The sequence below is a fragment of the Microbispora sp. H10830 genome, assembly GCF_014161375.1.
Classification (GTDB): Bacteria; Actinomycetota; Actinomycetes; order Streptosporangiales; family Streptosporangiaceae; genus Microbispora; species Microbispora catharanthi.
Window position 1 is genome coordinate 457,044 of record NZ_JABBWX010000003.1, and the last position, 55,236, is coordinate 512,279.

General features: G+C 70.6%; 58 protein-coding genes (2 of these 58 running past the window's edge). 25 read left to right on the forward strand and 33 right to left on the reverse strand.

The window, feature by feature from the left end:
- Together HHX35_RS42555 and HHX35_RS11355 are read left to right on the forward strand one after the other, a co-directional pair.
- On the forward strand, positions 1 to 63 hold the end of the coding sequence (locus HHX35_RS42555; protein WP_310739025.1) for a serine hydrolase. It extends 813 nt beyond the left edge of the window; 63 of the gene's 876 nt are visible here — the last part of the coding sequence; the start codon falls outside the window, past its left edge; its stop codon occupies positions 61 to 63.
- A 62-nt stretch (positions 64 to 125) separates the two neighbouring features.
- Positions 126 to 2,063, forward strand: a complete 1,938-nt coding sequence (locus tag HHX35_RS11355; RefSeq protein WP_182898973.1) for an acetoacetate--CoA ligase — start codon at positions 126 to 128, stop codon at positions 2,061 to 2,063.
- 8 nt (positions 2,064 to 2,071) lie between these two features.
- On the opposite strand, the gene HHX35_RS11360 is transcribed toward HHX35_RS11355, so the two are convergent.
- Positions 2,072 to 2,761 (reverse strand): cyclase family protein, encoded by a 690-nt coding sequence (locus tag HHX35_RS11360; protein WP_310739026.1) that lies wholly within the window; start codon positions 2,759 to 2,761, stop codon positions 2,072 to 2,074.
- Positions 2,758 to 3,267, reverse strand: coding sequence for a helix-turn-helix domain-containing protein (locus HHX35_RS11365; protein ID WP_139573322.1), 510 nt, complete (start codon positions 3,265 to 3,267; stop codon positions 2,758 to 2,760). The genes HHX35_RS11360 and HHX35_RS11365 overlap by 4 nt, the downstream gene beginning before the upstream one ends.
- Before the next feature lie 98 nt (positions 3,268 to 3,365).
- Here HHX35_RS11365 and HHX35_RS11370 point away from each other — a divergent pair, with 98 nt between their 5' ends.
- From HHX35_RS11370 to HHX35_RS11380, 3 genes are read left to right on the forward strand one after another with little or no spacing between them, the layout of a single operon-like run.
- Positions 3,366 to 4,010 (forward strand): dihydrofolate reductase family protein, encoded by a 645-nt coding sequence (locus tag HHX35_RS11370; protein ID WP_182898776.1) that lies wholly within the window; start codon positions 3,366 to 3,368, stop codon positions 4,008 to 4,010.
- Between the two features lie 21 nt (positions 4,011 to 4,031).
- A complete protein-coding gene (locus tag HHX35_RS11375) occupies positions 4,032 to 4,823 on the forward strand; it encodes an alpha/beta fold hydrolase (RefSeq protein ID WP_182898777.1) in 792 nt (263 codons plus the stop codon).
- A gap of 59 nt (positions 4,824 to 4,882) precedes the next feature.
- Positions 4,883 to 8,083, forward strand: coding sequence for an AAA family ATPase (locus HHX35_RS11380; protein ID WP_182898778.1), 3,201 nt, complete (start codon positions 4,883 to 4,885; stop codon positions 8,081 to 8,083).
- Between the two features lies 1 nt (position 8,084).
- Here HHX35_RS11380 and HHX35_RS11385 read toward each other — a convergent pair whose 3' ends face one another.
- From HHX35_RS11385 to HHX35_RS11395, 3 genes are all read right to left on the reverse strand, one after another.
- The gene (locus tag HHX35_RS11385) at positions 8,085 to 8,930 is read right to left on the reverse strand and encodes an ABC transporter permease (protein WP_182898779.1); all 846 of its coding nucleotides are present in this window, start codon (positions 8,928 to 8,930) and stop codon (positions 8,085 to 8,087) included.
- Positions 8,927 to 9,901: an ATP-binding cassette domain-containing protein gene (locus HHX35_RS11390; protein ID WP_182898780.1), complete on the reverse strand. Its 975-nt coding sequence runs from the start codon at positions 9,899 to 9,901 to the stop codon at positions 8,927 to 8,929. Before HHX35_RS11390 ends, HHX35_RS11385 begins: the two co-directional genes overlap by 4 nt.
- Positions 9,902 to 10,014: 113 nt before the next feature.
- Positions 10,015 to 11,373, reverse strand: coding sequence for an endo-1,4-beta-xylanase (locus tag HHX35_RS11395; protein ID WP_310739027.1), 1,359 nt, complete (start codon positions 11,371 to 11,373; stop codon positions 10,015 to 10,017).
- Positions 11,374 to 11,557: 184 nt separating this feature from the next.
- Between HHX35_RS11395 and HHX35_RS11400 the strand changes: the two genes are divergently transcribed.
- The 7 genes from HHX35_RS11400 (at position 11,558) to HHX35_RS11430 (ending at position 16,997) form a co-directional block, all read left to right on the forward strand.
- Positions 11,558 to 12,469, forward strand: coding sequence for an ABC transporter ATP-binding protein (locus HHX35_RS11400; RefSeq protein WP_182898781.1), 912 nt, complete (start codon positions 11,558 to 11,560; stop codon positions 12,467 to 12,469).
- Positions 12,466 to 13,191, forward strand: coding sequence for an ABC transporter permease (locus HHX35_RS11405; RefSeq protein ID WP_182898782.1), 726 nt, complete (start codon positions 12,466 to 12,468; stop codon positions 13,189 to 13,191). Before HHX35_RS11400 ends, HHX35_RS11405 begins: the two co-directional genes overlap by 4 nt.
- Positions 13,192 to 13,201: 10 nt before the next feature.
- Positions 13,202 to 14,359: a histidine kinase gene (locus HHX35_RS11410; protein WP_220505262.1), complete on the forward strand. Its 1,158-nt coding sequence runs from the start codon at positions 13,202 to 13,204 to the stop codon at positions 14,357 to 14,359.
- Positions 14,356 to 14,961, forward strand: coding sequence for a response regulator transcription factor (locus HHX35_RS11415; protein WP_182898783.1), 606 nt, complete (start codon positions 14,356 to 14,358; stop codon positions 14,959 to 14,961). The genes HHX35_RS11410 and HHX35_RS11415 overlap by 4 nt, the downstream gene beginning before the upstream one ends.
- Positions 14,962 to 15,026: 65 nt before the next feature.
- Positions 15,027 to 15,605, forward strand: a complete 579-nt coding sequence (locus HHX35_RS11420) for a GNAT family N-acetyltransferase (protein WP_182898784.1) — start codon at positions 15,027 to 15,029, stop codon at positions 15,603 to 15,605.
- 9 nt (positions 15,606 to 15,614) lie between these two features.
- Positions 15,615 to 16,427 (forward strand): alpha/beta fold hydrolase, encoded by an 813-nt coding sequence (locus tag HHX35_RS11425; protein WP_182898785.1) that lies wholly within the window; start codon positions 15,615 to 15,617, stop codon positions 16,425 to 16,427.
- 156 nt (positions 16,428 to 16,583) lie between these two features.
- The gene (locus HHX35_RS11430; RefSeq protein ID WP_182898786.1) at positions 16,584 to 16,997 is read left to right on the forward strand and encodes a prevent-host-death protein; all 414 of its coding nucleotides are present in this window, start codon (positions 16,584 to 16,586) and stop codon (positions 16,995 to 16,997) included.
- Between the two features lie 564 nt (positions 16,998 to 17,561).
- Here the strand turns inward: HHX35_RS11430 and HHX35_RS11435 are convergent.
- Entirely contained in the window at positions 17,562 to 18,086 is a 525-nt protein-coding gene (locus tag HHX35_RS11435; RefSeq protein ID WP_182898787.1) for a GNAT family N-acetyltransferase, read from the reverse strand.
- Positions 18,087 to 18,445: 359 nt separating this feature from the next.
- On the opposite strand from HHX35_RS11435, the gene HHX35_RS11440 reads away from it, so the two are divergent.
- The gene (locus HHX35_RS11440) at positions 18,446 to 19,753 is read left to right on the forward strand and encodes an aspartyl protease family protein (protein ID WP_182898788.1); all 1,308 of its coding nucleotides are present in this window, start codon (positions 18,446 to 18,448) and stop codon (positions 19,751 to 19,753) included.
- Positions 19,754 to 19,924: 171 nt separating this feature from the next.
- On the opposite strand, the gene HHX35_RS11445 is transcribed toward HHX35_RS11440, so the two are convergent.
- On the reverse strand, positions 19,925 to 20,785 hold the full coding sequence (locus HHX35_RS11445) for a helix-turn-helix domain-containing protein (RefSeq protein ID WP_182898789.1): 861 nt from the start codon (positions 20,783 to 20,785) through the stop codon (positions 19,925 to 19,927).
- Between the two features lie 138 nt (positions 20,786 to 20,923).
- On the opposite strand from HHX35_RS11445, the gene HHX35_RS11450 reads away from it, so the two are divergent.
- Positions 20,924 to 21,679 (forward strand): SDR family NAD(P)-dependent oxidoreductase, encoded by a 756-nt coding sequence (locus tag HHX35_RS11450; RefSeq protein WP_182898790.1) that lies wholly within the window; start codon positions 20,924 to 20,926, stop codon positions 21,677 to 21,679.
- A 121-nt stretch (positions 21,680 to 21,800) separates the two neighbouring features.
- Here HHX35_RS11450 and HHX35_RS11455 read toward each other — a convergent pair whose 3' ends face one another.
- Positions 21,801 to 22,082 carry a Fe-S cluster assembly protein HesB gene (locus HHX35_RS11455; RefSeq protein ID WP_182898791.1) on the reverse strand — a complete coding sequence of 94 codons (282 nt, stop codon included), beginning with the start codon at positions 22,080 to 22,082 and terminating at the stop codon, positions 21,801 to 21,803.
- Positions 22,083 to 22,379: 297 nt separating this feature from the next.
- On the opposite strand from HHX35_RS11455, the gene HHX35_RS11460 reads away from it, so the two are divergent.
- The 4 genes from HHX35_RS11460 to HHX35_RS11475 are packed head-to-tail and all read left to right on the forward strand — an operon-like array spanning position 22,380 to position 24,875.
- Positions 22,380 to 23,267: an SDR family oxidoreductase gene (locus HHX35_RS11460; protein WP_182898792.1), complete on the forward strand. Its 888-nt coding sequence runs from the start codon at positions 22,380 to 22,382 to the stop codon at positions 23,265 to 23,267.
- Positions 23,264 to 23,662 carry an SgcJ/EcaC family oxidoreductase gene (locus HHX35_RS11465; protein WP_182898793.1) on the forward strand — a complete coding sequence of 133 codons (399 nt, stop codon included), beginning with the start codon at positions 23,264 to 23,266 and terminating at the stop codon, positions 23,660 to 23,662. Before HHX35_RS11460 ends, HHX35_RS11465 begins: the two co-directional genes overlap by 4 nt.
- 59 nt (positions 23,663 to 23,721) lie before the next feature.
- Positions 23,722 to 24,372 (forward strand): helix-turn-helix domain-containing protein, encoded by a 651-nt coding sequence (locus HHX35_RS11470; protein WP_182898794.1) that lies wholly within the window; start codon positions 23,722 to 23,724, stop codon positions 24,370 to 24,372.
- Complete coding sequence (locus tag HHX35_RS11475; RefSeq protein WP_182898795.1) at positions 24,369 to 24,875, forward strand: DinB family protein; 507 nt, start codon at positions 24,369 to 24,371, stop codon at positions 24,873 to 24,875. Before HHX35_RS11470 ends, HHX35_RS11475 begins: the two co-directional genes overlap by 4 nt.
- Positions 24,876 to 24,884: 9 nt before the next feature.
- Here HHX35_RS11475 and HHX35_RS11480 read toward each other — a convergent pair whose 3' ends face one another.
- From HHX35_RS11480 to HHX35_RS11495, 4 genes are all read right to left on the reverse strand, one after another.
- Positions 24,885 to 25,274 (reverse strand): hypothetical protein, encoded by a 390-nt coding sequence (locus HHX35_RS11480; protein ID WP_182898796.1) that lies wholly within the window; start codon positions 25,272 to 25,274, stop codon positions 24,885 to 24,887.
- A 91-nt stretch (positions 25,275 to 25,365) separates the two neighbouring features.
- Positions 25,366 to 25,578 carry a DUF397 domain-containing protein gene (locus tag HHX35_RS43345; RefSeq protein ID WP_182898797.1) on the reverse strand — a complete coding sequence of 71 codons (213 nt, stop codon included), beginning with the start codon at positions 25,576 to 25,578 and terminating at the stop codon, positions 25,366 to 25,368.
- A gap of 55 nt (positions 25,579 to 25,633) precedes the next feature.
- A complete protein-coding gene (locus tag HHX35_RS11490; protein WP_259404959.1) occupies positions 25,634 to 25,852 on the reverse strand; it encodes a hypothetical protein in 219 nt (72 codons plus the stop codon).
- 113 nt (positions 25,853 to 25,965) lie between these two features.
- A complete protein-coding gene (locus HHX35_RS11495) occupies positions 25,966 to 26,184 on the reverse strand; it encodes a hypothetical protein (protein WP_182898798.1) in 219 nt (72 codons plus the stop codon).
- A gap of 205 nt (positions 26,185 to 26,389) precedes the next feature.
- Between HHX35_RS11495 and HHX35_RS11500 the strand changes: the two genes are divergently transcribed.
- Positions 26,390 to 27,049: a DUF5919 domain-containing protein gene (locus tag HHX35_RS11500; RefSeq protein ID WP_310739028.1), complete on the forward strand. Its 660-nt coding sequence runs from the start codon at positions 26,390 to 26,392 to the stop codon at positions 27,047 to 27,049.
- Positions 27,050 to 27,273: 224 nt separating this feature from the next.
- Here the strand turns inward: HHX35_RS11500 and HHX35_RS11505 are convergent, their stop codons facing one another.
- On the reverse strand, positions 27,274 to 28,182 hold the full coding sequence (locus HHX35_RS11505) for a YDG/SRA domain-containing protein (RefSeq protein ID WP_182898800.1): 909 nt from the start codon (positions 28,180 to 28,182) through the stop codon (positions 27,274 to 27,276).
- A gap of 259 nt (positions 28,183 to 28,441) precedes the next feature.
- Positions 28,442 to 28,609, reverse strand: coding sequence for a glycoside hydrolase family 6 protein (locus HHX35_RS11510; protein ID WP_182898994.1), 168 nt, complete (start codon positions 28,607 to 28,609; stop codon positions 28,442 to 28,444).
- Between the two features lie 224 nt (positions 28,610 to 28,833).
- Between HHX35_RS11510 and HHX35_RS11520 the strand changes: the two genes are divergently transcribed.
- On the forward strand, positions 28,834 to 29,499 hold the full coding sequence (locus HHX35_RS11520) for a hypothetical protein (RefSeq protein ID WP_310739042.1): 666 nt from the start codon (positions 28,834 to 28,836) through the stop codon (positions 29,497 to 29,499).
- Entirely contained in the window at positions 29,496 to 30,170 is a 675-nt protein-coding gene (locus HHX35_RS11525) for a DUF4166 domain-containing protein (protein WP_182898802.1), read from the forward strand. The genes HHX35_RS11520 and HHX35_RS11525 overlap by 4 nt, the downstream gene beginning before the upstream one ends.
- Positions 30,171 to 30,172: 2 nt before the next feature.
- On the opposite strand, the gene HHX35_RS11530 is transcribed toward HHX35_RS11525, so the two are convergent.
- Complete coding sequence (locus HHX35_RS11530; protein WP_182898803.1) at positions 30,173 to 32,197, reverse strand: glycoside hydrolase family 6 protein; 2,025 nt, start codon at positions 32,195 to 32,197, stop codon at positions 30,173 to 30,175.
- 203 nt (positions 32,198 to 32,400) lie between these two features.
- On the opposite strand from HHX35_RS11530, the gene HHX35_RS11535 reads away from it, so the two are divergent.
- On the forward strand, positions 32,401 to 33,030 hold the full coding sequence (locus tag HHX35_RS11535; RefSeq protein WP_182898804.1) for a TetR family transcriptional regulator: 630 nt from the start codon (positions 32,401 to 32,403) through the stop codon (positions 33,028 to 33,030).
- 14 nt (positions 33,031 to 33,044) lie between these two features.
- Here the strand turns inward: HHX35_RS11535 and HHX35_RS11540 are convergent, their stop codons facing one another.
- From HHX35_RS11540 to HHX35_RS11565, 6 genes are all read right to left on the reverse strand, one after another.
- Positions 33,045 to 33,734 carry an alpha/beta fold hydrolase gene (locus HHX35_RS11540; RefSeq protein ID WP_182898805.1) on the reverse strand — a complete coding sequence of 230 codons (690 nt, stop codon included), beginning with the start codon at positions 33,732 to 33,734 and terminating at the stop codon, positions 33,045 to 33,047.
- A 64-nt stretch (positions 33,735 to 33,798) separates the two neighbouring features.
- Positions 33,799 to 35,853 carry a glycoside hydrolase family 6 protein gene (locus HHX35_RS11545; RefSeq protein WP_182898806.1) on the reverse strand — a complete coding sequence of 685 codons (2,055 nt, stop codon included), beginning with the start codon at positions 35,851 to 35,853 and terminating at the stop codon, positions 33,799 to 33,801.
- Between the two features lie 218 nt (positions 35,854 to 36,071).
- Entirely contained in the window at positions 36,072 to 37,553 is a 1,482-nt protein-coding gene (locus HHX35_RS11550; protein ID WP_182898807.1) for a hypothetical protein, read from the reverse strand.
- 143 nt (positions 37,554 to 37,696) lie between these two features.
- Entirely contained in the window at positions 37,697 to 38,128 is a 432-nt protein-coding gene (locus tag HHX35_RS11555) for a hypothetical protein (RefSeq protein WP_182898808.1), read from the reverse strand.
- Between the two features lie 217 nt (positions 38,129 to 38,345).
- A complete protein-coding gene (locus HHX35_RS11560) occupies positions 38,346 to 39,266 on the reverse strand; it encodes a hypothetical protein (RefSeq protein ID WP_182898809.1) in 921 nt (306 codons plus the stop codon).
- Positions 39,267 to 39,363: 97 nt separating this feature from the next.
- Positions 39,364 to 40,212: an NAD(P)H-binding protein gene (locus tag HHX35_RS11565; RefSeq protein ID WP_182898810.1), complete on the reverse strand. Its 849-nt coding sequence runs from the start codon at positions 40,210 to 40,212 to the stop codon at positions 39,364 to 39,366.
- A gap of 84 nt (positions 40,213 to 40,296) precedes the next feature.
- Between HHX35_RS11565 and HHX35_RS11570 the strand changes: the two genes are divergently transcribed.
- Positions 40,297 to 41,019 (forward strand): TetR/AcrR family transcriptional regulator, encoded by a 723-nt coding sequence (locus HHX35_RS11570; RefSeq protein WP_182898811.1) that lies wholly within the window; start codon positions 40,297 to 40,299, stop codon positions 41,017 to 41,019.
- Positions 41,020 to 41,043: 24 nt separating this feature from the next.
- Here the strand turns inward: HHX35_RS11570 and HHX35_RS11575 are convergent, their stop codons facing one another.
- The 10 genes from HHX35_RS11575 to HHX35_RS11620 form a co-directional block, all read right to left on the reverse strand.
- On the reverse strand, positions 41,044 to 43,080 hold the full coding sequence (locus HHX35_RS11575) for a polyprenyl synthetase family protein (protein ID WP_182898812.1): 2,037 nt from the start codon (positions 43,078 to 43,080) through the stop codon (positions 41,044 to 41,046).
- A 19-nt stretch (positions 43,081 to 43,099) separates the two neighbouring features.
- Positions 43,100 to 43,888 (reverse strand): ABC transporter permease, encoded by a 789-nt coding sequence (locus HHX35_RS11580; protein ID WP_182898813.1) that lies wholly within the window; start codon positions 43,886 to 43,888, stop codon positions 43,100 to 43,102.
- Positions 43,885 to 44,538, reverse strand: coding sequence for an ABC transporter ATP-binding protein (locus tag HHX35_RS11585; protein ID WP_182898814.1), 654 nt, complete (start codon positions 44,536 to 44,538; stop codon positions 43,885 to 43,887). Before HHX35_RS11585 ends, HHX35_RS11580 begins: the two co-directional genes overlap by 4 nt.
- Positions 44,539 to 44,570: 32 nt before the next feature.
- Positions 44,571 to 45,218: a hypothetical protein gene (locus HHX35_RS11590; RefSeq protein WP_182898815.1), complete on the reverse strand. Its 648-nt coding sequence runs from the start codon at positions 45,216 to 45,218 to the stop codon at positions 44,571 to 44,573.
- Positions 45,219 to 45,407: 189 nt separating this feature from the next.
- Positions 45,408 to 46,142 carry a GNAT family N-acetyltransferase gene (locus HHX35_RS11595; RefSeq protein ID WP_182898816.1) on the reverse strand — a complete coding sequence of 245 codons (735 nt, stop codon included), beginning with the start codon at positions 46,140 to 46,142 and terminating at the stop codon, positions 45,408 to 45,410.
- A 39-nt stretch (positions 46,143 to 46,181) separates the two neighbouring features.
- A complete protein-coding gene (locus HHX35_RS11600; RefSeq protein ID WP_182898817.1) occupies positions 46,182 to 47,642 on the reverse strand; it encodes an FAD-binding oxidoreductase in 1,461 nt (486 codons plus the stop codon).
- Between the two features lie 72 nt (positions 47,643 to 47,714).
- Complete coding sequence (locus tag HHX35_RS11605; RefSeq protein ID WP_220505263.1) at positions 47,715 to 49,172, reverse strand: NADH-quinone oxidoreductase subunit NuoF family protein; 1,458 nt, start codon at positions 49,170 to 49,172, stop codon at positions 47,715 to 47,717.
- On the reverse strand, positions 49,169 to 50,041 hold the full coding sequence (locus HHX35_RS11610; RefSeq protein ID WP_182898818.1) for a hypothetical protein: 873 nt from the start codon (positions 50,039 to 50,041) through the stop codon (positions 49,169 to 49,171). The genes HHX35_RS11605 and HHX35_RS11610 overlap by 4 nt, the downstream gene beginning before the upstream one ends.
- 127 nt (positions 50,042 to 50,168) lie before the next feature.
- A complete protein-coding gene (locus tag HHX35_RS11615) occupies positions 50,169 to 51,155 on the reverse strand; it encodes a DUF1996 domain-containing protein (protein ID WP_182898819.1) in 987 nt (328 codons plus the stop codon).
- Positions 51,156 to 51,192: 37 nt separating this feature from the next.
- On the reverse strand, positions 51,193 to 51,795 hold the full coding sequence (locus tag HHX35_RS11620; RefSeq protein WP_182898820.1) for a DUF4142 domain-containing protein: 603 nt from the start codon (positions 51,793 to 51,795) through the stop codon (positions 51,193 to 51,195).
- Positions 51,796 to 51,918: 123 nt separating this feature from the next.
- Between HHX35_RS11620 and HHX35_RS11625 the strand changes: the two genes are divergently transcribed.
- On the forward strand, positions 51,919 to 52,503 hold the full coding sequence (locus tag HHX35_RS11625; RefSeq protein WP_310739029.1) for a sigma-70 family RNA polymerase sigma factor: 585 nt from the start codon (positions 51,919 to 51,921) through the stop codon (positions 52,501 to 52,503).
- Positions 52,503 to 52,703, forward strand: a complete 201-nt coding sequence (locus HHX35_RS11630; protein WP_182898821.1) for a zf-HC2 domain-containing protein — start codon at positions 52,503 to 52,505, stop codon at positions 52,701 to 52,703. The genes HHX35_RS11625 and HHX35_RS11630 overlap by 1 nt, the downstream gene beginning before the upstream one ends.
- On the opposite strand, the gene HHX35_RS11635 is transcribed toward HHX35_RS11630, so the two are convergent.
- The gene (locus HHX35_RS11635; RefSeq protein ID WP_182898822.1) at positions 52,660 to 54,879 is read right to left on the reverse strand and encodes a bifunctional polysaccharide deacetylase/glycosyltransferase family 2 protein; all 2,220 of its coding nucleotides are present in this window, start codon (positions 54,877 to 54,879) and stop codon (positions 52,660 to 52,662) included. The two genes, HHX35_RS11630 and HHX35_RS11635, sit on opposite strands and share 44 nt — an antisense overlap.
- Before the next feature lie 7 nt (positions 54,880 to 54,886).
- Positions 54,887 to 55,236 carry the 3' portion of a hypothetical protein gene (locus tag HHX35_RS11640; RefSeq protein ID WP_182898823.1) on the reverse strand. It continues 208 nt past the right edge of the window, so only the last 350 of its 558 coding nucleotides appear in the window; the start codon falls outside the window, past its right edge; it ends in the stop codon at positions 54,887 to 54,889.

Consider the following 55,236-nt stretch of genomic DNA (forward strand, 5'->3'; position numbering starts at 1 on the left):
GCCGACGCCGCGATCGGGGCCGCCGCCCGGACGGCGATCGACCAGCTCAGAACCCACATATGACAGACCCTTTCTATGTGGGCGGGGAGGGTGACATGCGGCTCAAGCGTGGCAAAGATGGGGGCATGGTCGAGGAAGGCGCTCTGCTCTGGGAACCCACGCCCGACGTCGTACGTGCGGCCCGGATCACCCGTTACATGGAACGACTGGGCCGTACGGGGGACTACGAGGACGTCTGGAAGTGGTCGGTCGAGTCTCCGGCCGACTTCTGGACATCCATATGGGACTACTTCGGCGTGGTCGGTACGCGTGGCGACGGGCCCGTCATCCAGGGAACGATGCCGGACGCCGAATGGTTCACGGGATCGGCCCTGAATTACGCCGAGAACGCGCTGCGCGGCCACCCCGGCCGGACTGCGGTGATTTTCCGCAATGAATCGGGCAGCCGGTGGCAGTACTCGCTCGGCGAGCTCCGCGAGGAGGTCGCCCGGGTCCGGGCGGGCCTCGCACGGCTGGGGGTCGGGCGTGGTGACCGGGTCGCCGCCTACGTTCCGAACATCCCCGAGGCCCTCATCGCCTTCCTGGCCACCGCCTCGCTCGGGGCGATCTGGTCCTCCTGCTCGCCCGACTTCGGCGCGCCCAGCGTGACCGACCGGTTCGCACAGATCGAGCCGAAGGTGCTGGTCGCGGTGGACGGCTACCGCTACGGCGGCAAGGCGTACGACCGGTCGGAGGTGGTGCGCGAGATCGCCGGGAAGCTGCCGACGCTGCAGGCCACCGTCTGGATCCCGGTGCTCGGTGCCGACATGCCTGACGGCGCCCCCGACGGTGCCCCCGCTACTGCGCTGAGCTGGGACGACCTTCGCGCCGAGTCCGCGCCGCTGGAGTTCGAGCGGGTGCCGTTCGGCCATCCCCTGTGGGTGTTGTACTCGTCCGGCACCACCGGCCTGCCCAAGCCGATCGTCCACGGCCACGGCGGGATCGTGCTGGAGCACCTCAAGTCGCTGTCCTTCCACCAGGACCTCGGCGAGGGCGATGTGTTCTTCTGGTACACCACCACCGGCTGGATGATGTGGAACTACCTCATCGGCGGCCTGCTGGTGGGGTCCACCGTCCTGCTGTACGACGGCAGCGCGGCCCACCCCGACACCGGCGCCCTGTGGCGGCTCGCCGCCGAGGAGGGCGTGACGTACTTCGGCACCGGCGCGCCGTACATCACGGCGTCGATGAAGGCGGGGGTGAAGCCGCAGGGGCTCGACCGGTTGCGCGGGATCGGCTCGACCGGCTCGCCGCTGCCGCCCGAGGGATTCGCCTGGGTCTATTCGGATGTGAAGCCCGACGTGCAGCTCGGCTCGTTCTCCGGCGGCACCGACGTGTGCACCGGGTTCGTCGGCGCGGTGCCGCTGCTGCCGATCCGGGCCGGCGTCATCCCGTGCCGCTGCCTCGGCGCGTCCGTCGAGTCCTTCGACCCCGCCGGTGCCTCGATGGTGGGCGAGGTGGGGGAACTCGTCATCACCCGGCCCATGCCGTCCATGCCGGTGATGTTCTGGAACGACCCCTCGGGGGACCGCTACCGGGAGTCGTACTTCGCCGACTACCCGGGCGTCTGGCGGCACGGCGACTGGATCAAGATCCTCCCCGACGGCGGCTGCGTCATCTACGGCCGCTCCGACTCCACCCTGAACCGCGGCGGCGTACGGATGGGCACCAGCGAGTTCTACCGTGTCGTGGAGCGCTTCGAGGAGATCGCCGACAGCCTCGTCATCGACACCGGGCAGCTCGGCCAGGAGGGCAGGCTGCTGCTGTTCGTCACCCTGGCCGACGGCGCGTCTCTGTCCGACGAGCTGACGTCTCGCCTGCGTACGGCCCTGCGCACCGAGCTGTCGCCCCGGCACGTGCCCGACGAGATCCACGTGGTCCCCGGCATCCCGAGGACGCTGTCGGGCAAGAAGCTTGAGGTCCCCGTACGGAAGATCCTGCTCGGCACCCCGGTCGAGAAGGCCGCCAACCCCGACGCCATGGCCAACCCCGAGGTCCTCACCCATTTCGCGCCCGAGCGTTGATCGCTTCGTCAGAAGACGAGGGCGTACGCCCGGACGGGAAAGGTGCCCATGCCGGACACGGCGACGGGCGCCGCGTGGAGCCGGAACCCGGTGTGCGGCAGCCGTTCCAGTCCGCGCATGTGCTCGATGATCGGGATGCCCGCGGTGAGCAGGGTGGTATGGGCCGGGCGGAGCCCGTCGGCCATGTCGTCGATGTTGACACTGTCGATGCCGACGACGGCCGGTTGCCGGTCGGCGAGCAGGGCGGCCGCGTCCGCCGTCAGGAAGGGGTGGTCCTGGTCGCCGTAGGCCGGGCTGCCCCAGTGCCTGTCCCAGCCCGTACGCAGCAGGACCGCGCGCCCCCCGACGTCGTGGCCTTCGAACGCGTCGACGCCGATGCCGCGCCGGAGGGAGCCGGAGACGTCGATCAGCAGACCGGGGACGTCGACCAGCCGGGACAGGTCGATCTGGGCCAGGTCCTCGCCATCCGCGAGCCGGTGGAACGGAGTGTCGACGTACGTGCCGGTGTTCGACACCATCGTGATGCGGCCGATCTGGAACTCGGTGCCCGGGGCGTAACGGCCCCGGGAGTCCTCGCGCGTCAGGTGATCGCCGATCTCCGGTGCGGGCAGGCCCGGATAGGTGACCATGCCGTGCCGGACCACATGACTGAGTTCGACGACACGGCCGCGCGGGTGCTGCTGATCTTCGGATGTCACGTTTCCATTGTCGATGACGTCGCCAGGACCCGTTCGTACGCATCCTGGAGCAGTTGGGAGGCGCGGGGGCGATCGGGATCGGGGCGGGGAATGCCCAGGTGCGCCTCGCGCAGTTCGTCCATCAGGTCCTCCCAGAGGGGCGGGCCGCCCTCCTCCAGCAGCCGCGCCCGGATGGTCAGCTCCGGTGTCGTCGGCCGATGGCGCAGGCCCCATGAGCCGAGCGCGACCATGACCGGAACCGTCTGGATGCCCGCCTCAGTGAGGCTGTAGGTCCCTCGCCGTCCTCGCCCCGCTTCCTCGTGGCTCAGCAGGCCTCCGGCGACGAGGGCCTTGAGGCGGCTGCTGAGGATGTTCGACGCGATCCCCTCCTCGGAGTTGGCGAGCAGGTCACGGAAGTGCCGGCGTCCGCCGAAGACCACGTCGCGCAGGACGATGAGGCTCCACCTGTCTCCGAACGCCTCCACTGCCGCGTTGATCGCACATCCCGACCGCGGCTCGTCTCGCATACCCGACCTCCAAGTGATTGCGTTTTGCCACCACCTACTCTACGCTCAATCTCAGTAGTTGCAATCCGCAAGCAGTGGCCGGAAACAGGAGATCAGCAATGTCTCGTGTCAGAGTGCACAATTTCTCCGTCTCTCTGGACGGCTTCGCCACGGGCGAGGGGCAGAGTCTGGACGAGCCGTTCGGCCACGCCGGCGGACGGCTCCACGAGTGGTTCTTCACGACCCGGACCCTCCACGCCATGCAGGGGAAGACCGGCGGCGGCACCGGGGTCGACGACGCCGTCGCCGGTACATGGGACGCGGGCATCGGTGCGGAGATCATGGGCCGCAACAAGTTCGGCCCCCAGCGCGGCCCGTGGGAGGACCACGAGTGGAATGGATGGTGGGGGCCGAACCCGCCGTTCCACACGCCGGTCTTCGTCCTGACCCACCACACCCGGCCCTCGGTGGAGATGGAGGGCGGCACCACGTTCCACTTCGTCGACGCCACGCCCGAAGAGGCCCTGCGTCAGGCCCGGGAGGCCGCAGGCGGCCTCGACGTGCGGATCGGCGGCGGGCCGAGCACCGTCCGCCAGTTCCTGGCCGCCGACCTGATCGACCACATGCACATCGCCCTCGTCCCGATCATCCTGGGCCGCGGCGAACGCCTGTGGGACGGGCTCGAAGGACTCGAGAAGCGCTTCCGCATCGAGTCCGTGACCACCCCGAGCGGCGTCACCCACATGACCTTCACACGACGGTAGACCCCTGAAAGGCTGACAGACATGACCGAGAACATCACGTCCAAGGACGGCACGGTCCTCGCCGTCGACGCGATCGGCCAGGGCGCGCCGGTGATCCTCGTCGGCGGCGCGTTCAACGACCGTTCGACCGTGGCCGGGCTCGGCGCCGAACTCGCGCCGGCGTTCACCGTCGTGACCTACGACCGGCGAGGCCGGGTGGGCAGCGACGACAAGAGCGACGACTACCAGGTCGCCAACGAGATCGACGACCTGGCGGCGGTCATCGAGCACGTGGGCGGCCGGGCCTCGGTGTTCGGGCACTCCTCGGGCGCCGTCCTCGTGCTGGAGGGGGCCATGCGCGGGCTGCCGATCGACCGGGTGGCCGTCTACGAGCCGCCGTACTGCGCCGACGAGAACCAGCCGAGGCCGGCGGCCGACATCTACGACCGGCTAAAGGCCCTGGTGACCGCCGGTGACCGCGACGGTGCGGTGGAGCTGTTCCTCCACGAGGCGGTCGGGGTCCCGACCGAGGCGATCGCCGGGATGAAGGCCGGGGAGGAGTGGGCGTTCCTGGCCGACAAGGCCGCCAGCCTGCCGTACGACCTGCTGGTCAGCGCGCCCTGGCAGGTGATGCCGTTCGACCGGCTCGCCGGGATCGGCGTGCCGGTGCTGGCGGTGTACGGCGACCAGACCGCGCCGAACCTGGCGGAGGGCACGAAGGCCGTCGCGGCGACCGTGCCCGGCGCCGAACTCCTGGTGATGCCCGGAGAGGACCACGGGGTGCTGCACCGGCCGGCGGCGCTGGCGCAGATCCTCACGAAGTTCTTCGGCTGAGCGGCTGCCGGCGCCGGACGCCGGAAATTGTCGGAGCGGGCGGATACCTTCGAGTCGGCATGCGAATCGACGGCGCGAGCACTGGACTGATCGGCACTGGGCTGATCGGCACCGAGCTGGTCGGCACCGAGCTGATCGGCAGGGAGCATCCTGCCGCGATGCTGCGCGCCGAGATCGCACGGGCGGTCGGCAGCCACGGCGGCCTGACGCTGGTCGCCGGTGAGGCCGGCATAGGCAAGACCACGCTCGTCACCAGCGCGGCCGAGGAGGCCAGGCGTCTGGGCGCGCTGGTCCTCAGCGGATCGTGCTGGGACTCCGACAGCGCCCCGGGCTACTGGCCGTGGGTGCAGATCCTGCGCGGGCTGCGGCGGTGCGCCGCGCCCGAGGAGTGGGCGGCGGCCGAGGACGCCGCGGGCGCCGGACTGCCCGCGCTGCTGGGCGAGTCGCCGAGCGCCGACGCGGCCGAGGGCTTCCGGCTGTACGACGCGGTGACGAGCGCTCTGGTGGCGGTGTCGCAGAGCCGTCCCCTGGTGGTCGTGCTCGAAGACCTCCACTGGGCGGACGTCGCGTCGCTCAGGCTGCTGGAGTTCGCGGCCCAGCACACCTGGTTCGAGCGGGTGCTGCTGGTGGGCACCTACCGCGACGTGGAGGTGGAGCCGGCGGACCATCCGCTGCGGCCCCTCGTGCTGCCGCTCGTGGCGCGGGCGACCACGGTCACCCTGACCGGGCTCGAACGCGAGGAGGTCGGCGCGCTGATGACCCGCGCCGCCGGCCGGAATCCGTCCGCCGATCTCGTCGCCGAGGTGCACCGGCGCACCGGCGGCAACCCCTTCTTCGTGGAGCAGACGGCGCGGCTGTGGCGCAGCGGCGGTTCCGTCACCACGATCGCTCCCGGTGTCCGCGACACCCTGCTGCGCCGGCTGTCCCTGCTGCCCGCGCCGGTCGTGGACCTTCTCGTCACCGCCGCGCTGCTCGGGCGTGAATTCCATCGCCGGGTGCTGGCCGCCGTCGCCGCCCTTCCCGTTCTTCAGGTGGAACGGCTGCTCGACCAGGCGGTGGCCGCCCGGCTCGTGGTAGCGAGGGGCGGGGAGGCGTGGGGCGGGGAGGAGTTCGCGTTCGTGCACGACCTGGTCCGCCAGACGCTCTACGAGTCTCTCGACGAGAAGGCGGCGTCCCGGCGGCACGCCGCGGTCGTCCACGCCGTCGACCGATCGCCCGCCCTCGCCGAGCATGTGCTCCCCGCCGACGTGGCCCGGCACGCCTACCTCGCCGGTGACCACGTCGAGCCGGCCCGCGCGGTGGACCGGCTGCTCGCCGCGGCCCGTGACGCCGCCGCTCGCCTGGCCGGCGAGGAGGCGCTCGGGCACTACCGCAGGGCGCTCGAACTGGCCGCCGTCGCCGGTGAGCCGCGCCGGCGTGTCGTGGTCGCACTCGAACTCGGCCGCGAGCTCTACCACGGGGACGATGGCGACGGCGGCCGGCGTACGTTCGAGGAGGCGGCCGCCGTCGCGCGGGAGACCGGCGAGCCCGAGCTGGTCGCCCGGGTGGCGCTGTCCGTCTACGCGGCCTGTGGCGGCGACGGCGGCCCGCTGGTGGCCGACCTGCTGCGGGAGGCGCACGGCGAGCTGGTCCGGGACGGCCGCCCTCCCGACGAGGAGCTCTCCCTCGACCACCTCGCGCGGGAACTTGCCATCCACGTGGCGCTGCTCGCCCGGCGCGGCGAGGACGACGAGGCGCTTGCCTTCAGCCTGTGGGCCTTCCACGACGCCATCTGGGGCCTGGGCACCGCACCCGAGAGGGCGGCACTCACCGGAGAGCTGCTGACCCTGGCCCGCCGCACCGGCGACGTGGAGATGGAGAGCATCGCCGCCGCGTTGCGCTGGGTGGCTCTGCTTGAGCAGGGCGACCCCGCTTATCTCGGCCAGTTCCGCGAGTTCGTCGCGCTCGGCGGCAGCGCCGACCTGCCGCGCCTCGACATGGCCACGGCCAGCGACCGCAGCATCATCGCCGCGCTCACGGGCGACTTCGGCCAGGCGGAGACCCTGCTCGACGAGCTCGCGCGGTTCGAGCACGGGCACGACCACTTCGCGTACATGCTGGACCACCACCGCTGGGCGGTGCGGATGCTCCAGGGCCGCGACGACGGCCTGGACGAGATCCACCGCGCGCTGCGCAGGAGCCGGCACCCCTGCCCGGGGCTGCTGGAGGCGATGACCGCGCTGCGAAGGGGAGACGGCGCGACCGCGCTGCGCCACCTGCGCGAGACCCTGGCCAGAGGCGAGCCGCGGCGCTCGATACAGCCCCTGTGGCTGCGGTTTCAGGCCATGGTCGCCGCGTGGTCGCGCGACCCGGAGCTGTGCGAGAAGGCGAGGGCCGAGCTCGACCCCTACCTCGGCAACTGGGCGGTGTCGATGTACGGCTGGGACATCGGCGGCCCGGTGGTCCTCCTGCGGGCTCTCGTCGACGCGGCGCAGGAACGCTGGGACGAGGCGATCGACGGGTTCACCGCCGCCTGGCACTCCGCCGAGCTGCTCCTCGCCCGCCCCTGGTCCGTCGAGGCGCGGGCGCATCTCGCTGAGGCGCTGCTGCGCCGGGGCCGCCCGGGCGACGCGGAGGAGGCCGGGAAGCTGCTGGACGACGTGGAGGGCGAAGCGAGCCGGCTCGGCATGCGGCACGTTCTGAAGCGCGTCAGCAGGAGCCGTACGCCCGGCCCCGGAGCCGAGTTCCGGCGGGACGGCGCGGTCTGGACCCTGGGGTTCGGCGGCCACACCGTTCACCTGCCCGACGCCAAGGGCCTGCGCGACCTCCACTGCCTGCTGCACCACCCCGGGGCCGACCTGCCCGCCGTACGGCTGCTCGCCCCGGAGGGCGGGGAGCTCGTCGTCGCCGCCCGGGGGATGGGCGGCGACGCGGTCCTCGACGAGGAGGCCAAGGCGCGATACCGGCACCGGCTCGCCCTGCTCGACGAGGAGATCGACCGGGCGGCCGAGCGGGGAGACGACGGCCGGGCGGCCGAGTTCGACAGGGAACGGGCGGCCCTGCTGGCCGAGCTGCGCTCCGCCTCCGGGCTCGGCGGGCGCGACCGCCGCCTCGGCGACGAGGCCGAGCGCGCCCGCAAGGCCGTCACCGCCCGAATCCGCGACGTGCTGCGCAAGCTCGACCGGCTTCATCCCGCGATGGCCGCCCATCTGCGCGCCGCCGTCTCCACCGGCGCCACCTGCCGCTACCAGCCCGACCACGAGATCACCTGGCGCCTGTGACCTATTTGCGGTTGTAGAGGCGCATGGTCAGCGCGCCGAAGACCACGATCGACACCACGCCGCAGACAAGCACCCAGGTGATCTCCCCGGTGTCCGGGCTGCCCGCCATCAGCGAACGCGCCGCGGTGACCAGGTGAGAGATGGGGTTGACCCCGACGAACGCCTGCAGCCAGCCCGGCATGGTCTGCGGGTCGACGTAGACGTTGCTGAGGAAGGTGAGCGGGAACAGCACCAGCATGCTGACCCCCATCACCGACTTCTCGCTGCGCAGCAGCAGCCCGAACATCGTCCAGATCCACGAGAACGCGAACGAGAAGACCACCAGCAGGGCGATCGCGGCCAGCACGCCGACGACCCCGCCCTGCGGGCGGAAGCCCAGCACCAGGCCGACCACGAGGATGACCGTCGCGGCCATCGTGTAGCGGAACGCGTCGCCGAGCAGGTAGCCGACCATGGTCGACGGCCGCCAGATCGGCAGCGTACGGAAACGGTCGAAGACGCCCTTCTCGATGTCCTTGTTGACCTCGACCCCGGTGTACATCGTGATCATGACGACGCTCGTCACCATGATGCCCGGCAGCAGGAACTGCAGATACTCCGTCGGCGAGCCCGCCAGCGCACCGCCGAACAGGTAGGTGAACATCAACGTCATCATGATCGGGAACGCGGTGACGTCGAACAGCTGCTCGGGCACATGCTTGATCTTCAGCATCGCTCGCCAGCCGAAGGTCAGCGAGGCCGACAGGGCGCCGGGGCGCGGCGGGCGTGCCCCGGGGGCCAGCACCGCGCCCAGTGTGTCGGCCGCGGGGACGAAGGACGTGCCGGTCTCGGTGGTCGTGGCACTCATGCCGCCGTCTCCTCTCCAGGAGGCGCGCCTGTCAGCGCGAGGAAGGCCTCGTCGAGGCTGGGCTGGCCGAGGGAGAAGTCGTCCACGACGATGCCCGACGCCGCCAGCGCGGCGAGGGCGCGCGAGGCCCGCTCCGCACCGGCGTCCGCGTCCTCTCCGGCGATGCGGGCGGTCAGGGCCACGGGGTCGGCCTCCAGGTGGACCTGGGTGTTCAGCTCCCCGGCCAGCACCCGCTCGGCCTCGGGCCGTTGCGCGGCGTCCCGCAGCCGTACGTGCACCGACCCCGAGCCCACCGACGACTTGAGCTCGCCGGGCGTGCCCTCGGCGATGACCCTGCCGTGGTCGACGACCGCGATGCGCCCGGCCAGCCGGTCGGCCTCGTCGAGATACTGCGTGGTGAGCAGCACGGTCGTGCCGTGGGCGACCACGATCCTCACGATGTCCCAGACCTGGTTGCGGCTGCGCGGGTCGAGGCCGGTCGTGGGCTCGTCCAGGAACAACAGGTCGGGCGTGTTGAGGATGCTGGCCGCGATGTCCAGCCTCCTGCGCATGCCGCCCGAGTAGTTCTTGACCTGCCGGCCGGCGGCCTCGGTCAGTCCGAACGCCTCAAGCAGCCGCATGGCCCTGTCCCTGGCGGCGGCCTTCCGGTGGCCCAGCAGCCTGCCGAGCAGGACCAGGTTCTCCATCCCGGTCATCTCCTCGTCCACCGAGGCGTACTGGCCCGTCAGGCTCACCCGGCTGCGTACGGCGTCGGGCTCGCGCAGCACGTCGTGGCCGAACACCCTGGCCTCGCCGCCGTCCGGGCGCAGCAGGGTCGCCAGCATCTTGACCGCGGTGGTCTTCCCCGCCCCGTTGGGGCCGAGCACGCCGTACACCGTGCCCGCGGGCACCGTGAGGTCGAGCCCGTCCACCGCGCGGTTCTTGTCGAATGTCTTGACCAGGCCCGATGTCTCTATCGCCAGGTCTCGCATGATTTGTCGTCTCCATTCCGTCCGGCCGTTCACCTGAGAGGCGCCAGACGCGGGGCAGGGCCCGCTAGATCCGATCTAGCGGGCCCTGTGGGAGCGGTTCGTCGGGCGGTTCGTCAGGCGGCACGGCAGGAGACCGTGGGCCAGGTCCGGTTGCCGTGGTGCTTGATCGTCACCCCCCAGGAGTTGCCGTGACCGTTGGGCCGGGCGGTCACGACGTTCCTGGCGGCGTTCCACGTGGGGCTGACGTTCCAGGTCGCGATGATCTTCTCGGGGTGCGGCAGGGCCATGGTCACGACCCAGTCGTCCGAACCCGTGACGGTGACGCCCAGGTTGTACCGGTCGGGCCACTTCGCGCCCGCGGAGAGCGTCGCGGTGCAACTCCCCCCGGGGGACTGCGCCGGGCTGGGCGTGGTGCCGGGAACGGCGGCGTTGAGGGCGTCGAGGACCGCCGTGTAGGCGGGCTTCTTGTCGCCGTCGCCGTCGAACAGCAGCGGGGTGTCGCCGCTGCGCCAGGAGTCGGGGTCGCGCACGCCCCACACCGTGATGCCGTCGCAGCGGGGGACGGCCAGGCAGTCGCCGGCCACGGCGGCGTACGTCGCGGCCGGGGCGCCCTGGATGTCCAGCTGGGTGATCTGGACGTCGACCCCGAGGGCGGCGAAGTTCTGCAGTGTGGTGCGGAAGTCGCCGTCGTAAGGGCTGCCACTGTTGAAGTGGGCCTGGAAGCCGACGCAGTCAATCGGCACGCCGCGCTGCTTGAAGTCCTTGACCATGGCGTAGACGCCCTGAGTCTTGGCCCAGGTCCAGTTCTCGATGTTGTAGTCGTCGTAGCAGAGCTTGGCGGCCGGGTCGGCGGCGCGTGCGGCGCGGAAGGCGACCTCGATCCAGTCGTCGCCGGTGCGCTGGAAGTTCGAGTTACGCCGGCCGCCGGTGCCGTCGGCGAAGGCCTCGTCGACCACGTCCCAGGCATAGATCCTGCCCTTGTAGTGGGCCATCACGCCGTTGATGTGATCGACCATCGCCTGGCGCAGCGCGCTGCCGCTGAGGTTCTGCAGCCACTGCGGCTGCCCGGAGTGCCAGACCAGGGTGTGGCCGCGGACCCGCTTGCCGTTCTCCACGGCCCAGTCGACGATCCGGTCGGCGTTGGTGAAGACGAACTGCCCCTGCCGGGGCTCGGTGGCGTCGAGCTTCATCTCATTCTCGGGCGTCACCATGTCGAACTCGCGGCCGGCGATCGCGGTGTATGCCGAGTCGCCGAGCTTGCTCGCGTTGATCGCCGTGCCGAAGTAGCGTCCGCTGCGCGCCGCAGCGGTGCCCAGCGTGGTGCCGGGCGTGTCGGCGGTGGCGATCGCTGCGGGGATCTCGGCCATCGCGAGGCCCGTCGACAGCGCCGCGACGGCGCCGAGGACGAGCACGCGGCGGACGACGGGGGAGGGTCGACTTACGGGTTGTGCCATGACCTTGAGGGGCTTCACAACGTCCGTCCTTCCTCCTGCGGATCCTGATCGCTTGGCGGGCGCGGGACAGAATCGCGAATGTGGGCGAATGTTTCGGAGTTTCACCGAAATATTGCGATCCGACAAGACCGTGACATCTGTCGTGGGCGGGTCGTGACAGACGGCGGAGGTCCGCGTCGGGGCGGTGGCGGAGGCTTGCCGCATGGACATTCACGACGGCGCCCCCGCCCTGTCCGTGGCGGGGCTGCGCAAGACGTACGGCGAGACCCGCGCGGTCGACGGGATCGACCTGGTGGTGGACCGGGGGGAGGTGGTGGCCCTGCTCGGCCCCAACGGCGCGGGCAAATCCACCACGATCGACATGGTCGTCGGGCTGGCCCGTCCGGACGCCGGGGAGATCGCCGTGTTCGGCGCGTCTGCCCACGAAGCGGTGCGGCGCGGCATGGTGGGCGTGATGCCGCAGGAGGGCGCGCTGCTCGACGACGTGACCGTCCGGGAGACGGTGGCGCTGATCGCGTCTTTGCACCGGACGCCGCTGCCGGTGGAGGAGGCGCTGAGCCGCGCCGGGGTGGCCGACCTCGCCGACCGGCGGGCCGCGCTGCTGTCCGGCGGCCAGAAGCAGCGGGTCCGGTTCGCCATGGCACTGGTGCCCGGCCCGGACCTGCTGGTGCTCGACGAGCCGACGGCGGCCATGGACGTGACGGCCCGGCGGGAGTTCTGGCAGTCGATGCACGCCTTCGCCGAGACCGGCCGGACCGTGCTGTTCTCCACCCACTATCTGGAGGAGGCCGAGGCGTACGCGGACCGGGTCGTGCTGATGCACGCGGGCCGCGTCGTGGCGGACGGGCCGGTGTCCGCGGTCATGGCCGAGGTGTCCGGCCGTACGGTGACCGCGACCGTGCCCGGCGCCCGCGCCGAGGACCTGGGTGCACTGCCGGGCGTGACGGCGGCGCACGTCCGCGACGGCAGGGCCGAACTGCGCTGCACCGACTCCGACCTGGTCGTACGGGAACTGCTGACGCGCTATCCCGAGGTGCGGGACGTCGAGGTCGGCGCGCTGGGCCTGGAGGACGCCTTCCTTCGCCTGACCGGAGCTTCGGAGGCCGTGCGATGACCGGATACCTCACGTTCGAGATCAGGCGGACCCTGCGGGACGCCAAGTTCCTGTTGTTCGCGGTCGCCCTGCCGGTGGGGCTCTACTTGCTGATGGCCGACCGTTTCATCGACCAGGGGGCTCCCGCGTCGTACGTCATGGGCGGCGTGGCGGCGTTCGGGGCGATGAAGGCGGCGCTCGACGTCGGTGCCCGCACGGCGGTGGAGCGCGGCGTCGGCTGGCAGCGCCAGTTGCGGCTGACCCCGCTCAGCGGAAGCGGCTACCTGCTGGCCAAGGCGTCGGTGGCGATGGTCGTGGCGCTGCCGCCGGTGGCCGGGGTGTCGCTGGTCGCCGCGCTTGTCAGCGGGGTGCACCTGTCTCCCGGCGGGTGGGCGGTGGCCGTGCTCGGCGTGTGGGCGGGCACGGTGCCGTTCGCGCTGCTCGGCCTGCTGATCGGCCAGTTCGCCACCGCTCAGAACCTGCAGGCGTACCAGGGGGCGGTGGTGCTGCTGCTCAGCTTCATCGGCGGGCTGTTCATCCCGGTGAGCACGTTCCCGCAGGCGCTCGCGACGGTGGCCAAGGTCCTGCCAAGCTACTGGCTCGCGCAGGTCGGGCATGCCACCGCGCTCGCCGGTGGCAGCGGGGATGACGGCTGGCAGGCGGCGCTGGTCCTGGCGCTGTACGCGCTCGTGCTGGGCGCCGCCGTGGTCGTCCGGTATCGCCGCGACACCGCTCGGGCCTAGGGTGACTGACGTGGGCGAGCAGGGCGTATGGGGGCGTTCCGCCTGGCCGGTGTGGAACCCGGCCCGGCCGGGGTCCCGTTCCGCCCACGTCCGCGGCGTCCTCGTGCTGTCGCTCTTCCTGCTCTGGCCGCTGTGGGAGGCGCTGGGACCGGACGGGATCTGGCCGGAGGCCCTGGCCGTGCGGATCGCGATCGGAGCCGTCACGCTCCTGTACGCGGCGGGCTGGCTCGGCGCCATGGTCGCCGGGGTCCGCCTGCCGCCCCGGCGGCGGATCCTGCTCGTCGGGACGCTGTTCGCGCTGGCGGTCGTGGCGGCCCTGCTGCGCAACGGCCCGATCTACCTCGGCCACGCCGGCGTGTTCGGCTTCGTGCTCGCGGTGGCGGCCTGGCTGCTCCCGGCCCGCTGGGGCGTGCTGCTCGCGCTGGCGACCTGGGTGGTTCAGGTGCTCGCGCACTGGATAGCCCCCGGCACCGTGACCTGGGGACATGTGGGCGGGCTCGTCCCCGGGATCGTGATCCCGGTGGCCGTGACGCTGCTGATCCGGCTCGTCGTCCAGCTCGGCCAGGCCCATGAGGAGATCGCGGCGCTGGCCGCGGCGGCGGAGCGCGACCGGCTGGCCAGGGACCTCCACGACGTGCTCGGGCACAGCCTGACCACGATCACCGTGAAGACCGGCCTGGCCCGCCGGGTGCTGGAGAGCGGCGGCGACCCGGAACGCGCGCTGGCCGAGCTGCGCGACGTCGAGCGGTTGTCCCGGCAGGCGCACAGCGAGGTGCGCCTGACCGTGTCCGGCCGCCGCAGGCCGTCCCTCGCCGCCGAGCTGGCGGGGGCCCGCGCGGCGCTGCGGGCCGCCGGGATCAGCGCCGTTCTCCCGTCGTCCGCGGACCGTGTCCCGGCCGAACTGGCCGAGCCCTTCGCGTACGTCCTGAGGGAGGGAGTCACCAACGTGATCCGGCACAGCGGCGCGACGCGGTGCGAGGTGCTGTTCGGAGACGGCTGGCTGGAGGTGCGCGACAACGGCCCGGGGCAGAGAACGGCAGGGCAGAGCGCGGCCGAGCCGGGCAACGGCCTGTCCGGGCTGGCCGAGCGGCTGCGCGCCGTCGGCGGGCGGGTCGAGGCGGGCCCGCTTCCCGCCGGTGGCTTCCGGCTGCGGGCGAGCCGCGCATGATCAGGGTGTTGCTCGCCGACGACCAGGCGCTCGTACGCGGGGCGCTGGCGGCGATGCTCGCGCTGGAGCCCGACATCGAGGTGGTGGCCCAGGTCGGCTCGGGCGAGGAGGTCGTCGAGGCGGCGCGGCGCACCCGGCCGGACGTGGCGTTGCTGGACGTGCAGATGCCGGGCAGGGACGGCCTGGAGGTCACCGCCGACCTGCGCGCCGCGCTCCCGTCCTGCCGGGTGGTGATCTGTACGACCTTCGGGCGGCCGGGCTACTTCGCCCGTGCCATGGAGAACGGCGCCTCGGGCTTCGTCGTGAAGGACGCGCCGCCCGAGCACCTGGTCGACACCGTGCGCCGGGTCCACGCGGGCCTGCGCGTGGTCGATCCCGCTCTGGCCGCCGAGTCGCTCGCCAGCGGGTCGAGCCCGCTGACCGCCCGGGAGCGCGACGTGCTGCGCGCGGCCCGGCAGGGCGGCACCGTGGCGGAGATAGCGCGGAGCCTGCACCTGTCGGCCGGGACCGTACGCAACCACCTGTCGGCGGCGATCGGCAAAACGGGAGCGAGCACCCGCGCCGAGGCCGCGCTGATAGCCGACGAGCACGGCTGGCTCTGAAGCGTCATCGCGGCCACGGGAAAAGCGAATGACCGGCATGTGGCTCAGGCGGGACAATCGCCCCCATGTCTCAGCCGATACTGCGGACCGACCGCATCACGCTTGTTCCGCTGTCCGACGAACACCTCGAGCACGAGATCGAACTCGACGCCGATCCTGAGGTCATGCGCTACATCACCGGGCGTGCACGTAGCCGTGAAGAGGTGGAGGTCCTCCATCGTCAGAGGCTCGCCGCCGCGGACGACGTCGCGGGGCTCGGCTTCTGGGCCGGTTTCGTGGACGGGCGCTTCGTCGGCTGGTGGCTTCTGGAGCCACCCACGCGTGCCGACCAAGGCCCGGTCGAAGGACAGGCCGAACTCGGATACCGGCTCCTGCGACGCTGCTGGCGCCAAGGCTTGGGCAGCGAGGGAGCCCGCGAGCTCCTTCGCCACGGATTCGAAGATCTTGGGCTGATCCGCATCTTCGCCGAAACCATGGCGGTCAACGCCGCCTCCCGCGCGACGATGTCCGCGATCGGCATGCAGCACGTCCGTACGTTCCACATGGACTGGGAGGAACCGCTCCCCGGTAGTGATCGTGGCGAGGTCGAGTACGCGATCACCCGAGAGCAATGGCTCGCTTCCCGAGCGGCCAAGCTTGGTTAAGTTGTCGATATGGAGGCAGAGGTCTGCGGCATACCGGTGCATTTCGTCGAGCACGGCGACGGGCTTCCCGTTCTGGTGTTACACGGATCGGGGGTGGACCATCGCGAGATGGTCGGCGCCTTGGAGCCGGTCTTCCGCGACCGGCCTGGTTATCGGCGCGTCTACCCGGACCTGCCCGGCATGGGGCGCACTCCGGTGCCGGACTGGTTCCGTGGCTCTGACGATGTCCTCGATCTCGTGCTCGGCCTGATCGACGCCGTCGTCGGCGATCAGCGGTTCGCGATCGTCGGCCATTCGTTCGGCGGGTATCTGGCCGGGGGCATCGCCGCCCGGCGCCCGGCCCAGGTCGCGGGGCTGGCGCTGATCTGCCCCATCGGCGAGGAGCCGCGTGACGTGCCCCCACACGCGGTGCTGCACGCCTCGGTCGACGTGACCGACGCCCTGGATCCGGCCGAGCAGGCCCAGTTCCGGGACTACTTCGTCGTGCAGACGCCCGCCACCGTGGAGCGGTTCCGGGAGTACGTGGCTCCGGCCCTGCCCCTCGTCGACGGGGACGGCCTCGGGCGGATGTCCGATCAGTGGCGGCTGAGCGACCCTTCCGGGGACGCGCCGCCGTACACGGGCCCGACTCTGATCCTCACCGGGCGCCAGGACGCCACGGTGGGGTACGCCGGCGCTTGGGAGCTGGTGGAGCGGTATCCGCGTGCCACGTACGCCGTCCTGGACCGGGCCGGCCACGCGCTGCCGCACGAGCAGGCCGGGCTGCTCACCGCGCTCATCGCCGAATGGCTCGACCGAGTGGACGAGCATCGCGCAGCCTGAGTGCCGAAACGCCGTTCACCGTGGTGGGTTGATGCCCACGACGTGCTCGTACCGAAGGACCCAGGTGAGCCGTAGGTCGATCGCCTGGCAAGTACTTCAGGTACTTGACGTACTTGTAGGCAGATCTGATACTGGGGGAGAGCGAAGGGGATTGGTATGGGAGTGCATTTCGCCAGCTACACGGAGGCCCGCGCGAAGCTGAAGGAGCTTCTCGACGCGGCGGAGCGGGGCCGGAGCGCTACCGTCAGCCGTGATGACCGGACTGCTGCTGTGGTGGACGGCGAGCGCCTCCGTTACTTCCTGGCCCGAATCTGCCCGTCCAATGCCCAAGTGGTGGCCGAGGATGGCGGATGGTCGGTCTTCATTCCAGGATTGCCCGTAGCCGCGGACGGATCAACGTTCGACGAGGCCATCGACGAGATGATCGACGCGCTTCGGGAGTACGCCGAGGACTGGCAGGATCACCTGTTGGACGCGCCTAACCACTGGGACAACTGGGGTCTGGTGCAGATGATCTGCCTGAGCAGCGACAACCAGCTACGGGAGTGGCTGACCGGGGTGGCTCCATGACGTGGCCGCAGCCGACCCGGGAGGATCACGAGCGCTTCTGCAAGAACGAAGGCTGGCGACGAATCCGGGATGCCAGGGGACGGACGGGCACTCACCACGTCACGTACGAGTTCGACCTTCCAACGGGCGGCATCCTGCGGACGCGAATCTCACATCCACCTGACCGCACGACTTACGGGCCCACCCTTTGGGCTCACATCCTGCGGGACCAGCTCCAGGTCTCCGAGGAGGAGTTCTGGGGCTGCGTCCGGGACGGGGTCGTTCCTGATAGAGGAGGCCCTCAGGCGCCGCTGGAGGCTCTTCCCGCGGATCTCGTGCACCTCCTCATTCACCGAGTGGGGCTTACGGATGCCGAGGTCGCCCGGATGTCGAGGGACGAGGCGCTTGCTCGCCTGCAGCTCTTCTGGTCGGAAGGCTCGTAGCCCGATCAGGAGGCGGCGCAGCGGCGGTCGCCGCTCGGCCTGGAACCGCTCCCCGGCAGTCATCGCGGTGAAGTCGCCCGAGAAGACAAGGCCCGCCTGAGAGGCGCCGGCGGCGTCGCGACCGTCCGCGGTCCCGGTCCGCTCACGGATTCGGCGGGTAAGGATCGCCGCGCAGCCTGCTGTACATCCAGCCGTCGCGCCACTGACCCCGGAGGAACTCCACCGCGCGTAAGACGCCCTCCAGCCTGAAGCCGGCCTTCTCCAGCGACTTCTGCTCCGCGATGTTCTCCGGATGGGTGAACGCCTGGATGCGCTCGACCGGGGTGTGGGTGAACAGGTAGTCGCACAGCATCGCCTGAGCGCGCCAGCCGACGCCACGGCCACGCCAGTCCGGCAGCAGGGCGATCCCTATCTCCCAGTATCGGGAGACCCCGAACCCTCGGGCCGACCAGCTCATCATGCCCGCGGCCGTGCCGTCGGCCTCGACGATGACCCTGCTGTCGTCCATGCCCAGATAGCCGTCGACGGCGAAGCGTCGCGCCGGGGCCTGGGCGTCGCGGAATCCCGCCCAGTCGAGGCCGATCAGTCCCGGCTCGGTGACGAAACGCCGGAACATGGCGAGATCGTCCTCTGTCACCGGCCGCAGCCGTACCTCAAGTGCGCTCACCGTGCCGCCTCCCCTCGATGCAACACTAGGGCCTGTTCGGAGCTGAGATCATGCTGCTGCATGCTTGCCTGCGCTGAGCCCCCCATCTGCCGTTGTGCTGCGGCGCCCGATCAAGGACCTACGGAGGCAGGTGTCTTCAGCACCTGATGGAAGCCATGACGTTGGCGCTACCTCGACAAGGGGGCGAATGTCGCGCCGCGCCTTGAACCGGGTTGTGGCCGGTGTTCCGGTCGGCGACCCGAACCACGAACCGCCGCCCGGCTTACGTCATTTGAACACGTCACGGTGTTGCCTGGCTTCGCTCGCCTTGATCAACGCGGCGAGTGCGACACCTACGACGTTGACGAAGGAGCCCGGCGATGACCTCCCGACATGATCTTCCCGCATTCGGCAGGCGCACGCTGCTGCGCGGCGCCGCCCTGGCGACCGCGGCCGGCGTGGCCGGTGCGGCGCTTCCGCTGATGGCTCCGGCGGCGTTCGCCTCCGCCGCGGACCCGGACCAACTGTTCAGGAACGGCAGGTTCGCCGAGGCCGAGCGCGGCTACCGGCGCCTGCTGCGCGAGAACCCGGAGAACGCGCACGCCGCCGCCCAACTCGGCTACATCGCGCTGCTGTCCAACCGGTTCGACGCTGCTGAGACCTTCCTGTCCCGGGCCGTCGGCTTGGATTCCGGCGATGTCGTCTCCAAGCGGCGGCTGGCCGAGTGTTTCGTACGGCAGGACCGGCATGACCGCGCCGTTCCGCTGCTCCGGCAAACCGGTGACCAGCGCGATGCGGCCTTCGCCACCGTCTTCGCCGGTCTCCGCGGCACTCCCTGGCGGATTCGGGGGGCGGCCGGCACGCGCGTGCCCTTCTACACTCTCGACCCCGTCCCCTCCGTGGAAGCCTCGGTCAACGGCGGGAAGCCGAAGAAGTTCCTCCTCGACACCTACGCCACGCTCGACCTGTCGCCGCAGGTGGCGGAGGAGGCGGGGCTGCGGGCGCTGGCGACGGTGGCGGGAGGAGTCGTCGACAACCGTCCGGTGACGCTTTATCTGGGCGTTCTGGACTCGTTCAGGATCGGGGACATCGAGATCCGCAACATCCCGGTGCAGTGGAACGACGTGCAGCGGCCACCCCTTCCCGACGGCTCGCAGCCGGCGGGCGCCTTCGGCACGACGATCTTCTATCACTTCCTGACCACGATGGACTACGCCGGCCGGGCCCTGATCCTGCGGCGCAAGACCAAATCCCGGCAGCAGAGGCCGCGAGCGCATGACCGGCTCCCGCTGTGGCTCGCCGGGGATCACTACCCGTGCACGGTGGGCAACCTCGGCGACTACGGACCGCGGATGGTCACCGTTGACACCGGCGGCATCGGACACGCCCTCGACACCACGGTGGAGATCGCGGAGAAGATCGGCATGGAGGTGGACTACGACCATCCGATCGAGCAGCCAGGAAACAAGGTCTACCCCATCACGGCCGACCGGATCAGCCTCGGCAGTGCGGTCGCCCACGACGTGCACGGCCACGCGGCCGACAAGGTCTTCCCCGGATTCCCCGGTCCCGGCCAGTCCGCGCAGTTCGGCTTCGACCTGATTGCCAACTTCACCCACGAGTTCTTCAAGCCCTTCGCCATCACGTTCGACTACACAGAGATGAGCTTATCGATCGCACGCGGGTGATCCCGTGACGCCCAAGGGGGCGCCATCCCTCGCTCCGATCCGGCCCGGACCCGGCTTCGTGTTTCCACACCCTCGGCACGTGATCCCTGTGCCCCGCTCGGCAGGCCCTGGGTGGTGTGTCAGCCGCAACAGCACGATCTCAACTCCGTACAGACCCCAGCGGTGAGATCATCAACCGGTGACGGCGCGAAGGGCGCCGGGGTGGCGGCCGGTGAGGTGGTCGAGCCTGGCGGCGGTGACGTCGTCCGCTGGGAGGTAGGCGATCAGGAGTTGGTTGTCGTCGTCGGACAGGCCGAGGGTTTCATAGGCCAGACGTAGTTCGCCCGCCTCCGGATGCGTCAGCCGTTCGATGCCGGTGCGCCTGGACGGGCCGGGCGGAGTCGTCAACCGGTCGGTGAAGGGGGCGCCGACGGCGAGGGTCAGTTCGTCGACGAGGTGCTCGACGTGCGGGTCCTCACGGGAAACCCCCAGTTTCAGCCCGGCGAGCCGCTCGTCGGCGACGCGGTCCCAGTCGGGATACGCGGCTCTGGCCCGGGGGTCGGCGAAGACGTACCGCACCAGGTTGGGCGGCCGGCGGTCCAGCAATCCGATGGGGCCGGCGAGTCGCTCGTAGCCGTTCGTGTGGGCGAGCACATCACCGAGCCGGTTGACCACCAATGCCGGGGCCGGTTCGAGCCGGTCGAGCAGTGCCCGGACGGTGGGACGGACCGACTGCGCGGGCGGCCCCTGGCACGGGCCGACGAGCCGGCCGGCACCATCGGCCGCCTTGAAGTGATGGAGCAGATGGAGTCGCTCGTCGGCGGACAGGCGCAACGCGTCGGCGAGGGCGGCGAGCACGGGCACCGAGGGGTGACGATCACGCCCCTGCTCGAGCCGGGTGAGGTATTCGACGCTGATCCCGGCGAGCGTGGCCAGTTCGGAACGGCGAAGGCCGGGGGTGCGGCGCCGGCCGCCGCCGGGGAGCCCGACCTCGGTGGGGGTGACGGCCTCGCGGCGGGCCCGCAGGAACTCGCCCAGGGTGTTGTCGCTCACGATTCGCAGGCTACCGAGTGGCCACGGTTCCGATCGTGGCCCTGCGGGGGCCAGTCTCGCCCCGGTCTCCCTCCGGTGGTTCCTGTCGCCGGATCCTTGGCCCTGCTCAAGGTTTCCACCGTCGTGAGGAGCATTGGAATGGATCTGGGACTCAGCGGCCGTACGGTCATCGTCACGGGAGCCTCCGGCGGCATCGGGCGCGAGATCGCCCGTGGGTTCGCCGCCGAAGGGGCCGACGTGGTGCTCGCCTACCACCGCTCCCAGGCGGGCGCGGAGCAGCTCGCCAAGGAGATCGGCGGACGCTCGCTCGTCGCTCCGTACGCGCTGGACGACGACGAAGCGGCCCGCGGCCTGGTCGAGAGCGTGCTCGGATGGTCTGGCCGGATCGACGTGCTGGTCAACAACGCCGTGCACTGGGGCGCCACCGAGCCGGATGGGGACCTCCCCTTCGATGCCGTGCCCGACGAGAGGTGGCAGAAGGTGATCCGGGCCAACGTCGAGGGAGCGCTCCGGCTCAGCCGGGCGGTCGTCCCGTCCATGCGGGAGCGCGGATGGGGCCGGATGGTGCACATCTCGTCGAGCATCGCGGTCGACGGCATGCCCGGTGGGGAGTACTACGGGGCGGCCAAGGCGGCGCTGCACGGTTTCAGCAAGTCCGCCGCGTTCGGGCTCGGGAAGGACGGCGACATCCTGTCCAACGTCGTCATGCCCGGCTTCACCAGGACCGAGACCAACGTCGCGATGGTCGAGCAGGCGGGCGGGCACTACAGCGCGCGGGCTCCGATCGGCCGCCTGCTCGACGCCGCCGAGGTCGCGAACGCCGTCGTCTATCTGGGCTCGGCCGCCAACACCGGCATCACCGGCCAGGCCATCAAGGTGACCGGCGGCGCCTGACACCTGTTCGCTGTGACGACCCGATGCGAGCCCGCGCTGAAGCCGCCGGCTGGTCTGATGCCGGACGACCTGCGGGCCCGCACGACGTGGGCCGCGGTGTCGTACCGCTGGAGAGGCGGAATTACCGGCGCATCAGCTTGAAGGTGTGCTCCCCCTCCGCGCCGATCTCGGCGTCGAGCGTCTTGTCGTCGAGCGCGGGTGCCACCCCCGCCTCGACGAAGACCCGGGTGTCCGCCTTCTCGATCACCTGGTCGCCGGCCTGCGGCGCACTCACCAGAGACAGTTCGAGCGAGGCTTCCGTGCCGGGCTTCGCCGCCAGCCGCAGGCCCGCCTGGTCGGGAATGTTCTCACCGACTGTCAGATCACGAATCGCCATGACGGCGTTGTCGGTCAGCGTCAGCATTGAAATGCTCCTTCACCAATGGGGGACGGATTTCCGGACGGCCGGAGGGAACCCCGGCACCGCCTGTGGGTCGGGACGGCTCGCCGGCGAGTGTGCAACCCCGGCCACCCTGACCGCGTAACGCCGTACCCCCGATCCGGGCGGGAAACCGCGTAGCGCTCCGGTCGTGCGCGTCCTACCGATCACTTCCGCCCATCGGTCCTCTTCCCGTCGCTTGTCCTCGCCGGTCTGCGTGATGCTACATATTCAAGCCTAGTTACTTGTTTTTCTGTAGTTGTCAGTACTAGCGTCGTAGCCATGATTCTTGTCACCGGAGCCACGGGGCTCAGTGGATCGATCGTCGTCCAGGAGTTCGCCCGGCAGAACGCTCCCGTCCGAGCGCTGGTCAGGAACCCGGACAAGGCTCGGAAAGTCCACGGGCTGCCGGGTGTGGAACTGGTCGAGGGCGACATGCTGCGCCCCGAGACCCTGAAGGCCGCCCTGCGCGGCGTGGAGCGTGTGCTCATGATCTCCTCCCCGAGGGAGCGGATGGTGGAGACGCAGTGCACGTTCATCGACGCGGCCAAGGCCGCGGGCGTGCCGCACATCGTGAAGTACTCCGGAAAGGAGTCCGGTGTCGGGTTCGATCCCGACAGCTTCATCGGGACGCACGAGCATCTGGAGATCGAGCGCCACCTCGAGGCGTCCGGCCTGGCCTGGACCCATCTGCGCCCGAGCCAGTTCATGGAGTTCTACCTGCCCGGCACCCTCACGGGTGTGGATCCTCATCGGCGGGAACTGCGCATGTCCATCGGCGACAGCAGGCTGTCGCCCGTCGCCATCGAGGACGTCGCGAAGGTCGCGGTCGCGCTGCTGAACTCCGACGGCCACGAGGGCAGGGCGTACGACATGACCGGCCCGGAGGCGCTGACGATGAAGGAGGTCGTCGAGCAGATCTCGGCGGCGACGGGAACCGCCTTCCGCCATGTGGAGCTGCCCCTGGAGGACAAGCTGCGCGAGTACGCAGAGGCGGGGATGCCCGAACCGTCCATCCGGATCCTGAGGGAGCTGTTCGCCGAGCGCGGGCGGCGTCCCGAGTCCCACGTGCGGCTGGAAACCCACCGGATCTTCGGGGTGCGGCCCACGAGCTTCGTCGAGTTCGCCCGCGTCCACGCGGCGGCGTTCCTCGGGCAGGCGGCCATATGAGGCCGGCCGAGGAGCGCGCCGTACGGGCCCTGTTCGAGGCGACGTCGGCCGCGTGGTCGGACGGCGACGGCGGCGCGTTCGCCGGCCGATACGCGCAGGACGCCACCGTGATCCTGCCGGGGGTCCACCTGCAGGGCAGGGACGGCATCCGGTCCGCCATGGGCGCCGCATTCGCGGGGCCGCTGAAGGGGTCCAGGCGTCTTCACACGACGGAGAGCGTCCGGTTCCTCGGCCCGGACGTGGTCCTCGTGGTCACGCGGAGCGCAACCGTGTTCGCGGGGGAGGTGGAGCCTCCGGCCGACCGGTGGGAGCTGGCGACCTGGACGTTGATGCGGCGCGGCGGCGAATGGCTCGTCGAGGCGTATCACAGCTGCCCGGCCGGATCGCCCGACTGACGCTTCGGCCCGCACTACGGGAAAGCAAGCATCTGCTCCGGGATGAGTAGGATGAGCGCGTGACCACGGCACGCACGTACGGCGACCCCTGCGCCGCCGCGCGCGCTCTCGACCTGCTCGGCGAGCGCTGGGCGCTGATGATCGTGCGGGATCTGCTCTTCGGCCCGAAGCGCTACAGCGATTTGCAGGGCGGCCTGCCCAACGCCAGTCCCACCGTGCTCTCGCAGCGGCTGCGCGATCTGGAGGAGGGCGGGGTGATCCGGCGGCGCAAGCTGGGCCCGCCGGCGCGCGCGTGGGTCTACGAGCTCACCGAGTGGGGCCACGACCTGGAGCCGATCCTCGTGCACCTGGGCCGATGGGGCCGTCACTCCCCGCCGAAGGAGACGACGACGCCCCTGGGGACCGATTCGCTGATGCTCGCTGTGAAGAGCCACCTCGAATCCTCCCGACTGGGCGACCTCGACGCCACGTTCCTGGTCGACGTCGGCGGGGACGTCTTCACCCTCCGCGTGTCCGGCGGCGAGCTCGCGATCCGCCGGGGCGAGCCTGATCGGTGGGATGCGGCCCTGCGGACCGATCCCGCCGTCCTCATGGCCCTGGTGATCGACGGAACGCCAGCCGACCAGGCCGGGGAGCCGCTGGAGATCACCGGCGACCGCGTGACCCTCCAGCGGCTGCTGGACGCCCTCCATCTGGGAGATCAAACGTGAGCCAGTCACCGGCATCGAGTGAGGTTTCGTCCCTCCTCGGCTACCTGAACTGGAAGCGGCAGCACGTCCTCGACATCCTGGACGGCCTGGACGAGGCCGACCTCCGCCGCCCGATCCTTCCGTCGGCCTGGACCCCGGTCGGCCTCGTCAACCATCTGGCCCTCGACGTCGAGCGCTTCTGGTTCCGCGCGGTCTTCGGCGCCGGCCCCCAAGCGGTGGCCTCGTTCGCCACCCCGACGGACGCATGGCGGGTGCCCGGTGACCGGCCCGCCTCGGAGGTGTTCGACCTCTACCGAGAGGAGACGGCGCGCGCCCACGAGGTGATCGCCTCCAGCGACCTGGACCAGGCGCCGCGCTGGTGGCCGGACTACCGCGACGACCGGCCGCCGCGCGACCTGCGTGCGGCGATCCTCCACGTCCTCGTCGAGACGGCGACCCACGCCGGCCACCTCGACGCGGTTCGCGAGTTGATCGATGGCAGGCAGTTCCTCGTCCTGGACTGATGACAAGAGTCAGGAGGCGGGGCAGCGGTAGGCGGCGTGGCGGTTGGGGGAGCAGCACACCACGCCACAGGTGAGGAATCGGCCGCCGGTCAGCCAGATGCCCCACTGCACGTCCACGCCGTTGGCGAGCGCCTCGCGGGCGGTCTCCAGCCGGAAGTCGAGCCCGATCCTGGCCTCGTCATTGGGGCGGAGGAAGGAGCTCTGTGATGTCCGGTGGCGCTCGGCCAGCCACGCGAGTGCGTCGTCGACTGAGGCCGGAGAGGCATCGATCCGGCGGGCCGGCTTCAGCAGCCAGTCGCAGGTCCGCATCGGCGGCAGCGGGGAGCTCGTGAAAGGCCCGGGGTCGGCGGGCGGTAGCGGTGGTCGCCGCTCGGCCTCGTTGCGGAGGTCTTCCCCCAACCCGCTCCACACATAGCAGTGCAGGTGCATGGCGCTCCGTACAGTGGGGGTGGCCCCTGCCTGCTATCACCGGGCAGGGGCCACCGTGCTCCTACAGTGTGGTCAGGCCGGCCGCGCGAAGCTCGGCACCGGTGAACCGGAGAGTCCCGGCATCCGGGTTCTTGCTGTCACGCAGGGCGAAGGCGTCGGCCTCACCCGGAATCGGGGCCAGCTCGACGCAGGACTCCATGTCTTCCTCCTGCTGGTTGCCGCCGCACAGCCGCCGGAAGCGCAGTCCGGCGAGGTCGCGGTCGTACAGGTCCATCGCGTTCCTTTCCTGTTGGTGGTCCCGCCTCGGACGGTTCGCCAGGCGGGCGTCTTCATCGGGCCTTGCCGAGCAACAGATCCATCCACAGCCGGCGCGCCCGAGCGTCAGGCAGCCGTTCGGTCTCCCCGGTCTTTGGCTGGTCGCCGCTTCGGTCCGTACGGCGGACGAACAGCAGCCCGCCGGACGCGCACAGTTCGTACGCCAGCGGCGAGCAGTCGTCACAGGTGTGGGCCACGACCCGTACCCGGACGGCGCGCCTGGTCTCAGGCATCCACCGGATCGCGACATGCCCCGGCTGCTCCGGAGCCACATGCATGCCGGGACAGGCGGAGTCGGCCTGGGCCAGAGCATCGAGTGCCCGGACGGCGGACGCTTGGAGGGCACTCACTGGGGAAACAACCCTGCGGCGAGTTCCTCCTGGTCGCGGAGCTGCGCAACGAGTTGGTCGGCGTCGTCAGCGTCGATGGTGTGGCTCAGCCCGTGACTCAACTGCGCGTCGGTGAGTCGCTGATCGCGCGTGGCCCATAAGCGATCCGCTGAGCTCCGCCAGATCGTCCAGCGGGGGAACGCGGCCTGCAGGTCCTCAAAGGTCGTCGGGGACATGGCGACAGCGTCACGCACTGTGCTGGTGCATTTACACCGCGTTCTCGGGACGTGCGGGACGTTTCGCGTTACCGTCTGGATACGTCCTCAACGTCCTCCCGATTCGAGGTCGCCAGTGGCTAACGACTCTCTACGCCATGCCATGACCAATGCGAGACTTACCGACAGGGACCTCGCGCTGCGATGCGAGGTGGACGTTAAGACGGTGTCCCGCTGGCTGGCTGACGAGGCACGCGTGCCGCACCCACGTCATCGGTGGGCCGCTGCCGAAGCGTTGGGAGTGGATGAGTCCGTGTTATGGCCTGAGGCGATAAGGAACACGGTCAAAACCGGCCCCGACCGGGAAGTGGTGTCGGTCTACCCCTACCGATCAGCCTGCCCGAAGAGCGTATGGCGAGCGCTCATCACCGAGGCGAAGTCAACAATCACGCTGGCCGGATACACGAACTACTTTCTCTGGCTGGAGCACCCCAATCTGGCGAAGGTGCTCCAGCGCAAAGCTGAGCAGGGCTGCCGCATCCGCTTCCTGATTGGCGACCCTGACAGCGAGGTAACCCGCCGACGTGAGGAAACCGAAGCGGTCCCGCTGACGGTGTCCACTCGCATCCGCATCACGCTGGCCGAGCTCGACCAGCTCAGGGACGTGCCCGGCATCGAGGCGCGGTTCGGTGATGAACATATCGCCCTGTCGGCGTTCCAGTTCGACGACGAGATGCTCGTGACCCCGCACCTGGCCAAGCTGGTCGGCCACGACTCGCCGCTTCTGCACCTGAAGCGCCACCAAGACGACGGCCTCTACGACCGCTTCGCGTACCACATCAAGGAATTGTGGTTGGCCGGCCGAAACATCTGGGCGGGGGCGTAGCGCTCACCTTACTGGTTGCTCGACGCAACATCGGTCCCGGACACCCTATTGGGCATCCATATAGGACGCGTCGGTGGGTGTATCGCAGGACGGGATTCTTCGTAGCTCGCCGGTCGATGATAATGGCAATCCCCCGCTTCGAACCCGGATGCCCAGATTGCATAGTGCAATCATGGTTCGTTCGAGAAATGATCGACAGGTAGCGCCGAGTAGTGCGGCTGTATTTAGCTACTTGTCGTCCAGCATTGGCGATGGTAGGCCACGTGGTTCAGGTCAATATGGTGATCCCTGTGCACGCGCAGCCGGCCTACCGCTTGCCCGGCTAACGCATCGAAAACCCTCAGATCATCTAATAAGTAGAGGGCTCCATTGTCGAAGCGTACATGGTCGTTGGGACATAGACAGAGCAGGTTCTCTGGAACGTCGGGACCATGATGGGGCTGGCCGAGAGCGCGGATGTGGGCGCCTTCGCTGTACAAACCTCCTCCCACCTCGATAGCTAGCCCACAGATCTGGCATTCATGGGAGTACCATGATTTGACAATCTGGGCAACTATGCTGTTGCGAACGATGCGCTGCACGACAGAAGTGGTCACTGGAGCTGGACCTGGAGCGGCTTTTTCCGCCAGTACTGGCTCGACATTTTTGGGTGTTGCTATCTCATTCTCCGCAAGCGCGACAAGTCGAAACTGCCACACGCGGAAGCCATCCACCCCCATCTTGGACCAATGCCCTTCAACCCGATATAGACCGTCGTATCGGTAGCCAGAATCTGGTGCGAATGGGGATTGTTGATGCTTCTTATTGTGTCGTCCTCGTATTACGCGTACTGGCAGACCCTCCAACTCGCTGCGCACGAGAGCGGCATTGCCTAGATCGTTGATGTCTTGATCTCTGATTTGGCGCCCTGTATTTGGGTCACGTCCCCCGTGTCCTGTGTAAATAATGACATTCCCATAATCCTTGTCATCGACGTACCCGCCAGATACTACGATGGCATCTGCGCCAGTTTTCCCAGTGCCAGAAATCCCTGCCATATTTTGCGTGTGTAAGCCGGCGATGCGAAGCGCTTCCCTGCTCCTGAATGGAGAACCAGCAGGGTGATCCGGGATGTGTCCGAATTGAATGCCCATGCTGCAGCATCATGTCATGTCGGACATTGCCGGATAAGGGCGTCACCCGACTTGTTACATTTTTCTCCTACCTCCCTAGCCGTGCGGGCTAATGCGTCACGAGCCGCAGGAGCGGTGACCTTAGTTCTGCTGTTGGCGGTACTGCTCGGAGCGTGGCGCCCGGCAGCGGGGCATGGAAACCGTCGCGTGCCCGAGGCGTGCCTTTGGATCAGCGCAGCGAGGGGACGGCATTGGGGGCGCGGTCGAGGGCGAGTATCGATCACCGGGTGCCGCCTTGGAGGTCGGCCTGGTGGTAGACGGGGTCCTGGGGACCGTGGCCGCCGCGGGTGCACTGGCCGTTGGACTGCTTGGGGGAGCGGAGCCATAGCGACGCGTCAGCCGGCTCGCTGCTCGTGTTGGTGGTCGGGCGGGGCTGGCGCTCGGTCACAGTCATCGGCGATGGCGGCGAAGTCGGTCCAGCCCTCGATGTCGCCGTCGAGGTAGACGGCCGTGTGTGGAAGTGCTCCCAGGCGGTCCACCGCGTAGCTGAGTTCGCGGCAGCGCTTGGCTGTCTACCCCTCAGGTCTTGAGCGATCGCTTAAATCGGCTTACCCTCGGTTTTGAGCGATCGCTCAAGACTGGTGGAGGGTGTGCGTGGGTCGGTTTGTGTACGTGGAGTGCTTGATTCGGGCTGACATGGAGGACCTGTGGGAGCGGACGCAGCGGCCTGAGCTGCACCAACGGTGGGACCTGCGGTTCACTGAGATCGACTACCTGCCGCGTGCCGACGACGGGCCGCAGTACTTCCGGTACGCCTTCAGGCTCCTGCCTGGGCTTCTCATCACCGGCACCGGCGTCACGGCAGGGGAGCGTCACGACACTGGCGGGAGGACGTCGGCGCTGCGGTTCTCCTCGGGTCATCCGCTCTCGTTGATGCGTTCCGGCTCCGGCTACTGGCGGTACGTCCCCACGAGCGACGGCGTCCGCTTCATCACTCGGTACGGCTATCGCCCCGGCTGGGGCAGAGCCGTTGACCTCGTCTTCCGGCCGCTCATCGGCTGGGCGACGGCCTGGTCCTTCGACCGGCTTCGCCTCTGGCTGGGGACCGGCCAAACGCCCGAGCGCTCCCTGTGGCAGGCCCTCGGCGAAGTCTGCGTGCGCACTCTTGCGACCGCCGTCGCCATCACAACCACCCCGACCGCTGTCGCCTGCCTCGTGGGAGCGGCGGCCATCCTCCTGCCGCCGCTCCCGTCGACGCCCGCTGCCCGCCGATGCCTGCGCCGTCCGCCCGATCGGCTGGCGTTGAAAGCTCCCCTGACTCACCTGGAGATGCCATGACCTCGATCTTCGAGCGTGCCCTCGGCGCGGACTTCGCCCGCCTGCACCCGCAACTGCGGCGCCGCTTCGGCGTCGGCGTCACTGACGGGCGGGCCTGCGTCGGCACGGGAGTGATGGAGCACATCTGGCACGCGGGCTTCACCCGGCCGTTCCTCGCCCTCGGCGGAACCCGCAACATTCTGATCCCCGAGCAGGGCCGGCAGGTGCCGTTCACCATCGAGAACTACCCGTACGTCGACTCGTACGGGCGGGAGACGGTCAGCTTCGTCCGCACCTTCGACCTGCCCGGCCGCCCCAGGCGGTTTGACGCCCAGATGGTGTACGACCCCCCCAAAGGCATCGTCGACTACCTGGGCTCGCACCAGCATCTGGCCGTGGATCTGGACTTTCAGGTGGACGAGCGCGGGGGCCTCGTCATCCGATCGAGTGGGTTCCGCCTGCACGAGGGCCGGCTCTCGTGCCGCCTTCCCGGAATCGTCACGGGAACGGCCGTCGTCAGGGAGTCGTACGACGACGAAGCCGAGGAGTTCCGCGTCGGGGTGACGGTCTCCCACCACAGGCTGGGCCCGATGTTCGGTTACTGGGGCGCATTCAAAGCCCGGTACGTCGACGTGTCCGAGCACGGCGTGCCCGCCGCCCTGAAGCCGCGGCGCGAAGAGGCACGCCTGTGAGCTCAACGCAGCGGGGGCACGGCGTTGCGAGCGCGTTCGAGGGCGAGGGCAGGCCACCAGGTGCCGCCGACGGGGTCCACCTGGTGACGCACCGGATCCTCCGGCCCGGAGCCGCCCCGGAGGCACCGGCCGTTGGACTGGCCGGGATCGCGGATCCACAGGAACGCGTCGGCCAGTTCGCTGCCGGTGTCGGTGGTCGGGCGGGGGCCGATGCCCCGTCCTGGAGGGTTGCACCACAACTGGGGGTCGGCGTACTTGCCCTCGGGGGCCTTCCACACGCCCCTGCCGTTGCGGCTGGTGTCGATGACGAAGTGCGTCAGCGGTGCGTCGGCCGGCACGGCGTCGATGTCGGCACCCGCACACGCGCTTCCGCCCTTGGCGGCGACGAGGTAGACGCAGCGGGAGAGCCTTTCCCCATACCGGAGAAGGCTGTCGGTGTGCTGGAAGTCCGAGCTGTTCAGATAGAAGCCATCAGCCCGCCCTATCGCGGCCTTGACCAGCCGATCGGCGATATCGGCGACGGACTCGGGCCAGCCCTGGATGCCGCCGTCGAGGTAGACGGCCGTGTGCGGCAGCGCCCCCAGGCGGTCGACGGCGTAGCCGAGCTCGCGGTAGCGCTCGGCGGTCCCCGCGGTGCCGCCTGTCTCGCAGTTGTCGGTGCCGGGCACTTTGGTCAGGCTGTTCGGTTCGAGCACGACCACCGCCCGGCCCGCGCCGATGCCGGCCGCGACCTGGTCGATCCAGTCCCGGTACGTCTGCTCGTTCGGCGCCCCGCGATCGGAGCAGTCCGTCAGGGGGATGTAATCGGTGAGGAACACCGGCACGGCGTCGTGGGCCGCGGCGAGGCGCATCGTGGATCTGACCGTGTCCTCGGCCTCGGTGGCCGGTCCGCTCAGGTTCACCGAGTGTGGCACCGCGGCGAGGGCGCGCATCAGCGCGGCGTCGGCCTTCCTGCCCTGCGCTTCCCAGGCGTCCGCCTGGCGCTGCGGGTCGGGCTCCTGCTTGTACGCGAAACGTACGCCGGGCTCGCGCAGCGGATTGCCACCGGTGCCGGCGGCGGAAGCGGACGGGAGCGCGGCGGCCACGGAGGCAGCCGAGGTGGCGGATGAGATGGCGGACGAACCGGACGTGGCCGGGCCCGACGAGGTGCCGAGCCAGGTGGCGGTCACCGCCGCGACCAGGGCAAGCGCGCCCGCGCCCGCCCCGATCACCAGGCTGCGGCGGCGTCTCCCACCACCCCCGGGAAGAGTGGTGAAGGAAGGTGTCGTAGAACCGGTGAGCGTGTCGAGGATGTCCTGTACGGCCGGCCGTTGCGCCGGGTTCTTGGCCAGGGCGCGGGCGACGAGCGTGCCCAGCGGTCCGTCGAGGCCGGTCAGGTCGGGTTCCCCGTTGACGACCCGGTTGAGCACGACGGGGAGCGATCCGTGACCGAAGGGGGCGTGGCCCGTGCCGGCGTACGCGACCGTGCCCGCCCAGGCGAAGACGTCGGAGGCGGGTGTGAGGGGGCCGCCGTCGAACTGCTCGGGAGACATGAACGAGGGCGTGCCGACGACCGCGCTGCTGTGCGTGGCGGTGTCCGACAGGTGGGCGACGCCGAAGTCGATGACTTTGGGGCCGATGGGGGAGAGCAGGACGTTGCCGGGTTTGAGGTCGCGGTGGATGATGCCGGCGGCGTGGATGGCGCGTAGGGCGGTCGCGATGCTGACGGCCAGTCCGTCCAGGCTTGAGCCGGGCAGTGGTCCGTCCCGTTCGACGGCCTCCCGCAGGGTCGGCCCTGGGACGTACTCGGTGACCAGATAGACGGTTTCGCCGTCCACCTCGGCGTCGAGGACGGCGGCGGTGCAGAAGCGGGCGACCCGTTTGGCCGCCTCGACCTCGCGGCGGAATCGGCGGCGGAAGTCGGGGTCGGCGGCGATCGTGTGGTGGAGCAGCTTGACCGCCACGCGTGTGCCGTCCGGTGCCTCGCCCAGGTAGACGGTGCCCATCCCGCCCTCGCCCAGCCTGCGCACCAGCCGATATGGCCCCACCTGGGCCGGGTCACCCGCGCGCAGGCCGGACTCATGCTGCCCGGGTGGTAAGCCCCCCGCCTCGCTGCCGCCGTTCACATCGCCCCCGCTGGGATGTCCGGAAGGTCAGGTCACTACGGATCTTATTGACCGCCGCCGGGGGCGGCCATGGCCGAACAGGTGCCGCTACGGTGAAGCCGCGAAGAGGAACGAAGGGGGAGACGATGGGCGACACCCGTACGCGGCTGCTCGAAGGCGCTCTGGAGACCTTGCGGACCCAGGGCATCGCGGGGGCCTCCGCGCGGGCGATCGCCTCCGCGGCCGGGGTGAACCAGGCGCTCGTCTTCTACCACTTCGGCAGCGTCGACGACCTCCTCGCCGCGGCCCTGCGGCACGGGTCGGAACAGCGGGTGGCGGTCTATCGGGCTCGGTTCGCGGCTGTGAACTCCCTGAAGGAACTGCTCGACCTCGGCCGTTCCCTGCACGCCGGCGAGCGCGAGGCGGGGAGCCTGGCCGTGCTCGCCCAGATGCTCGCGGGCAGCCAGATGGACGACAAACTCGCTCCCGCCACCGCGGCCGGCCTCGCCATGTGGGTCGCCGAGGTCGAGGACGTCCTCCACCGAGTGCTGGCCGGCACCCCGCTGGCGGAGTTCGTGGACGTCGCCGGGCTGGCCCGCGCCACCGCGGCGGCCTTCGTCGGTCTCGAACTGTACGAGGGCGTCGACAAGGACGGCGCGGAGCGTGCCTTCGACAGCTTGGAGCAGCTCGCCGGCCTGGTCGCCGTCCTGGAGGACATGGGCCCGCTGGTCCGCCGTACGGTCCGCGCCCGCCTCCGCAAGGCCAACGGCGATTGACGAGTCAGCACTGTTCAGAGCCCGGTGCGGTACGCCTCAAGGCGGTCGGCAAGTTCCTTAGGGTGGCCGAGCATCGGACAGTGATCACCAGGCATCTCGTCCGGTTGGAAACCGAGACGCTCGGTGACGATTGCGCGCATGAACTCGGCCGGGAAGAAGCGGTCGTCGGCGGCCAGCAGGAACCTGGTCGGCACGTCCGGCCAGGAGGCCAGCGGCCACGGCGTGCCGAACGGGGTAGGCGCCTGGTGCCGCTGGTGTCGGGCGACGAACTCGGCGGCCAGGTCGGTCGGGGTGTCGTGCAGCACGAGGGAGGACGCGTCCTCATCCATGCCGCCCAGGAGGCCTCGGCGCCGATCGGCTTCCTCCCGTGCCGCCCAGTAGCCGGTGTTGCCCCACCACTCGCCGGGTGATTCGGCGGGAGCCGGGATCTGAGCCTGGAGCATCACGAGCAGGTTGGCAGGCACCCGGTCACACACCAGCGGGCCGGTGAACCCACCGAACGAGTGGGCGACGACGACCAGATCGGTGCGCCCGCCGATCGCCTCGACCACCGTGTCCGCGTACTCTTCGAGCCCGGCCGACTCCTGATCACATGGCAGGTCCGGTGCCACCACGTCGTGGCCCCGGTCTCGCAGGGCGGCCGAGAGCGGTCCCCAATACCAGGAATCGACCGCCGCAGCGTGGATCAACACGTAAGTCGCCATTGGACAGCATTCTCCCGATTTGTTGATTTACTCGTTCGCCGTCATCTCCCACGATGGCCGTAGTTCAGCGCAGTGGAGGGACGGCGTTGCGGGCGCGGTCGAGGGCGAGCACCGACCACCACGTGCCGCCTTGGGGGTCGACCTGGTGGTAGACGGGGTCCTGGGGACCGTGGCCGCCGCGCGTGCACTGGCCGTTGGACTGCTCCGGGGAGCGGAGCCACAGGAACGCGTCGGCCAGTTCGCTGCCCGTGTCGGTGGTCGGCCGGATGCCGACGCCCCGGCCCGGGGGGTTGCACCAGATCTGGGGGTCGGCGTACTTGCCCTCCGGCGGCTGCCACACGCCCTTGCCGTTGCGGCTGGTGTCGATGACGAAGTGGGTCAGGGGCGCCCCGGCCGGCACCGCGTCGATCTCGGCGCCGGTGCAGGTGCTCCCTTCGCTGTTCATCTTCAGGTAGAGGCAACGCGACAGGCTCTCCCCATACCTGACAAGCTCGTCGGTCTCCTGGAAGTCCGCCGTGTTCAGGTAGAAGCCGTCGGCTCGCTTCACCCCGGCCTTCACGAGCCGGTCGGCGATCTCGACGAGGCTGGGCCAGCCCTTGATGCCGCCGTCGAGGTAAACGGCCGTGTGCGGGAGCTTCCCCAGACGGTTCACGGCGTACGCGAGCTCGCGGTAGCGCTCGGCCGCGCCCGCCTTGCTCCCCTGGGAGCAACTGTTCGAGCCGGGGAGCCTGGTCAGGCTGTTCGGCTCCAGCACGACCACCGTCCGCGCCTTGCCGATGCCCTTCGCCACCCGGTCGATCCAGTCACGGTAGGACCGCTCGTCCGGCTCCCCCCATTGGGAGCAGTCCTTCATCGGCACATGATCGGTCACGAACACGGGAACGGCGTGACGGGCGGAGGCCACCCGTACGGTGGACATGACCGTGCGCCCGGCCTCGGCGGCCGGCATGTTCAGGTTCACGGGATGCGGCACCGCGGCCAGGGCGCGCATCAGCGCGGCGTCGGCCTTCCTGCCCTGCCCGCTCCAGACGCCCGCCTGGCGCTGCGGGTCGGGCTCCTGCTTGTACGCGAACCGTACGCCTGGCTCGCGAAGCGGGTTGCCGCCGCTGCCCGTCGGAGCCTTCGACGCGGTGGAGGCGATGGGCGTAGGCCCCTCGGGGATCACCACCGCAGAGCGCGTGGAGGTGGCGGAGGAGGTCGCGGACGCCGAGGCGTGCGGGTTGCCGCCGGAGGGCCATAGGGTGACCACCGTCGCGATCACCGCCAGCCCGGCTACCGCGGCCCCGACCCCGGTCAGCAGCCTGCGGCGGCGTCTGCCGCCCCCCGGCAGTGTCGTGACCCACGACTCTTCAACCGGGGACGAGCCGGTGAGGGCGTCCAGGATGTCCTGCACGGTCGGTCGTTGTGCCGGGTTCTTGGCCAGGGCGCGGGCGACGAGCGTGCCGAGCGGTCCGTCGAGGCCGGTCAGGTCGGGTTCCCCGTTGATGACCCGGTTGATGACGACCGGCAGCGGTCCGTTGCCGAAGGGGGCGTGGCCCGTGCCGGCGTACGCGACCGTGCCCGCCCAGGCGAAGACGTCGGAGGCGGGTGTGAGGGGGCCGCCCTCGAACTGCTCGGGAGACATGAACGAGGGTGTCCCGACGACCGCGCTGCTGTGCGTGGCGGTGTCCGACAAGTGGGCCACGCCGAAGTCGATGACTTTGGGGCCGATGGGGGAGAGCAGGACGTTGCCGGGTTTGAGGTCGCGGTGGATGATGCCGGCGGCGTGGATGGCGCGTAGGGCGGTCGCGATGCTGACGGCGAGTCCGTCCAGGCTTGAGCCGGGCAGTGGTCCGTCCCGTTCGACGGCCTCCCGCAGGGTCGGCCCTGGGACGTACTCGGTGACCAGATAGACGGTTTCGCCGTCCACCTCGGCATCGAGGACGGCGGCGGTGCAGAAGCGGGCGACCCGTTTGGCCGCTTCCACCTCGCGGCGGAATCGGCGGCGGAAGTCGGGGTCGGCGGCGATCGTGTGGTGGAGCAGCTTGACCGCCACGCGTGTGCCGTCCGGTGCCTCGCCCAGGTAGACGGTGCCCATCCCGCCCTCGCCCAGCCTGCGCACCAGCCGATATGGCCCCACCTGGGCCGGGTCGCCGGTACGCAGGTCGGCCGGATGCTGTGGGCCGGACGGCCACCCAGAGCCGGACTCGTGCCCGTCACCGAAACCGCGTAAGCCCCCCGCCCCGCTGCCGCCGTTCACATCGCCCCCGCTGGAATGCTTTTCGACAGATCGACAAAGATCCTATTGACCGCCGCCGGGCGCGGCCATCGCCCAGCACTGGGGCCGCTGTCGTCCGATCAACGGCTGCGGCGGTCGTTCTTGCGGTCGGCGTCGTCCTTCCCGCCGTGGTGGACGCCGATGAACTGTCGCATGTACGCCTGGTAGGCGTCGGCCCGGACTCTGGCCGACGGCGATTGAACACCTCGGGCGATGCTCTCAGGAATGCCGCCGGAACCGGGCCGCCTGGACCGGTAGTCCCGCAGTCGTTCCCGATGCTCGGCCGCCCAGTCGTGAAGCGCCCCGATGCGGGCGAAATAAAACGCCGCGGCCAGCAAGGGAATGACGAGAATCGTCGTCACGATGGGGCCGACGTCGTGAAGGAGCACCCCGAGGATCAGGAGGGCTCCGACTACGGCGCCGGCTCTGATCAGACCCCTCCGAACGCTTCCGGGGTCGGCCCGGGCCTCCTCGGCCCACTCGCGCATGCGCCGCAGCGGAGGTTGGTACGCCGCGCCGAGCCGGATGACTCTTGGTAGCCAGCCCGCGTACGCCGCCAGGGTCAGCGCGACGAGATACCAGGACATCGTCGCGGCGATGTCCGGCCGAGCCCAGCCCCACATGATCCAGGCCACCGGGATCGTGGCCGCGCCCCAGGCCCCGAGCCACAGCGCCGCGCGGATGACCGCTCCCGATCGGGCGGTGGGCGAGAGCCGCCGGCTCTCGTAGTCGGCCCACTGCCGGTCCCGCAGAGCGGAGGCGGCGTCCAGCGCGGTCATCGCCTGCTGGTTCTGCCGGTCGACCGCCGCCTGCCGACGCCGCTGTTCCGCCTGGGCCGTGGCGAAGGCGGTGAAGTCGGCGCGCACGAGACACCCGATAGGGGTGTCGGAGCCGCCATCCCGCGCGCGCAACCAGTCGTACCAGGTGATCTCACCAGTGGGGGGTGGCGCCACGCTCTCGCAGCCGGCGCGCAACCACGTCTTGCTCTCCGAGTAGGGCAGAAGGGCCGCCAGCAGCAGCCCGCGCGCCCCGCTCTCGGCCCATTCCCGGGCTTCGGGTGGCAGGCCGGGCACCCGAGCGGCCAGCTGCCGCCACGAATCCCAGACCTCGTCCCAGGTCCGTTGTGTTCCGCGGAGCGCGCTCAGCACGGTGAACCTGGAGAGGGCGTCCAATAAGCCGCCCTCGCAGAGGTCGCGGTAGAGCTCCCATTCGGGGCCGCTTTCGCGCAGACGACCGATCCTGAGTGCCTCGGAAAGCGACTCCGGGGTCACGACCGTTCCTCGCCAGACGGCTTCTCCTTCCGGATCGAGCCAGCCCAGCAGGTGAAGCAGTTTCAGGTCAGCCGGAAGTCCGTCGTCTCGGAGCCGATGGTCGATGAGTTCGATCTGAGCGGTCAGGTCATCGGCGGTGAGACCGTCGAGGTCGTGCAGCCAGGCGAGAAGGCTGAGCCAACCGTCGGAGGGTGCGCCGGTCGTGGCCGCGCCCTCGAAGAACTGACGCCTCGCGGCGGTCCAGTCGCCGCGGATGGCGGCGGCCAGTTCTTCCCGGGTCGTGACCGCCACACCTGCGAGGACCAGAGGGCGGCGCTGCGGCGCCGGCTGGTGGATGTGATTGATCTGGACGTTGCGATCGCCGAGTTGGAAGGGGGCGGGGCCGTGGAAGACGTTTCCCGATACTCCGTCTCTTCCTGATTCGGAGTCGCGGGTCATGCCCTCGGCCCGAAGTGGTTGTCCTGACGGTTGCGGTCCCCGACCTGAAACGCGGTCGGTCCATGGAAAACGTTCCCCGACACTCCCCCCACGGATGCGTGACGAGCCTGGTCGGCGATGTCGTTCAGTTCGTGGGCGATCCGTTCGCGTTCGGCCTCGCCGAGACTCTCCAGCAGCATCTCGAATCGGGCCGTCCAGGACGCCTCCTGCCGGGCCCGTATCAGCGCCGCCTCCTCCGGGGCGAGCGAGGCGAGATCCGTCGCGGTCTGATCCAGCCGCATCAATTCCGCCTTCTCGCGTTCGGGATCGTCGCGGCCGAGTACATGCGCCACCCGCTGCCGCACGCTCACCCACACGTCGGTGCCCGCGGCCTGCACCACCGCGGTTCCGCCCGTCGCGGCCACCGCTGCCAGCCATTCGACCAGCATTTTCGGCCTCCTCACATGTTTTCATGACACTTTATATCTGGCCATGGTGAGGTCGCCGGATGTCCCGACATGAAAATCGGCCCGGAAAACGGTGCCGCCTAATTCGGCTGACCGCGCCCCGCGATCGACACCGAGAGGTGTTACCGGACGCAGAGAGAGGGCACGGTCACGTCGGCCGATGAGATTTTCCGCGCCCTCGTCCCGAGCCCGTAGCGGCTCACACGGTGGGGTCCAGCTGCCGCCATCGGCCGGGGTCGTTGAACCGTTGCAGCCGTAGCGCCTCGTCGTGGTAACCACGACGGGCGTCGTCCTCCGTGCGGAAGGCCAGGGGCCTGCCGCGGGGCTCCGACGACGTCACGTACCAGTCGCCGTACTCGCAGTCGCTCGGCAGCCGGCCCAGGGTGATCTGGAAGGAGTTGCGCGGATCGGCGGCGGCGAACTCCCATCGGGCCACCGGTTCGAGACCGGAGCAGGCGGACAGCCACCCCGGTGGCAGCTCCCCGCTCCCCGCTTCCGCCCGCTCGCCCGCCAAGCGCGCCAGTTCCCGCGGAGCGACCAGCAGGTACGCCGCCAGGACGCGTGACGCCTTCGACAGCCCATATTCGGCGGACAGGTCGCGGTCGACCTCGTCCCAGTGGGTGCCGACCACCCGCCCCAGCTCCAGCGCGTCCAGCCTGCCCGACATCAGTTCCTCGCGGACCGGAAGGATGTCCCGAAGCCATCCCGTGCCCGACTCGTGCAGGTGCAACAGCTCGGAGTCCTCGGCGTACATGCTGAACCGCAGGAGCAGGTCGTCGCCGCTCGTTTCCATGCGCAGTCCTTGAAGCACGTCGCCGTGCAGGTGCGGGGCGACGGCCTGCGCCGGCAGCGCCTCGCCGGGGATCCGGAAGGCGACCGTACGGGGACCGTAGTTGTCGAAGAACAGCCAGGCGTCGAACGTCTGCTCGACGAATCTCTCCATATCCCGCGTGTAGTCGTCCCAATCCACGGATGCGGAGAAATGGTCCGCCGTCACCATCGGCTGCCCGGGCAGCATCCGCAGCACCGACCGCGTGTTCTCGTCGAGAACACGGTTGAGCACCACGGCCTCGATGTATCTGTAGTGACGACGTTCGTTCCGGTATTTGCGCCTGCCCATGCCTGCACTCCCTGGGAACGCTCCGTCCGACGTACTTTAACGATCACGCGAATCGAACGGGCGGAATCAGGCGCAAAAGGGCCGGACGCCGTGCAGGTCAGTTCGTCAGCGTGGCCGCGAGCAGCTCGCGCAACGCGGTCGGCTTACGACCGAGCAGCTCCCCGAGGGCGGGGCCGGTCTCGGCGAACTCTCCCCGGCGGCTGGCCTCGAACATGCCCAGCAAGAAGCGGGCCTGCTGCTCGGGCGCGCCGCGCGACACCATGCCCGCGACCCACTCGTCGTCCGGGACGGTGACGCGGGTGATCGCCCGTCCCGTCAGGTCGGAGGCGATCGCGGCGACGTCCGCGAGGTCGAGTGACTCGGGACCGGTCAGCGGCGGGGTGATCCCGTCGAGCCGGCCCTCCTCCGCCAGCGCGACGGCGGCCACCTCGGCGAGGTCGGCGTGGGCGGTCCAGGAGACCGGGCCGTCCTCGGGGGCGACGAGCGTGCCGCTCTGCAGCGCCTGACTCACGAAATGGACCGCGGTGGTCGCGTAGAAGCCGTTGCGCAGCGCGGTGAACGCGACCCCGGATGCGCGCAGGTCCTGCTCGGTTTCGGCGTGGGACGGCATCGGGACGAAGGGGGAGGCCGGGTTCGCGCCCATGTGGCTCGTGTAGAGGATCCGCTCGGCGCCCGCGGCCCTGGCGGCCTCGATCGCCGTACGGTGCGGGCGGGCGTCCGCCGGGCCGGAGACGATCAACACCTGCGACGCGTCCTCGAACGCGTGCGCCAGGCTCGCGGGGTCGTCGAAGTCGCCCTGCCGGACTCGTACGCCGAGGTCCACGAGGTCCTGGGCCTGGAGGGGGTCACGGACGCTGACGCCGATCCGGCCGGCGGGGAGACGCGCGAGCAGGCGCTCGACGACGCCGCGGCCGAGCTGGCCGGTCGCTCCGGTGATGACGATCACGATGCACTCCTTGCTATCGCTGATATCGAGTGAACGCTAACACTGGAAAATCGGCGATAGCAACATGCTGATATCGTTGGAAGCATGAGCGATCCGGAGAGCGAGGCGGCGAGCGGCCGAGACAGGACGCGGGCCCACATCGTGTCGGTCGCGGCCCGGCTGCTCGCGAGCGGCGGGCGCGACGCCCTCTCGACCAGAGCGGTGGCCGCCGCGGCGGGGACGCAGGCCCCGACGATCTACCGGCTGTTCGGCGACAAGGAGGGCCTGCTCGACGCGGTCGCCGAGTATGGCTTCAGCTCATATCTGCAGGACAAGAAGGCGAGCCCGCCTGCCGGCGACCCGGTCGAGGCGTTGCGCGCCGGATGGGACCTGCACGTCGGCTTCGGGCTGGCGAACCCCGCCTTGTTCTCGCTCATGTACGGCGATCCCACGCCGGGACGGCAGTCGCCCGCCGCCGTCGCCGCCTTCCGCATGCTGGGGGAGCGCATCCGCGCCATCGCCGCCGCCGGCCGGCTGAAGGTCGGCGAGCGCCTGGCGGCGGACCTCGTGCACGCCGCGGGCTGCGGCACGGTCTTCACGCTGCTCGCCCTGCCCCAGGAACGGCGTGACCCGCGCCTGTCGGAGGTGGCCCGCGACGCGGTGACAGCCGCCATCACCACCGACGCCCCCGCGGTCGAAACCCCCGGACCGGCCACTGCGGCGATGGCACTGCGCGCCGCGCTGCCGGACGCCACGGCTCTCACCGACGGAGAACGCCACGTGCTCGGCGAATGGCTCGACCGCATCGCGGCGGACGGATCCGCCTGACATCTCCCGCGTAGGGGACCGGGGTCAGCGTGCCGCGCCGGTCTCGGCGTACTCGAGCAGGAGTTCCCGGCGCAGCCGGGTCAGGTACGTCTCGCTGCCTGCGGACGGGCGGCTGTAACGGTCGATGTCGTGGAGGGTGCGCCAGCCCGGCAGTCGCTTCTGGGTAAGACGCAGGAGACCCATCCCGGCCACGGAGCCGGCGCCGCCGTCGGCGGAGCGCAGGATGGCGGGTGCGGAGGCGAGTATGGCGTCCACCTGGGCGAAGCCGTCCTCGACCTGGCGGGTCACCTCGTCGATCGCCTCCTGCCTGGTGCAGCCGGTCTCGTGGCGGAGCACCCTGACCAGGTTGTAGGGAGCGCCGACGGCCTCGTCCTCATCCAGGGTCCGCAGGTCGTTCTCCGCGAGAGCCGCGGCCGTGGCGACGTCCATCAGTCGCCGGAAGAGCGGATGGTCGCGTACCGCCGGCTCGAACTCCCTGCCGTACGTGATCTCGACACTGTCCAGGAAGACGGGCGCCCCGGAGCTCCCCAGGCGCAGCGCGAACTGGTCCCGCAGGCTGGGGATGAACCCGCTGAGCCGGTGGCACGCCTCGCGCTCGGCCGCGTCCAGCCATTCCTCGACGTGGCCGAGGGCGCGCGTCCGCCAAGAGGGCGGCTGGATCAGGCGGATCCGCTCCCATGCCTGGGCCATGGCCGTGGCGACCGCGCCACCGGTCGGCGGGGTGTCGTCGAGCCCGCGGACGATGCGGGTGAGCCGGTGTCGCAGCCGGACGATCTCGCCAGGGTCGGCGAGACCCGGCTCGTCGAAGAGGTCGTCGACGACGGCGATCACCAGCATCCACCGGGCCAGCGTCTCGGCCTGCTCGGCGTCGGCGTCCGGCCAGAACCGCGCGGCGGTCGAGGCCATGGCGTTCCATCTCGGGTGGCGGGCCTCCTCAGGCGTGGCCGCCAGCCCGGTGTGCAGCAACCAGGCGTCCAACCGCTCCTGTACGCGCTCCTTTTCCCCGGCCGGGACGCCGGCCCGAGCGGAAGCCGGAACGAGAGAGGGAACGGGAGAGGGGGCGGGCACGGTGACGGGTGCCGGGGCGGCCTTTCCACCGGAACCCATGACCGACCGCACGTAGCCGGCGAGCCCCTCGCGTGATCGCGGATCGCCGAGGCCGTCGAGTCGCCGGAGAGCCGTCTCCATGTGGGAGTCGGCGACCTGCCGGGCTTCCTCCACGGCTCCGCAGGACAGGACCAGTTGCCGCGCGCGCTCGGCGTCGGCCGAGGTCAGGCCGCGGCGCAGCAGCCGGGCGAGCGCGGGTTCGCGGCCCAGGGCCCTGATCACGGGGAGCGTGTAGACGCCTTCCGTGATGTCGGAGTTGGCCGGTTTTCCGAGCTCCCCGGTCGTCGCGGTCAGGTCGAGGATGTCGTCGCGCACCTGGTAGGCCAGGCCGAGATGCCAGCCGAACCGCGCCAGGTCCTCCTCGGCCTCGGGGTCCCGCCCGGCCTGCATGGCGCCCAGCCTGCAGGCCAGGGACAGTAACTCGGCCGTCTTGGCGCCGGTCACCTCCAGATAGGCCTCCTCGGTGCGGGAGAGCAGGAAGCGGTCGGCCGTCTCGGCGATCATTCCCGAGCAGGTGCGCTGGGCGGTCTCGGCGACCATCAGGGCCTCACGCCGGCCCAGCTCGGACAGGATCCGGCTGGCGCTGATGAACAGGAGGTCGCCGGCCAGGACCGCCAGGCGCGCGCCCCACACGATGTTGACGCTCGGCCTGCCCCTGCGCTGGCGCGCGTCGTCGATGACGTCGTCGTGGTAGAGCGATGCCATGTGCAGCAGTTCGACGGCCGCCGCGGCCTTGACGGCGCGGACGTCGGCGGCCCGCTCCGGCCCGGCGAGCACGTAGTACGACAGCAGTGCCAGGGTGGGCCGGATCAGGTGACGGTGACCGGCCGGCTGCCTGGTCAGCGGGGCCAGCTCGGAGCGGCTCGGCACGTCCGCCATGCCGACGATCTCCCGCACCCGATCCAGATCGGACTCCAGGGCGGGGAAGGCACGAGAAACGCTCTCAGATGTCACGGATACTCCAGACGGGGACTCATGAATGCGCCGTCACCGGCCCGCCGACCGGCTGGTGCGCGCGCGTGCGGCCGGCGAAGGCGGAGACGCCGAGGATCACCGTGCCCAGCGCCCAGCACACGGCCGGGCCGACGGCGTTCCAGGGCACCGTGTCCATGGCCACGGCCGCGACGGCCGCCTGCATCGGGCCGTAGTCGGGCAGGTAACGCACCAGGGCGCCGGCCGCGGCGGGGGTGGCGAGCGGGCTCTGCAGGGCCAGGTCGATCGAGCAGATCACGGTGACGAGGACCAGACCGGCCAGGTCGCTGGTCAGCACCGCGGCGAGCGCGATGCCGATCCCTCCGTAGATCAGCGCCCCGCCGGCGAGGGCGGCGGCGAGCAGCATGGGCTGCGCGGTCGGATGGGTCAGGCAGATCAGGCCGGTCGCGTAGAGCGCGACGCAGAGTGCGACCACCGCCAGGGCGGTGAGCTTCGCGGCGATCAGGCACAGCTGGGGGAAACCGGATCGCACCAGCCGGCGGTCGAAGGACGCCGAGTTCATCGTGGTCACGAACATCATGAAGCCGGTGATCAGCGCCAGGATCTGCAGCGCCCCGCCGAGCTGGTTGAGGACGCCGGCCGGCACCGTGACGGTCCGGTCGGCGGCCCGGACGTGGAACGGGAGCGGGATCTCCAGAGACAGGGCGTAGATGAGGATCGCCCACACCGGGATGAAGACCACGATGATCACCAATGCCAGCCGGTTGCGCAGGTGCTCCACGAACGTCATGCGCGCGGCGGTGGCGTAGCAGGTCCAATGGCGTCTCACGGCGCACCCGCCCTGTCTCCGCCACTGGCGATCACGCGTCCCTGCTCGCGCAGCACGCCGCCCTCCAGCCGATGGAGTGTGTCGAGCCGGGCCGCGTCGTAGGCGAGATGGGAGACCACCAGCACCGAGCGGCCACGCGCGCGCAGTTCCTCGGCCAGGTCCCAGAACCGTACGTACGTCTCCCAGTCGAAGCCCTGGTAGGGCTCGTCGAGCAGGAGCACGTCCGGGTCGTGCATCAGGGCCAGGACGAGGTTGAGCTTCTGCCGCGTGCCGCCGCTCAGCGTGGCGGGGCGGGCCCGGCGGGAGCCGGAGAACCGCAGCGCCTCCATCAGCTCCTCGGCCATGCACAGGCTCGGCAGGCCGTAGGCGACCTGGAAGAACCGCAGGTGCTGCTCGACCGTGAACGCGTCGTGCAGCACCGTCTCCTGCGGACAGTGACCGATGCGCCCGCCGTGGCGCACCGACCCGCCGTCCGGCCGCAGGTCGCCCGCGAGGACGCGCAGCAGCGTGGTCTTGCCCGCGCCGTTCTCCCCGACGATCCCCACCACCCGGCCGGGCGGCAGATCGAGATCCACTCCATGCAGGACCGGGCGACCCCGGTAGCTCTTCCGTACGTCCCGCACCCGCAGCACGGGCTCATCCGACGGCATTCAGCACCCTTCCCCACCCGGTCCCGCGTCGGCTACTTCGATGTGTCGACGGCGATGAAGGCGACCGTGCCGCTGCCCTGGGCGCTGCTCACGCCCTTGCTGGAGCACTGGCTGATGTCGGAGGTGGGAGCGGCCTTGCCGGCGATCCGCTTGCCTTTCAGCTTTCCTTCGGTGACCTCGCCGACCAGCATCATGTCGCCCGGGTTGTACGAGTCGATCCCGTTGAGGTTGGGGCGGACCGTGGAGGTGCCCAGCGTCTGGCCCTGGGCGTCCTTCCAGGTGACGGTGCCTGTGCCGGCGACGTCCTGGACGCCCGTGCAGGACGCCTGCCCGGTGCCCTTGAAGGTGGCCGTCCCCGAGCGGATGTTGGGGAAGCTCCCGTCGGGAGAGGAACAGCCGGTGAGCGTCACGGTGCCCTTGGCGGTCACCGCGCGGGCCTCCTTGCCCACCGCGGGGTCGGCGGTGATCGGCCGGCCGTTGGTGCTCAGCGCGCACGTCAGCACGGTGTGGCCGCCCGGCTGCTTCGGCGAGGGGTCGGCGACCGGCCTGGTGCTCTGGCCGCTGCCGCTCGACGCGCCCTCGGCGACCGACGGGACGACCGTCAGGGCCAGGCCCAGCACACCCGCCGCGGCGGCGCCGAGACCGCAGGCCAGGTACGCGCGAGATCGAGATACGTTCATGGACTTCCCCCCGAGTGATTGCTGTCGGCAATCTACTTATCACATTGAGTAACGGGAGGGTCGGCGGCTCGGCATGGCTCACGTGGAAGCGCGTGTGGGATGAGCCGGTGGACTGGCCGACAGTCGAGGGCAGTGGCGACCCGGTCACCAACGACGAGATCACGTCAGTGGTGGCCGAGGGGGTCGCTGTCAGATCATGACCGTCATCGCACTGTCGATCATGCGGAAACCGACCCTCTCGTACACGCGGCGGGCGGGGTTGCCCTCGGTGACCACCAGGCCGACGCCGGTCAGCCCGTCCGCGCCGGCCCGGGCCAGGGTGGTCGACAGCATGAGCGCGCCGAGACCTCGCGGGGACCGGTCCGGGTGCCGGAACACGTCCGCGATCCACGGCCCCCGGTTCGAGTCGTGCGCGAAAACGCCGCCCACAACCTCGCCCGTCCCGGGAGAGCCGTCCCGTACGGCGAGGACGCTGCAGGGAAGCAGGGGGCCGATCTCCTCGCCGCCGAGGAGCGGAACGAGCTCCTCCTGCAATGCCTTCTCGCGGTCCCGCGGGCGGTAGTCGGGATGGCCGGGCGGGTAGGCCGCGAACCACGCGGGGAAGATCTCGGCGGGCGACCGGTCACAGGGCACTATCCGGAAGCCGTCCGGAGCGACGTCCGCGACCGGCCGGGTGATCGGCAGGTCGCACCGCATCATGTGCATGTGCCGCAGCAGCCGCGCGCCCCGGTCGAGCAGGGCCTGACCGAGCTCGACCGGCGCGGAGACCGCCCAACCGGGCATCCGCGACGTGATCGCGCCGGCGGCTCCCGGACCGATGTCCTCGATCGCGTACGCCCAGGGGCTGCCGTCGCGGACGCCTTCCAGGTAACTGAACACCGGGGCGCCGTCGGCGCCGATCATTGTCCGCCGCTCCTCGCTCATATGGTGAGGTTCGCGCAGCCCGGCCCGATCGGCAACCGTTCACACACCCTGGGGGAGGCGGAACAGGCGGCCGGGGTCGTACGCGGCCTTGACCTGGGCCAGCCGGGCGGCGTTGGCGCCGTAGTACTGCTGCCGCCAGTCCTTGAGCTCCGGATCGATGTAGTTCACGTACGCGTGGTCCCCGAAGTACGGCCGCATGGCGGCGTGGGCGGCCCGGGCCCAGCCGGCGGCGCCGGAGAAATGGGAGTAGTACTGCACGCTGAAGAGCGCCTTGCGGTGCGGGAAGGCGGTGGCGTCGGGGCGGACCCTGGCGACGGCGCCGCCGAGCGCGTCGATCAGCACCGAGTGCCGCCCGGGTGCGGCGACCTGGGCCAGCAGCGCCTTGATCCCGGCGGACGACAGCGGCGTGTAGGCGAAATGCGACTTGGCCGAGAACGAGTCGCGGACGAGCCTGCCGCTCGCGTTCTGCCCGGGAAGCGTGCCGGGACGGTGGCACTGGGCCACGGACATCGACGCGCAGCCCGCCTCCACCATCATCGCGTGGTCGTAGGCGGACGTCGCGACGTAGCGGGTCGAAGGGCCCGAGCCGACGCGGTCGACGAGCTTCTGCAGCAGGTTCTCGCACGCCGTCTTGCCGCCGAGGTACAGCCCGCCGACCATCACGTCGAGCGACGGGTCGTGGTTGAGGTGGCAGTTGGACCACATCGCGTCGGGCGCGGAGGGCGCCCACGCCTGCCATGCCTTGAGCACGGCCGCCGCCTTCGACCAGGGCCAGTGCAGGAAGAACAGGGTCACGGAACGCGTCGGATGAGTCCGGAACGTGAACGACGTCGCCACGCCGAAGTTGCCGCCGCCGCCTCCCCGGGAGGCCCAGAAGAGGTCCGGGTGCGAGCTCGGCGAGCAGGTCACCACCTTGCCGTCCGCCGTGACGACCTTCAGGGACTCCAGCACGTCGCAGGTCAGGCCGTACTGCCGTGACACCACGCCGATGCCGCCGCCCAGCGTGAGCCCGGCCACCCCGACGGTCGGGCAGGAACCCGCCGGGATGCTGACGCCGTGCGCGGCGAGCTTGGCGTAGACGTCGACCAGACGCGCCCCGGCGCCGACCGTGGCGTGGCCGCCCGAGTAGGACACGCCGCTCATCGGCGACACGTCGACGACGAGCCCGCTGCCCGTGGACCAGCCCGCGTAGCTGTGCCCGCCCGACCGGGAGGTCACCGGCACGGCGTATCGCCGGGCGAACGCCAGGCACTCCGACACGTCCGCCGCCGTCGTGCAGTAGGCCACCCCGGCCGGGCGTACGGAGTCGAAGGCCGAGTTGAAGACGCGGCGCGCGTTGTCGTACGACGCGTCGCCGGGACGGATCAGTTTGCCGTCCAGCCCCCGCCCGAGCGCGGACCAGTCGGCGGGACGGGGACCCGCGGCGGCGAAAGCCGTGCCGGAAAAGGCGGCGGCCCCGGCGAGGGCCGAGACGCGAAGGAAACTCCGTCTGTCGATCATGGTCGTACTCCCGAGGTGGTGATCTACCTCGTTGAGACGCTCATGGAACCGGTCCGGTTGGTAACAAGCCCATCACTTCATCCCTATGCGGAGGGCCAGTGCGGGGCACATCTCCACGGCCTTCTGCGCCTCGCCCAGCAGCCAGGAGGGCACCCCGGTGTCCATGAACACCGGAAAGCCGTGGCGGTCGAGCTTGACCAGCTCGGGCACGAGGTGCGCGCACAGGCCGTGGCCCTGGCAGCGGGTCCAGTCGACGACGAGCCTGGCGTCCTGCGCGTCCTCGATCGGCAGCGGCGGCACGCCCTTCGCCGCCCGCCCGCAACCGCCGTGGAAGCGGTGCTCCTCCACGTCGCAGGCGAACGCGTCCAGCGCGGACAGCACGAACCTGGCCGAGCCGTCCGGGTGGAAGCAGGCGCCCCGGCCCTTCACGGCGGCGGCGGCCCTGCGGACGAGGTCGGGGCCGTCCGGGTCGCCGTCCTGGAGCCGGCGGCAGGCCCGCGCGAGGTCCGGCAGGCCGAGGCGGCACGGCCCGCACTGCCCGGCCGACTGCGCCGCCAGGTAGTTCGCCACCCGCGCCGTCTCGCCGAGCGGGCAGGTGTCCTCGCCCAGCACCACCACGATGCCCGCGCCCAGCTCGCCGCCCGCCTCCTTCGCGCCGCGGCGGGACAGGATCGCGCCGTACGCGTCCTCGGCCGACATCCACGTGCCGTGGTAGCCGCCGAGCAGCAGCCCGTCGCCGATCTTCGCCTCGCACAGGTTGAGCACGTCGGCCAGCGGCACGCCCGGCGCGACCTCCACGACCGCGGGGGTGGTCACCGAGCCGCCGACCGTCAGCAGGATCGTCCCCGGCTCCTGGACGGTGCCCACCGAGGCGTACTCCTCCGGCCCCAGCTCGGCGAGCACGGCGAGCTGCGCGAAGGTCTCGGCGTTCGACAGCAGCGTGGGCAGCCCGCGCACCCCGCTGTCGCTGGAGCGGACCTTCCGGCCCGGCGGCAGGCCCGCCTCGCCGTTGACCGCGCGGACGAGCGCGCCGCCCTCGCCCGAGATGAACCGCTCCTGGATGCCCGCGACCCGGACCAGGCCGGTCAGGCCGCGCTCGGCCACGGCGGCGGTGACCGAGGCCTCGGCCAGCTCGCCGGCGCCGACCGCGATCACCACCTCCCGGGAGCCGAGCGCGCTGGCCGCGAGCAGGGCGCCTTCCAGAACGAGGTGGGGCGCCCGGGTGAGCAGGGTCTTGTCCTTGAGGCTGGCGGGCTCACCCTCGGCGGCGTTGACCAGCACGACCGTCTCGCTGTCGCGGGCGCGGGAGGCCACGGCGCGCAGCTTGCGCGCGAACGGGAACGCGGCCCCGCCCCGGCCCCGCAGGTCAACCTCCTCGGCCATGGAGATCAGCGCGTCCACGGTGTGGCTCGGGAGCCGGTCGTGGAACTTGTAGTGCGCGTTCAGGTCGAGCCTGCGGTGGTCGTCCAATCCGGCGGTGAGCCGGGCCGGGCCGAGCCGCCGGACGTGGGAGACGCGGTAGGGAATCAAACGATCCTCCGGAGGCGGGGTTCCTGGGGGGTGGGAGGTGTGTCGAGGACGTCGAGGGGATCGGTGCCGGTGCGCCCGAGGACGGCGGCCTCACGCGGCGCCCGCTGCCGCCGTACGGCGGGCCGCGGCGTCGTGAGGTCCTCCCGGGACGCGCGGCCGGCGCTCCACTCGGCGTTCCGGTCGCCGGTCGCCGCCTGCCGGGCGGGCCGGGTTGCGGCGGCGAGCCGGATCAGCAGGGCGGCGCCGACCGCCGCCAGGCAGGCCACGTAGCTGAAGGTCACCCAGGGCGCGGCGGCCCGGCCGGCGGTCAGGCCGTGCAGGATCGCCACCGGCCAGGCGAGGTAGGCCAGGTCGTGCAGTCCGCGCCACAGCCAGGGCCGCTCCGCCTGGGCGAACCTGCCGCGCATCACGCCGGTCGCGACGATGACGACGAACAGGTCCGAGGCCACGGCCCCCAGCGACACGTAGACGTTCGTGGAGGGGATCACCGACCCGTACGGCGGCACCAGCCCGGCGGCGATCTTCATGCCGATGTGGACGATCAGGAAGCCGATGCCGAGCAGCGCCATGGCGCGGTGCACGAGCTGGACGCGCACCCGCTGGGAGATGGGCAGGACGACGCGGTCGGTCGCCGCCAGGCCGAGGGCGACCGTCGTCGTGAGGCCGACGAGCGAGAAGACCCCGGCGTAGAACGTGAGGAACGCCTGGGCGTCGGCCAGGAACACCGCGCCGCCGCTGGTCCGGGTGGCGGCGAGCCCCGCGGTGAGGGCCAGGGTGACCACGGCGCCGAGGCCGATCCGTACGCCGCGCCTTTCGAGGTCGAGGCCGGGATCCGGCCGGGTGTGCCGGGGAGCCCGTCTGTTGGGCAATGATTCCTCCGTCTGATCAATGCGGGCTCGAAGTGGGGGGCGCCGCTCCCCGTCCTCAGGCGGGGGTGGTCTGCGAAGGACCGGACGGGGAACGGCACGAGCGGGGCGGGTTCAGCAGTGCAGGGGCTCAGCAGCGCAGGCCGCGGTTCACGCAGGAGACGACCGTGCTCATCAGCCGGTCGGGCATGACGTTCTCGAAGTCGGCGTGGTCGGTGATCGGGTTGTGCCGCTGTTCCGGGAAGCTGTCCACCGCGAACGACGGCCCGCTCGGCACCGAATAGGCCAGGGTCATGCGCAGCTGCGGGATCGCCCGGGTGCCCGCGGGGCAGGCGCCGTTCGCGCCGGGGAACACGACGTGCGTCCTGTGGGTGGCGCTGTCGGTGTTCCGGCCGTCCCAGCAGCTGGGGAAGTCGAGCACGCGCAGCACCGGGCCGCCCCGGGGGCAGAGCGGATATCTGCTCGTCAGCCGGTCGGTGAAGCCGGTGCAGGTCCACTGCGCCCGGGCGTTGGCGCCGCCGTTGGTGGCCGCCTTCGCGTCGCCGGTGATCATCCGGAGGAAGCGGGGCATCGCGACGACCCTGCTGACCGGGTTGCCGCGGAACTGCAGCGTGACCGACCGGGCCAGGAGGATCCTGCCGACGTTGCCCTCGGACGCGCCGCCCGGCTCGTCCGTCCCCGCGCCCGTCCCCGCGCCCCGGGCACGCAGGACGGGCCAGAAGTACGCCGACCGGTCGCCGAACCGGCAGGTGGTGCCGCCCGCGGCGAGGCTCTCGTCGGTGGAGAAGCCGTTGGTGGTGAGGTTGCCGACGTAGTCGTGCACGTGGTGCGCGCCGTTCGACACCCCGGGAGTGACGATGTGGTTGTCGGAGTTGCGGTGGCCGTTCTCGTTGCGTCCGCAGCGCGAGGTGAACGAGCCGCGCCCGGCCCGTACGCCGGTGTCGCCCGGCGGGACCTGCCGGATGTCGACGAAGTCCTCCAGGGCCGGGCCGACGTCCTCGCACTCCGCACCCTGGACGGAGGGGTCGCAGTGGTCGGCGAACGCGGGCCGGCCCACACCGGTCAGCGACCCTGCGAGCAGTACGCCCGCCATCGCGAGCACGAGCCGTTTTCGCATGGATGCTCCTTAGACAGTGCCTTCTAGGCCGTGTCTTCTAGACCGTGGGGGTGGGAAGCGTGGAGTAGTCGACGAGACCCGTGCCTTCGAGCAGCGTCATGTGCTTCATCACGACGTCGACCGCCTGCCCGGCGAAGTCGCGGATCAGGCTGTTGCGGGTGCCCGCGCGTACGGCGGAGACGAAGGTGAACACCTGGCCGTGCGCGTCGCGCAGGCGGGCGGCGAAGACGCGGTCGAAGGCGGCGCCGCGCGCGGCGGCCATCTCGTCCAGCCACCCGCGCTGGTCCGGGTTCGGCTGGTCGGGCAGCGGGACGGCGAGCTTGGCGGCGAGTTCCCTGACCGCCGCGTCGAGCTTGGTGTGGTCCTCCACGAGGTGCCTGCCGACGTCCTTGACCTTGTCGCTGCCGGCCCGGTCCTGGGCCCAGCGGCCGGCGGGGATCTCCCAGAGCCCCGCCCAGCGCACCCGGACCAGCAGGTCGCGGTCGGCCGGGCCCAGCGGGCCGTAGGGGGTCTGCGTCCAGCCCGGCCGCGTCCAATCCGACTGGGACGAGGCGCTCCGGGGGACGACCACGACGACCGTGACGGCCGCCGCGAAGAGGAAGACGCCGAGCACCAGGAGTTCCCCAAACCGGAACCGCATCGTGCCTCCTTTCGTGACCTTCGGTCGGAGGTACGCGGTCTCCTCAGGCGCGGTTCAGGAAATAGTCAGAAATGACTGGAGTTACGGATGTGGTGTACGAACCAGTAACCCTGGTGCAAATATGTGGCCGTGCGTCGACAACTCGACAGCCGGTTCGTGCGTCTTGACCCCCCTGACTACGACGCTGACAACGACGACCCCGATCGGGACGAACGCCTGATCCGGGAGCTGTACCGCGAGTTCGGCGGTCCGCTGCTGCGTCACGTGCGCAAGACGACCGGCAACGACCTGCAATGGGCTGAGGACGTCGTCCAGGAGACGCTGGTGCGTGCCTGGCGTAACTCGGCGAAGCTGACGTGGGAGCCGCCCCTGCTGTGGGCGTGGCTCCTCACCGTCGCCCGCCGCATCGTGATCGACGGGCGCCGCAGGCGCGGCGTACGGCCGAGGGAGGTGGAGGCTCCCGAAGAGGACAGCATCGCCGTACCGGACGGCTCGGACCGGACGCTGGCGGCCATCGTGGTCGCGGACGCGCTGCGGCACCTGTCGAGTCAGCACCGGGAAGTTATCGAAGAGACATACTTACGCGACCGGACGGTAAGCCAAGCGGCCGAGGTTCTGGGCATTCCACCGGGTACCGTGAAATCGAGGCTCTTTTACGCCCTGCGCGCGCTTCGCACGGCCCTGAAGGAGAGGGGGGTGGCCAGCTGATGTCCGCGTCGTCGCCGCACTTCGACGTGGCAGCGTACGCCCTGGGAGTGCTGGACGACGACGACGCCGAGGCATTCGAGCGGCACCTCGACGAATGCGCGCCATGCCGGGCGGAACTGCTGGAGACCCAGGAGCTGCCCGGCATGCTCGACGCCGTCAAGGACGGCTCCGTCTCCTCCTCGGAGCGTTCCCACCCCTGACCGGCCCGCGCCGGCGGCCCGCGACGGACGGTCTCGGGACGGACGGCCCCGCCAGGGTGAACGTGCCCTCCCTGCGGACCGTGTGCCAGCGCAGCCGGGCCCCCAGGACCGCGGTGGCCACCGACTGGATGACGACCAGATACATCAGCTGCCGGTAGACGAACTGCTGCAGCGGCAGCACCCACAGCACCGAGGCCCGTTCGCCGTCCAGGCGCAGCGCGTACCAGCCGGTGAGCGCCTGCACCGCGACGAAGCCGGCCCACACCGCGACCACGGGCAGGGGATCGCCGACGAACAGCCCGTAGAGGGCCATGACGTCGACGACGGGGGCCAGCAACGGCAGGATCACCTGGAACAGCGTGAGATATCCGAGGCATCGCCGGCCGAATGGACGGCGCTCCGCGACCGCGCCGCGATGCTTCCAGATCGCCTGCAGCGTGCCGTAGCACCACCGGTACCGCTGCCGCCACAGCTGGCCGAGCGAGGCGGGCGCCTCGGTCCACGCGCGCGCCCGCTCCTCGTAGACCACCCGCCAGCCCGCCCGGCTGATCGCCATGGTCAGGTCGGTGTCCTCGGCGAGCGTGTCCGCGCTGACGCCGCCGGCCGACGCGATCGCCTCGCGGCGGAACGCGCCGATCGCCCCCGGCACGGTCGCCATGCAGCCGAGCAGGTCGAAGGCGCGCCGGTCGAGGTTGAACCCGATGACGTACTCGATGTGCTGCCAGCGGCCGATCATCCCGCGCCGGTTGCCGACCTTGGTGTTGCCGCTGACCGCGCCGACGGTTCGGTCGGCGAGCGGGCGTACGAGGGTCCCGATGGTCGAGGGTTCGAAGACGGTGTCGCCGTCCACCATGACCAGGATGTCGTGGGCGGCGTGGGCGATGCCGGTGGTGAGCGCGGCGGGCTTCCCGGCGTTCGGCTGCCGGATCACCCGGACTCCGGGCAGGCCGAGCGAAGCGACGATCCGCCCGGTCTCGTCGGCCGAGCCGTCGTCCACGACGACGACCTCGACCGGGCCGGGATAGTCGGTCCTGACCAGGGACCGGACCGTCGCCTCGATCCCCGCCGCCTCGTTGTAGGCGGGCACGATCACCGAGACCGGCGGCGTGGCCGCCCAGTGGGGAACGCCGGCGTTCGCGGATCTCCCGCGCGTCCTGCGGGCGTGCGCCCACGCCAGCGCGACGAAGAGGGCCAGCCGGAGCAGGGTGAGCACGCCGGCCGCGGCGAGGAACCAGCCGAGCACCTCGACGAAGGTGAAGGAGGCGCGCTGGGCCAACGCCAGGACCGTGCCGAGGACGCGCTCGTCGGGGGAGGCGGCGGTGTGCGCCGTGGGGAGCCCGACGGCGTCCGTGAGGGTGGTGGCGGTGTATCCCTTCTTCTCCAGCCGGGTGAGCAGCCGGTCGACGGCGGCCAGCGTCCGGGCGCGGTCGCCGCCCGAGTCGTGGAACATGATCACTGCGCCCTCGCCCTCGACCGTGCGCGCGAGCGACGCGAGGACCATCTCGTCCACGGGCGGGCGGCTCCAGTCCTGGGTGTCCACGTCGGTGAACGTCACGAGGTATCCCTCGTCGCCGAGCAGCCGCATGGTGGCGAGCTGCCCGTACCCGACCGCTCCCGGGGCCGAGGAGTACGGGATGCGGGCGAGGCGGGTGTGGATCCCGGTCGCCGCGGCCAGCGTCTTCTGCGTCAGGGACATCTCCACGCGGACCCGCCAGGCCGGCACCGCGCCCAGGTCCGGGTGGGTGTAGGTGTGGTTGCCGATCTCGTGCCCTTCGGCGACCACGCGGCGGGCGAGTTCGGGGTGCTCGGCGACGTGGGCTCCCAGGACGAAGAAGGTCGCCTTCGCGTGGTGCTCGCGGAGCAGGTCGAGCAGCCGGGGCGTCCACCGCGGATCGGGTCCGTCGTCGAAGGTGAGCGCCACCCGGCGAGGCTTGGGCCGCGCGCTGAGCGGCCGGGATCCCGAGACGTTGACCAGGGGGCCGCCGGAGCGGATCTGTTCCAGCTCGGCGGAGTCGCCGAAGTCCGCCGGGGGCGGCTTGGTCTCGCCGACCACGTTGTGCGCGTACGCGTTGAGCAGCAGCGCTCCGGCCATGAGCAGCGCGGCGATCGCGGCGAGGAACCAGTGGCCGCGCGGCTCGGCGGGTCTCCGCTCGGCCGGTCTGCGCCGTCGTCTCATCGACGCATCACTGGGAGGCCCCCGGCTGCTGGGGAGGTGTCTGGACGGTGCTGGGCTCCGCTGCCGGGGTCCGCGTCGCCTCCTCCGCCGGCGCCGTGGTCTGCTCGACCTCGGGAGCCGACGGCGCGGGCGTGGACTCACCGGACGCGGAGATCTCCACATCCGGCTTCCGACTCGCAGAAGGCGTCGTGCTCGGCCTCGGGCTCCTCCGGAAGGAAGGAGCGGCGGAGGGCACCCTGCTCGGCGGCCTGCGCGCGGAGGGAGTCCGCGGCGCGGGAGCCGCCGTCGCGCGCGGCGTGCCGCTCGCCCGGGGGACACGCCTGTGCTCGGCCCTCCGGGACGGGGTGGGGGAACCCG

Excerpts from the sequence above, each read along its gene's own strand:
- HHX35_RS11460 (WP_182898792.1), top strand. The coding sequence starts at position 22,380 with ATGATTCTTGTCACCGGAGCCACGGGGCTCAGTGGATCGATCGTCGTC.
- HHX35_RS11615 (WP_182898819.1), bottom strand. The coding sequence starts at position 51,155 with ATGCGAAAACGGCTCGTGCTCGCGATGGCGGGCGTACTGCTCGCAGGG.
- HHX35_RS11465 (WP_182898793.1), top strand. The coding sequence starts at position 23,264 with ATGAGGCCGGCCGAGGAGCGCGCCGTACGGGCCCTGTTCGAGGCGACG.
- HHX35_RS11430 (WP_182898786.1), top strand. The coding sequence starts at position 16,584 with ATGGGAGTGCATTTCGCCAGCTACACGGAGGCCCGCGCGAAGCTGAAG.
- HHX35_RS11440 (WP_182898788.1), top strand. The coding sequence starts at position 18,446 with ATGACCTCCCGACATGATCTTCCCGCATTCGGCAGGCGCACGCTGCTG.
- HHX35_RS11400 (WP_182898781.1), top strand. The coding sequence starts at position 11,558 with ATGGACATTCACGACGGCGCCCCCGCCCTGTCCGTGGCGGGGCTGCGC.
- HHX35_RS11425 (WP_182898785.1), top strand. The coding sequence starts at position 15,615 with ATGGAGGCAGAGGTCTGCGGCATACCGGTGCATTTCGTCGAGCACGGC.
- HHX35_RS11415 (WP_182898783.1), top strand. The coding sequence starts at position 14,356 with ATGATCAGGGTGTTGCTCGCCGACGACCAGGCGCTCGTACGCGGGGCG.
- HHX35_RS11630 (WP_182898821.1), top strand. The coding sequence starts at position 52,503 with ATGTCCGCGTCGTCGCCGCACTTCGACGTGGCAGCGTACGCCCTGGGA.
- HHX35_RS11560 (WP_182898809.1), bottom strand. The coding sequence starts at position 39,266 with ATGGGCAGGCGCAAATACCGGAACGAACGTCGTCACTACAGATACATC.
- HHX35_RS11380 (WP_182898778.1), top strand. The coding sequence starts at position 4,883 with ATGCGAATCGACGGCGCGAGCACTGGACTGATCGGCACTGGGCTGATC.
- HHX35_RS11420 (WP_182898784.1), top strand. The coding sequence starts at position 15,027 with ATGTCTCAGCCGATACTGCGGACCGACCGCATCACGCTTGTTCCGCTG.
- HHX35_RS11595 (WP_182898816.1), bottom strand. The coding sequence starts at position 46,142 with ATGAGCGAGGAGCGGCGGACAATGATCGGCGCCGACGGCGCCCCGGTG.
- HHX35_RS11375 (WP_182898777.1), top strand. The coding sequence starts at position 4,032 with ATGACCGAGAACATCACGTCCAAGGACGGCACGGTCCTCGCCGTCGAC.
- HHX35_RS11505 (WP_182898800.1), bottom strand. The coding sequence starts at position 28,182 with ATGGGCATTCAATTCGGACACATCCCGGATCACCCTGCTGGTTCTCCA.
- HHX35_RS11495 (WP_182898798.1), bottom strand. The coding sequence starts at position 26,184 with ATGTCCCCGACGACCTTTGAGGACCTGCAGGCCGCGTTCCCCCGCTGG.
- HHX35_RS11535 (WP_182898804.1), top strand. The coding sequence starts at position 32,401 with ATGGGCGACACCCGTACGCGGCTGCTCGAAGGCGCTCTGGAGACCTTG.
- HHX35_RS11600 (WP_182898817.1), bottom strand. The coding sequence starts at position 47,642 with ATGATCGACAGACGGAGTTTCCTTCGCGTCTCGGCCCTCGCCGGGGCC.
- HHX35_RS11450 (WP_182898790.1), top strand. The coding sequence starts at position 20,924 with ATGGATCTGGGACTCAGCGGCCGTACGGTCATCGTCACGGGAGCCTCC.
- HHX35_RS11540 (WP_182898805.1), bottom strand. The coding sequence starts at position 33,734 with ATGGCGACTTACGTGTTGATCCACGCTGCGGCGGTCGATTCCTGGTAT.
- HHX35_RS11490 (WP_259404959.1), bottom strand. The coding sequence starts at position 25,852 with ATGCCTGAGACCAGGCGCGCCGTCCGGGTACGGGTCGTGGCCCACACC.
- HHX35_RS11635 (WP_182898822.1), bottom strand. The coding sequence starts at position 54,879 with ATGAGACGACGGCGCAGACCGGCCGAGCGGAGACCCGCCGAGCCGCGC.
- HHX35_RS11390 (WP_182898780.1), bottom strand. The coding sequence starts at position 9,901 with ATGCGAGACCTGGCGATAGAGACATCGGGCCTGGTCAAGACATTCGAC.
- HHX35_RS11590 (WP_182898815.1), bottom strand. The coding sequence starts at position 45,218 with ATGAACGTATCTCGATCTCGCGCGTACCTGGCCTGCGGTCTCGGCGCC.
- HHX35_RS11585 (WP_182898814.1), bottom strand. The coding sequence starts at position 44,538 with ATGCCGTCGGATGAGCCCGTGCTGCGGGTGCGGGACGTACGGAAGAGC.
- HHX35_RS11355 (WP_182898973.1), top strand. The coding sequence starts at position 126 with ATGGTCGAGGAAGGCGCTCTGCTCTGGGAACCCACGCCCGACGTCGTA.
- HHX35_RS11370 (WP_182898776.1), top strand. The coding sequence starts at position 3,366 with ATGTCTCGTGTCAGAGTGCACAATTTCTCCGTCTCTCTGGACGGCTTC.
- HHX35_RS11405 (WP_182898782.1), top strand. The coding sequence starts at position 12,466 with ATGACCGGATACCTCACGTTCGAGATCAGGCGGACCCTGCGGGACGCC.
- HHX35_RS11455 (WP_182898791.1), bottom strand. The coding sequence starts at position 22,082 with ATGCTGACGCTGACCGACAACGCCGTCATGGCGATTCGTGATCTGACA.
- HHX35_RS11365 (WP_139573322.1), bottom strand. The coding sequence starts at position 3,267 with ATGCGAGACGAGCCGCGGTCGGGATGTGCGATCAACGCGGCAGTGGAG.
- HHX35_RS11525 (WP_182898802.1), top strand. The coding sequence starts at position 29,496 with ATGACCTCGATCTTCGAGCGTGCCCTCGGCGCGGACTTCGCCCGCCTG.
- HHX35_RS11570 (WP_182898811.1), top strand. The coding sequence starts at position 40,297 with ATGAGCGATCCGGAGAGCGAGGCGGCGAGCGGCCGAGACAGGACGCGG.
- HHX35_RS43345 (WP_182898797.1), bottom strand. The coding sequence starts at position 25,578 with ATGGACCTGTACGACCGCGACCTCGCCGGACTGCGCTTCCGGCGGCTG.
- HHX35_RS11385 (WP_182898779.1), bottom strand. The coding sequence starts at position 8,930 with ATGAGTGCCACGACCACCGAGACCGGCACGTCCTTCGTCCCCGCGGCC.
- HHX35_RS11555 (WP_182898808.1), bottom strand. The coding sequence starts at position 38,128 with ATGCTGGTCGAATGGCTGGCAGCGGTGGCCGCGACGGGCGGAACCGCG.
- HHX35_RS11620 (WP_182898820.1), bottom strand. The coding sequence starts at position 51,795 with ATGCGGTTCCGGTTTGGGGAACTCCTGGTGCTCGGCGTCTTCCTCTTC.